The sequence below is a fragment of the Nonomuraea mesophila genome (assembly GCF_004352805.1).
GTDB lineage: Bacteria > Actinomycetota > Actinomycetes > Streptosporangiales > Streptosporangiaceae > Nonomuraea > Nonomuraea longispora.
In genome coordinates, this window is sequence record NZ_SMLD01000002.1 from 56539 (window position 1) to 114209 (window position 57671).

Annotated in this window: 49 protein-coding genes (2 of these 49 only partly in view); 29 read left to right on the top strand and 20 right to left on the bottom strand. The window is 70.9% G+C overall.

Annotated features, from left to right (window positions below):
- Positions 1–682: the 3' portion of an NAD(P)H-quinone dehydrogenase gene (locus E1295_RS01335; RefSeq protein ID WP_132627781.1), read on the top strand. The gene continues 707 nt to the left of window position 1, outside the view; the window shows 682 of its 1389 coding nt (coding positions 708–1389); its start codon lies beyond the left edge, outside the window; it ends in the stop codon at positions 680–682.
- Between the two features lie 38 nt (positions 683–720).
- On the opposite strand, the gene E1295_RS01340 is transcribed toward E1295_RS01335, so the two are convergent.
- Complete coding sequence (locus E1295_RS01340; protein ID WP_132627782.1) at positions 721–1125, bottom strand: type II toxin-antitoxin system PemK/MazF family toxin; 405 nt, start codon at positions 1123–1125, stop codon at positions 721–723.
- A 440-nt stretch (positions 1126–1565) separates the two neighbouring features.
- On the opposite strand from E1295_RS01340, the gene E1295_RS01350 reads away from it, so the two are divergent.
- Positions 1566–2393, top strand: coding sequence for an alpha/beta fold hydrolase (locus E1295_RS01350; protein ID WP_132627783.1), 828 nt, complete (start codon positions 1566–1568; stop codon positions 2391–2393).
- 75 nt (positions 2394–2468) lie between these two features.
- Here the strand turns inward: E1295_RS01350 and E1295_RS01355 are convergent, their stop codons facing one another.
- Both E1295_RS01355 and E1295_RS01360 read right to left on the bottom strand, forming a co-directional pair.
- Entirely contained in the window at positions 2469–2672 is a 204-nt protein-coding gene (locus E1295_RS01355) for a DUF397 domain-containing protein (RefSeq protein WP_132627784.1), read from the bottom strand.
- Positions 2669–3580 (bottom strand): helix-turn-helix domain-containing protein, encoded by a 912-nt coding sequence (locus tag E1295_RS01360; RefSeq protein WP_342775818.1) that lies wholly within the window; start codon positions 3578–3580, stop codon positions 2669–2671. The genes E1295_RS01355 and E1295_RS01360 overlap by 4 nt, the downstream gene beginning before the upstream one ends.
- Before the next feature lie 180 nt (positions 3581–3760).
- Between E1295_RS01360 and E1295_RS01365 the strand changes: the two genes are divergently transcribed.
- The 7 genes from E1295_RS01365 (at position 3761) to E1295_RS01395 (ending at position 12891) form a co-directional block, all read left to right on the top strand.
- Positions 3761–4147: an ATP-binding protein gene (locus E1295_RS01365; RefSeq protein WP_132627786.1), complete on the top strand. Its 387-nt coding sequence runs from the start codon at positions 3761–3763 to the stop codon at positions 4145–4147.
- An 89-nt stretch (positions 4148–4236) separates the two neighbouring features.
- Positions 4237–6522 (top strand): TIM-barrel domain-containing protein, encoded by a 2286-nt coding sequence (locus E1295_RS01370; protein ID WP_132627787.1) that lies wholly within the window; start codon positions 4237–4239, stop codon positions 6520–6522.
- 18 nt (positions 6523–6540) lie between these two features.
- Positions 6541–7845, top strand: a complete 1305-nt coding sequence (locus E1295_RS01375; protein WP_132627788.1) for an ABC transporter substrate-binding protein — start codon at positions 6541–6543, stop codon at positions 7843–7845.
- Entirely contained in the window at positions 7846–8709 is an 864-nt protein-coding gene (locus tag E1295_RS01380) for a carbohydrate ABC transporter permease (protein WP_132627789.1), read from the top strand.
- On the top strand, positions 8706–9527 hold the full coding sequence (locus E1295_RS01385; protein ID WP_246079766.1) for a carbohydrate ABC transporter permease: 822 nt from the start codon (positions 8706–8708) through the stop codon (positions 9525–9527). The genes E1295_RS01380 and E1295_RS01385 overlap by 4 nt, the downstream gene beginning before the upstream one ends.
- A gap of 63 nt (positions 9528–9590) precedes the next feature.
- The gene (locus E1295_RS50600; protein WP_246079767.1) at positions 9591–10118 is read left to right on the top strand and encodes a DoxX family protein; all 528 of its coding nucleotides are present in this window, start codon (positions 9591–9593) and stop codon (positions 10116–10118) included.
- A 127-nt stretch (positions 10119–10245) separates the two neighbouring features.
- Positions 10246–12891: a cellulose binding domain-containing protein gene (locus E1295_RS01395; RefSeq protein WP_132627790.1), complete on the top strand. Its 2646-nt coding sequence runs from the start codon at positions 10246–10248 to the stop codon at positions 12889–12891.
- Positions 12892–12921: 30 nt separating this feature from the next.
- Here E1295_RS01395 and E1295_RS01400 read toward each other — a convergent pair whose 3' ends face one another.
- The gene (locus E1295_RS01400; protein ID WP_132627791.1) at positions 12922–14037 is read right to left on the bottom strand and encodes an NAD(P)/FAD-dependent oxidoreductase; all 1116 of its coding nucleotides are present in this window, start codon (positions 14035–14037) and stop codon (positions 12922–12924) included.
- Positions 14038–14110: 73 nt separating this feature from the next.
- Positions 14111–15016, bottom strand: coding sequence for an RNA polymerase sigma factor SigJ (gene sigJ / locus E1295_RS01405; RefSeq protein WP_246079768.1), 906 nt, complete (start codon positions 15014–15016; stop codon positions 14111–14113).
- A 172-nt stretch (positions 15017–15188) separates the two neighbouring features.
- On the opposite strand from sigJ, the gene E1295_RS01410 reads away from it, so the two are divergent.
- A complete protein-coding gene (locus E1295_RS01410; RefSeq protein ID WP_132627792.1) occupies positions 15189–15764 on the top strand; it encodes a DUF6506 family protein in 576 nt (191 codons plus the stop codon).
- Positions 15765–15776: 12 nt separating this feature from the next.
- Here E1295_RS01410 and E1295_RS01415 read toward each other — a convergent pair whose 3' ends face one another.
- From E1295_RS01415 to E1295_RS01425, 3 genes are all read right to left on the bottom strand, one after another.
- Positions 15777–16781, bottom strand: coding sequence for a LacI family DNA-binding transcriptional regulator (locus E1295_RS01415; protein WP_132627793.1), 1005 nt, complete (start codon positions 16779–16781; stop codon positions 15777–15779).
- Positions 16778–19546, bottom strand: a complete 2769-nt coding sequence (locus tag E1295_RS01420) for a glycoside hydrolase family 3 protein (protein ID WP_132627858.1) — start codon at positions 19544–19546, stop codon at positions 16778–16780. The genes E1295_RS01415 and E1295_RS01420 overlap by 4 nt, the downstream gene beginning before the upstream one ends.
- 104 nt (positions 19547–19650) lie before the next feature.
- A complete protein-coding gene (locus tag E1295_RS01425) occupies positions 19651–20862 on the bottom strand; it encodes an ROK family transcriptional regulator (RefSeq protein ID WP_132627794.1) in 1212 nt (403 codons plus the stop codon).
- A 221-nt stretch (positions 20863–21083) separates the two neighbouring features.
- On the opposite strand from E1295_RS01425, the gene E1295_RS01430 reads away from it, so the two are divergent.
- Genes E1295_RS01430 through E1295_RS01440 form a run of 3 tightly spaced genes read left to right on the top strand, consistent with a single transcriptional unit; the run spans position 21084 to position 24656 of the window.
- Positions 21084–22724: an extracellular solute-binding protein gene (locus tag E1295_RS01430; protein ID WP_132627795.1), complete on the top strand. Its 1641-nt coding sequence runs from the start codon at positions 21084–21086 to the stop codon at positions 22722–22724.
- Positions 22725–22749: 25 nt separating this feature from the next.
- On the top strand, positions 22750–23736 hold the full coding sequence (locus tag E1295_RS01435) for an ABC transporter permease (protein ID WP_132627796.1): 987 nt from the start codon (positions 22750–22752) through the stop codon (positions 23734–23736).
- A complete protein-coding gene (locus E1295_RS01440; RefSeq protein ID WP_132627797.1) occupies positions 23733–24656 on the top strand; it encodes a carbohydrate ABC transporter permease in 924 nt (307 codons plus the stop codon). The genes E1295_RS01435 and E1295_RS01440 overlap by 4 nt, the downstream gene beginning before the upstream one ends.
- On the opposite strand, the gene E1295_RS01445 is transcribed toward E1295_RS01440, so the two are convergent.
- The 6 genes from E1295_RS01445 to E1295_RS01470 form a co-directional block, all read right to left on the bottom strand.
- Entirely contained in the window at positions 24646–25191 is a 546-nt protein-coding gene (locus E1295_RS01445) for a GNAT family N-acetyltransferase (protein ID WP_246079770.1), read from the bottom strand. The genes E1295_RS01440 and E1295_RS01445 overlap by 11 nt on opposite strands.
- A 100-nt stretch (positions 25192–25291) precedes the next feature.
- Positions 25292–25894 (bottom strand): histidine phosphatase family protein, encoded by a 603-nt coding sequence (locus E1295_RS01450; RefSeq protein ID WP_220448491.1) that lies wholly within the window; start codon positions 25892–25894, stop codon positions 25292–25294.
- A 109-nt stretch (positions 25895–26003) separates the two neighbouring features.
- Positions 26004–26513 (bottom strand): P-loop nucleotide/nucleoside kinase family protein, encoded by a 510-nt coding sequence (locus E1295_RS01455; RefSeq protein ID WP_132627799.1) that lies wholly within the window; start codon positions 26511–26513, stop codon positions 26004–26006.
- A gap of 223 nt (positions 26514–26736) precedes the next feature.
- Positions 26737–28110 (bottom strand): hypothetical protein, encoded by a 1374-nt coding sequence (locus E1295_RS01460; RefSeq protein WP_246079771.1) that lies wholly within the window; start codon positions 28108–28110, stop codon positions 26737–26739.
- A gap of 165 nt (positions 28111–28275) precedes the next feature.
- Entirely contained in the window at positions 28276–30027 is a 1752-nt protein-coding gene (locus E1295_RS01465; protein WP_132627800.1) for an acetyl/propionyl/methylcrotonyl-CoA carboxylase subunit alpha, read from the bottom strand.
- Between the two features lie 34 nt (positions 30028–30061).
- Complete coding sequence (locus E1295_RS01470) at positions 30062–30781, bottom strand: SDR family NAD(P)-dependent oxidoreductase (protein WP_132627801.1); 720 nt, start codon at positions 30779–30781, stop codon at positions 30062–30064.
- Between the two features lie 168 nt (positions 30782–30949).
- On the opposite strand from E1295_RS01470, the gene E1295_RS01475 reads away from it, so the two are divergent.
- The 3 genes from E1295_RS01475 to E1295_RS01485 all read left to right on the top strand — a co-directional run bounded on the left by E1295_RS01475 (position 30950) and on the right by E1295_RS01485 (position 34837).
- Entirely contained in the window at positions 30950–31222 is a 273-nt protein-coding gene (locus E1295_RS01475; protein ID WP_165960088.1) for a WXG100 family type VII secretion target, read from the top strand.
- Between the two features lie 163 nt (positions 31223–31385).
- Positions 31386–32531 (top strand): S8 family serine peptidase, encoded by a 1146-nt coding sequence (locus E1295_RS01480; protein WP_132627802.1) that lies wholly within the window; start codon positions 31386–31388, stop codon positions 32529–32531.
- 95 nt (positions 32532–32626) lie between these two features.
- Positions 32627–34837: a serine/threonine protein kinase gene (locus tag E1295_RS01485; RefSeq protein ID WP_132627803.1), complete on the top strand. Its 2211-nt coding sequence runs from the start codon at positions 32627–32629 to the stop codon at positions 34835–34837.
- A 42-nt stretch (positions 34838–34879) separates the two neighbouring features.
- On the opposite strand, the gene E1295_RS01490 is transcribed toward E1295_RS01485, so the two are convergent.
- The 3 genes from E1295_RS01490 to eccCa are packed head-to-tail and all read right to left on the bottom strand — an operon-like array spanning position 34880 to position 40225.
- On the bottom strand, positions 34880–35956 hold the full coding sequence (locus E1295_RS01490) for a transglycosylase SLT domain-containing protein (protein ID WP_132627804.1): 1077 nt from the start codon (positions 35954–35956) through the stop codon (positions 34880–34882).
- Positions 35953–36237, bottom strand: coding sequence for a hypothetical protein (locus E1295_RS01495; RefSeq protein WP_132627805.1), 285 nt, complete (start codon positions 36235–36237; stop codon positions 35953–35955). The genes E1295_RS01490 and E1295_RS01495 overlap by 4 nt, the downstream gene beginning before the upstream one ends.
- A gap of 1 nt (position 36238) precedes the next feature.
- Positions 36239–40225, bottom strand: a complete 3987-nt coding sequence (gene eccCa / locus E1295_RS01500; protein WP_132627806.1) for a type VII secretion protein EccCa — start codon at positions 40223–40225, stop codon at positions 36239–36241.
- A 155-nt stretch (positions 40226–40380) separates the two neighbouring features.
- Between eccCa and eccD the strand changes: the two genes are divergently transcribed.
- The 10 genes from eccD to E1295_RS01550 all read left to right on the top strand — a co-directional run bounded on the left by eccD (position 40381) and on the right by E1295_RS01550 (position 48373).
- A complete protein-coding gene (eccD, locus tag E1295_RS01505; protein WP_132627807.1) occupies positions 40381–41766 on the top strand; it encodes a type VII secretion integral membrane protein EccD in 1386 nt (461 codons plus the stop codon).
- 57 nt (positions 41767–41823) lie between these two features.
- Positions 41824–42276 (top strand): YbaB/EbfC family nucleoid-associated protein, encoded by a 453-nt coding sequence (locus E1295_RS01510; RefSeq protein WP_246079772.1) that lies wholly within the window; start codon positions 41824–41826, stop codon positions 42274–42276.
- A gap of 110 nt (positions 42277–42386) precedes the next feature.
- Positions 42387–42713: a WXG100 family type VII secretion target gene (locus tag E1295_RS01515; protein ID WP_166427024.1), complete on the top strand. Its 327-nt coding sequence runs from the start codon at positions 42387–42389 to the stop codon at positions 42711–42713.
- A gap of 10 nt (positions 42714–42723) precedes the next feature.
- Positions 42724–43032 carry a WXG100 family type VII secretion target gene (locus E1295_RS01520; protein ID WP_132627810.1) on the top strand — a complete coding sequence of 103 codons (309 nt, stop codon included), beginning with the start codon at positions 42724–42726 and terminating at the stop codon, positions 43030–43032.
- Between the two features lie 64 nt (positions 43033–43096).
- Positions 43097–43504: a hypothetical protein gene (locus E1295_RS01525; RefSeq protein ID WP_132627811.1), complete on the top strand. Its 408-nt coding sequence runs from the start codon at positions 43097–43099 to the stop codon at positions 43502–43504.
- Between the two features lie 5 nt (positions 43505–43509).
- The gene (locus E1295_RS01530) at positions 43510–44724 is read left to right on the top strand and encodes a hypothetical protein (RefSeq protein WP_132627812.1); all 1215 of its coding nucleotides are present in this window, start codon (positions 43510–43512) and stop codon (positions 44722–44724) included.
- A gap of 10 nt (positions 44725–44734) precedes the next feature.
- On the top strand, positions 44735–45208 hold the full coding sequence (locus tag E1295_RS01535; RefSeq protein ID WP_132627813.1) for a hypothetical protein: 474 nt from the start codon (positions 44735–44737) through the stop codon (positions 45206–45208).
- 15 nt (positions 45209–45223) lie between these two features.
- Positions 45224–46480 carry a hypothetical protein gene (locus tag E1295_RS01540; protein ID WP_132627814.1) on the top strand — a complete coding sequence of 419 codons (1257 nt, stop codon included), beginning with the start codon at positions 45224–45226 and terminating at the stop codon, positions 46478–46480.
- A 63-nt stretch (positions 46481–46543) separates the two neighbouring features.
- Positions 46544–47560, top strand: a complete 1017-nt coding sequence (locus E1295_RS01545) for a hypothetical protein (RefSeq protein ID WP_132627815.1) — start codon at positions 46544–46546, stop codon at positions 47558–47560.
- Positions 47561–47578: 18 nt separating this feature from the next.
- A complete protein-coding gene (locus tag E1295_RS01550; protein ID WP_132627816.1) occupies positions 47579–48373 on the top strand; it encodes a hypothetical protein in 795 nt (264 codons plus the stop codon).
- 10 nt (positions 48374–48383) lie between these two features.
- Here E1295_RS01550 and eccB read toward each other — a convergent pair whose 3' ends face one another.
- A complete protein-coding gene (eccB, locus tag E1295_RS01555) occupies positions 48384–49790 on the bottom strand; it encodes a type VII secretion protein EccB (RefSeq protein WP_132627817.1) in 1407 nt (468 codons plus the stop codon).
- Between the two features lie 96 nt (positions 49791–49886).
- Positions 49887–51305 (bottom strand): alpha/beta hydrolase family protein, encoded by a 1419-nt coding sequence (locus E1295_RS01560; protein ID WP_220448492.1) that lies wholly within the window; start codon positions 51303–51305, stop codon positions 49887–49889.
- A 79-nt stretch (positions 51306–51384) separates the two neighbouring features.
- Between E1295_RS01560 and E1295_RS01565 the strand changes: the two genes are divergently transcribed.
- Positions 51385–51966, top strand: coding sequence for an ArsR/SmtB family transcription factor (locus tag E1295_RS01565; protein ID WP_132627818.1), 582 nt, complete (start codon positions 51385–51387; stop codon positions 51964–51966).
- A gap of 3 nt (positions 51967–51969) precedes the next feature.
- On the opposite strand, the gene E1295_RS01570 is transcribed toward E1295_RS01565, so the two are convergent.
- Positions 51970–56652: an FtsK/SpoIIIE domain-containing protein gene (locus tag E1295_RS01570; protein WP_132627819.1), complete on the bottom strand. Its 4683-nt coding sequence runs from the start codon at positions 56650–56652 to the stop codon at positions 51970–51972.
- Positions 56653–56987: 335 nt separating this feature from the next.
- Between E1295_RS01570 and E1295_RS01575 the strand changes: the two genes are divergently transcribed.
- Together E1295_RS01575 and E1295_RS01580 are read left to right on the top strand one after the other, a co-directional pair.
- A complete protein-coding gene (locus E1295_RS01575; protein ID WP_132627820.1) occupies positions 56988–57656 on the top strand; it encodes a hypothetical protein in 669 nt (222 codons plus the stop codon).
- A 1-nt stretch (position 57657) separates the two neighbouring features.
- A protein-coding gene (locus E1295_RS01580; RefSeq protein ID WP_132627821.1) for a CpaE/TadZ family protein crosses the window boundary here: on the top strand, positions 57658–57671 show its start. It continues 703 nt past the right edge of the window; the window shows 14 of its 717 coding nt (coding positions 1–14); it begins with the start codon at positions 57658–57660; its stop codon lies beyond the right edge, outside the window.

Consider the following 57671-nt stretch of genomic DNA (forward strand, 5'->3'; position numbering starts at 1 on the left):
CGCCGCCTCCGTCAAGCGCACCGACGACGGCGTGGTGGTGACGCTGGAGGACGGCCGCACGGCCGAGGGCTCGCACGCCCTGATGACCGTCGGCATGGTGCCCAACACCTCCGGCATCGGCCTGGAGGAGGCCGGGGTCCAGCTCGACGCGGGCGGCTTCGTCAAGGTCGACAAGGTCTCCCGCACGTCCGCGCCGGGCGTCTACGCGGCCGGCGACTGCACGGGCGTGCTCATGCTGGCCTCCGTCGCGGCCATGCAGGGCCGCATCGCGGTCTGGCACGCGCTCGGCGAGGCCGTGCAGCCGCTGCGGCTGTCCACCGTGGCCTCCAACATCTTCACCGACCCGGAGATCGCGGCGGTCGGGGTCGCGCAGCGGGCGATCGAGGCGGGCGAGGTCGAGGCCAACGTGGTCAAGCTGCCGCTCGCCACCAACGCGCGGGCCAAGATGCAGGGCTTCAACGACGGGTTCGTCAAGGTGTTCTGCCGCCCGCACACGGCGATCGTGCTGGGCGGGGTGGTGGTGGCGCCGGGCGCGTCCGAGCTGATCCTGGCGGTGTCGGTGGCGGTGCAGCAGCGGCTCACCGTCGACCAGCTGGCGCACACGTTCGCGGTCTACCCCTCGATGTCGGGCTCCATCACCGAGGCCGCCCGCCGCCTCATGCAGCCGGGCGTCGCCATCTAGTGCTCCAGCGAGATCGAGCTGGGCAGCACAGGCGTCCGCTACTCAGGTCCTTCGAGACGGCGGGCATCTTTGATGTCGCTGATCCTGGCAGCCGTCATCGGGGTCCACTCCCTCCTCTCTCCAGCGGCACGGAGGGCTTCTCCGACCTCGCTGAGCTTCACGGAGGACAACACGCCCGCCCGCTCGATCAGGTCGTCCCGGGCCACGGTGGTCAGCCATGTGCACGGAGTAAGGCCTGGACGGGGGAACGCGAACCGCAGCACGCCTTCGAAGGGCAGTCCTTCCGGGGCTCCCACGGCCACTTCAATGCCCAGGCCGCTGACGTCGACGCCCGCCGGCGCAACGACCTGCATCGCCTGAAACCCGGATGACTCCTCGTCCGAGAGCAGCACGACCGGGCGTCGCTCATCGAAGTCGACCCACCAGACTTCACCGCGTTGCATGTGTCCTCCTGGCACGAGACGGCGGGCGAACGCTGCGTGCCCCGTGCGGGACATGGAAGGGATGCGGCCCCGTCTTCGCACGTCGTGACCGAGGGGGTGAAGACGGGCGCGGCCATCGTTGATCATCGGTGTGTGAAGACTGAAGATCATGCGGTGACCGCGCGTCACAGCATAGACCCTGCCCGCCGGCAGGAGGCGTTCGAAATCCTGATGTCCCGGATAGCGGGCCGTTGGCGCGGGTTGAACCCTCGGCGTCGGGTGCGGATGATCGGCCGGTTCCTTGCAAGTACTAGGCGCTTTTATCCGGCAAAGACCCGTTGGCCCGGGCTTGGCGTTACCCGACGGCGAACTGCGGTATGGCCGTTCGCGGGTGGGGTGCTCCCGTATGCGGGTGCACGCGCACCGGCACGCATCGACGCGATCACCGACGGGGAGGCACCATGCCCTACGTAGCCACACGCGACGGCACGCAGATCTTCTTCTACGACTGGGGCAGCGGCCCGCCGGTCGTCTTCTGCCACGGCTGGCCGCTCAACGCCGACGCCTGGCACGACCAGCTGAAGCTGGTGGCCGACAACGGCTTCCGGGCGATCGCGCACGACCGGCGCGGGCACGGCCGCTCCAGCCAGACGTGGGACGGCTACGACTTCGACACCTTCGCCGACGACCTGAACGACCTCATCACCGCGCTCGACCTCAACGGCGTCACGCTCGTGGCCCACTCGATGGGCGGCGGCGAACTGGCCCGTTACGTCGGCAGGCACGGCACGTCCCGCCTGCGCAAGGCGGTGCTGCTGTCGGCGATCCCGCCGCTGATGCTCAAGACCGACGCCAACCCCGAGGGAACGCCGCAGGAGGTGTTCGACCAGCTCAAGGCCGGCATCCTGGCCGAACGCTCGCAGTTCTGGCGTGACAGCGCGGAGAGCTTCTTCGGCGCCAACCGGCCGGGCAACACGGTGACGCAGGGCAACAAGGACGCCTTCTGGCTGATGGGCATGGCCGAGAACATCCAGGCGGGGGTGCTCTGTGTGGACGCGTTCTCCTCGACCGACTTCACCGAGGACCTCAGGAAGTTCGACATCCCGACGCTGGTCGTGCACGGAGACGACGACCAGATCGTGCCGATCGCGGCGTCCGGCGACAAGTCCTCACAACTCATCGAGAACTGCTCGTACAAGGTGTACGAGGGCGGCTCCCACGGCATCGCCCTCGTCCCGGGACAGAAGGAGCGCTTCAACGCCGACCTGCTGGAGTTCCTACGGACGTGACCGGCTCCGCGACCCAGGGTCGCCTCCCGGCCGGAAAGGGGGACCTGACCCAAGGGCAGGTCCCCGTGGGTCCGGCTAGAAGTCGAACTCTCCCCTGGACATGCCTGTCCTGAATGCGCTCCACTCCGCCGAGGTGAACACCAGGGCAGGCCCGCTGCGGTCCTTGCTGTCTCTTACGGCGACACGTCCACCGCTGAGCGGAGCGACCTCCACACAGTTGCCGTTGTCGCCTGAGAACGAGGACTTCCGCCAGTCCGCGACCTTGAGTTCGTCGCTCATTTCCATGTCCATTTCTCCTCCAACCTCTCTTCTATGCGCCTTATCGACAAGCTCTGAGGCAGCGCCTCCGACTGAATGGCCCGAAAGCGTCGCCTGAGGGTTTCGACGTCTTCTGGACCGTCCCACACCTTGCCGGTCACGGGGGAGTCCACGAATGCGGCATCGGGCAGGCCCGCGGAGTGGGCGATCACGAATCCGCCCAGCAAACCGGGCGTCGACATGGCGCTGAACGGCAGGATCTGGATCGTGATCGAGCCATGTCGGCTCGATGTGATCAGGTGTGCCAGTTGGTCACGGGTGATGGATTCGCTGCCGATCGGACGGTACAGGATGGATTCGTCGAGGATGGCCAGGAGCGACGGAGGGGCGTTTCGCTCGAAAATTGCCTGTCTCGCCATTCTGGCCTTGACGGACGCCTCGGTGTCGCTCTCCTTGGAACCGGGCTTGCCGCTGAGGATGGCTCGCGCGTACGCCTCCGTCTGGAGCAGACCTGCCACGATGAGCGGCTCCCAGGTGCACAACTCCCCGGCGGTCTTCTCGACCTGCAGCCACGGGCCCAGCGTCCGGAAGATCGGATCGCGACGGGTCGCCGGCAGGAGATTGACCAGCCTGCCCGGCGGTAGCCCCAGCTCGTCCTCTACGCGGCGTGCTATCAACTCTGTCGGTGACCGCTCCGCTCGCTCGAAAGCGCTGACGGTGGACGCGGCATATCGCGTCTTGTCGGCGACCTGTTGAAGAGTCAGCCCAGCCTCCATGCGCACCTTGCGTAGTTCATACCCAAATCGAGCCTCCGGGCTCGCGTCGGGGTCCAACTTCTTGGGATTCGGCATCCGGCCCCCTGCTCTTTCGCAGACGTGAACACAACGCGTTGCACCGATCCGCGCGTCATCTGTGTAACACGGGAACATGTGCGGCACTCATCAATTATCGGGCTCATGCCAGCTTTGACCAGAGCGCGTCTTCTGCAGTGACACAGGAATGACGTGGTCGTGTAGTCAATTCGGTCAATCTCCGAAACTGGTTGGTGATTAGCCCATATGCGAATAGCTATCGCAGAGCACCCAAATCACGGCATCAAAGTCTGGTTCATGACGGAGATCGAGAACCCTGCCCGGCTCCCCGGGCTGGCCCGCCGAGAGCTTCGGCGGTGGATCGGTGATCACCCGTCCCTGGCCGACCTTCACCTCATCGCGACAGAACTGGTCACCAACGCGGTCGTCCACGGTGCCGGCCCCTGGGTCCGGATGAGCCTGCGGGCGGTCGATGAGGGGGAACGCTGCTACTGGCGGCTGGCCGTCGAAGACCCTGGCCTGTCGGCCTCCGTCCCCATGCCGCGCATGCCGGGACCGCACGAGTCGCGAGGTCGGGGCCTGTGGATCGTGGACGACCTCACCCGCGGCTGCTGGGCCACCGATCGCACGCGGACCGGCGAACGGGTCGTGTGGGCGCTGCTGCCGCGGGAGGCCGGTTCCTGAAGGTGGATCGGGCGGGCAGGGCGTTGACGTTTGTTGGTATGGACAGCAAACTAATTCACGAGTTGGCGCAGCCGTTCGAAGGAGCCTCCATGCCCTATCGCCCCCCGCTGGTCGCGCACGAGTACTTCGTGGCGGACCCGCCCGAGCTGCCGGTCCGCGCGCGAGGCGAGGGCGGTCCGTCGGTGCTGACCGCCGCCGAGCTGGTCGCGGCCGACGGTGCCGAGGTGATGCTGAAGGCGGTCACCTCGGCGGAGGAGACCCTGGTCGTCCAGGTGGGCGTGGCGGGGGAGGGCGTCATCCGGGTGCGGTTGTCGGAGGACCCGACCGCCAGGCCGCGTTCCGAGAGGGCCATCTCCCTGGTGACGCCCGGCAGGTATCCGGAGGCCAGGGCCGAGGTGGCGGCGGGCGAGCCCATCGTGATCGACGCCGGCTCCCTGCGCGCGGAGATCAGCCTCGCGCCGTGGCACCTGCGCTTCACCGACGCCTCCGGCGCCACGCTGACCGAGCAGGACCGCGGGCACATCGACATCAGCGGCAGGCTGCGTACGCTGCCGTTCGGCCGCTCCTCGGCCGGCGGCACCCCCGTGGCCTACCACGAGAGCTTCGCCGCCGCCCCCGACGAGGCGTTCACCGGGTTCGGCGAGTCGTTCACCCGGCTGGACAAGCGCGGCCAGCGGCCCGTGATGTGGAACTTCGACGCCTTCGGCGCGGAGTCGCAGCGGGCGTACAAGAACGTGCCCCTCTATCTGTCGAGCAAGGGGTACGGCGTGCTCGTCGACAGCGGGGCGCCCGTGGAGTTCGACGTGTGCCAGTCGACCCACAGCGTCGTGCAGATCCTGGTGCCCGACGACGTGATGGACTACTACGTGATCGCCGGGCCGGCGCCGGCCGACGTGCTGGACCGTTACGACCGGCTGACCTGCCGGCCGGCGTTGCCGCCGAAGTGGGCGTTCGGCACGTGGATCTCCTCCGGGTTCTGCGTGGACAGCCAGGAGCGGGTGCTGGCCAGGGCGCGCACGATCAGGGAGCGCGGCATTCCGTGCGACGTGCTGCACCTGGACACGTACTGGCAGGCCGACGGGCACTGGTCGGACCTGCGGTGGGATCCGGTGAACTTTCCCGATCCGGAGGCGATGCTGGCGGAGCTGGACGGGATGGGGTTCAAGGTCTGCCTGTGGATGAACCCGTACGTCTCCCATCTGAGCCCCGCCTTCGAGGAAGCCGCTGAAGCCGGATATTTCCTGAAGAAGCGGGATGGTGAGGTCTACGTCGCCGACTGCTGGCACGGCTCCTTCCCGCCCTGCGGCATCGTCGACCTCACCAACCCGGCGGCCGTCGACTGGTTCACCGGCCTGCTGCGCGGGCTGCTGCGCCAGGGCGTCGCGGCGTTCAAGACCGACTTCGCCGAGGGCGTGCCCAGCGACGCGGTCGCCGCGAACGGGATGACCGGCACCGACCTGCACAACGTCTACACCCTGCTGTTCAACGACGCGGTCGCCGCCGTCACGCGCGAGGTCCACGGCCACGACCTGGTGTGGGCGCGTTCGTCGTACCTCGGGGGGCAGCGCCACAGCGCCCAGTGGAGCGGCGACACCTACACCAGCTACGCCGCCATGGGCAGCACGATCAGGGGCGGGCTCGCGCACGGCCTGTCGGGGGTGCCGTTCTGGAGCCACGACGCCGGCGGCTTCACCGGCCGCCCCACCGGCGACCTGTACGTGCGCTGGACCCAGTTCGGCGCGCTCTCCCCGCTGCTGCGCCTGCACGGCACCACCACCCGCGAACCCTGGGAGTTCCCCGAGGTCGAGGAGCACGCGGTGGCGGCGCTGCGGCTGCGCTACCGGCTCATGCCCTACCTCTACTCGGCCGCCGTCGAGGCCGCGCGCACAGGTGCGCCGATGATGCGGGCGTTGTGCGTGGACCATCCCCGCGACCCGGTGGCCTGGCAGGCCGACCTGGAATACCTGCTCGGCCGTGACCTCCTGGTCGCGCCCATGACCGCGCCGGAAGGGGTCCGGCAGGTCTACCTGCCGCGCGGCACGTGGGTCGACTACTGGACGGGCGAGGTGCTGGAGGGCTCCCGTTACGTCCTGGCCGCCAAGCCGCTCGACCGGATCCCCCTGTACGTACGCCACGGAGCCCTCATCCCCGTCGCCGAGCCGCGGGAGACCGTCGGCGTGCCGGCGGAGATCACCCTCGTCGCCTTCGGCGGCGGCGACGGGAGCACCGAGATCCACGACACCGACGGCGTGACGGTCGCCGTCGCCACCAGGGACGGCGACGAGCTGCGCGTCGCCGTCACCGGCCCGAAGCGCGTCACCGGGGTCGAGATCGTCCCGGTGCCCGGAGCCCCCGCGCGAACCGTCATCGTGTGACACCCCCCTGGAGAGATCATGATCAAGTGGAAAGGCGCCGCGGCGCTGGCCGCCGTGGTGCTGGCCCTGTCGGCGTGCGGCTCGGGCTCCGACGGCTCGCCGCCCGCGGACAGCGGCCAGCCGCGCGTGCTGCGCCTGTGGCACTACGAGTCGGCCGGCAGCGCCATGGGCAAGGCGTGGGCCGAGGCGATCAGGAAGTTCGAGGCGTCCCACCCGAACGTGACCGTCGAGTTCGAGGAGAAGAGCTTCGAGCAGATCCAGAAGACGGCGAGCATGGTGCTCAACTCCGACGAGGCGCCCGACCTCATGGAGTACAACAAGGGCAACGCCACCGCCGGCCTGCTGTCCAAGCAGGGCCTGCTCGCCGACCTGACGGAGGAGACCACCAGGCGCGGCTGGGACAAGCTGCTGACCGGCGGCCTGCAGACCACCGCGAGGTACGACGAGCGCGGCGTGATGGGCTCCGGCCAGTGGTACGGCATCCCCAACTACGGCGAGTTCGTGATGGTCTACTACAACAAGGACCTCTTCGACAAGCACCAGGTCGAGGTGCCGGAGACGTTCGAGGAGTTCACGGCCGCGCTCGACACGTTCGTCAAGGCCGGGGTGACGCCCATCGCGAACGCCGGCGCCGAATACCCGGCCCAGCAGATCCTCTACCAGCTCGCGCTCACCAAGGCGCAGAAACCGTGGCTGGAGGCGTTCCAGTCCTACAAGGGCAAGGTCGACTTCCACGGCCCCGAGTTCACCTACGGCGCCGACACGTTCGCCGACTGGGTGAAGAAGGGGTATCTCGCCGAGAACTCCTCCGGGCTCAAGGCCGAGGACATGGGCGTGGCGTTCATCAACGGCGAGTTCCCCATCATGATCAGCGGTAGCTGGTGGTACGGCCGCCTCGCCACGGAGATCAAGGATTTCGCGTGGGGCCACTTCCTCTTCCCCGGCGCCACCATGTCGCCCGGTTCGAGCGGGAACCTGTGGGTCGTGCCCGAGCGGTCGGAGAACAAGGACCTGGCCTACGACTTCATCGACATCACGATGAGCAAGGAGATCCAGAACCTGCTCGGCAACTCCGGCGGCGTGCCCGTGGCCGCCGACCCGGCCGCGATCACCGACGAGAAGAGCAAGGAGCTCATCGAGAGCTTCAACAAGCTGACCGCCGCCGACGGCCTGGCCTTCTATCCCGACTGGCCCGCGCCCGGCTACTACGACGTGCTCGTGGCCGGCGTCCAGAACCTCATCAACGGCAGCAGGACCACCGCCGAGGTGCTGGACGAGATCGCCGGACCGTACGAGGACAACCTCGCCGACCTCGGCTTCTAGATGAGGGGGCGTACGAGGGGGTACTGGCTCTACCTGGTCCCCAGCCTGCTGCTGTTCCTCGCCGTCATCGTCGTGCCGTTCCTGATGAACGTGGGCGCGAGCTTCACCCGCTGGTCGGGGGTGGGCACGCCGCGGTGGATCGGCCTGGAGAACTACACCAGGCTGCTCGGCGACGAGCGGTTCTGGGAGTCGTTCCAGCACAATGTGGGGCTGATCGTGGCGATGGCCGTCGTGCCGACCGCGTTCGGCCTCGTGCTGGCCGCCGTGTTGTTCGACTACATCGGCAGACGGTTCGGCGCGCGGACGGCCTCGGCGCTGCGGGCGGCGTACTACCTGCCGCAGGTGCTGCCGGTCGCCATCGCCGGCGTGGTGTGGGGCTGGATGCTGCACCCGTCGTACGGCGCGGTCAACCAGATCCTCGGGCTGGAGCTCGACTGGCTCGGCGACCCCGACCTGGCCCTGGCCACCGTCATGGCGGTCATGGTCTGGTTCCAGCTCGGCTATCCGGTGGTGATCTTCATGGCCGGGCTGCAGCGGACGGACCCGTCCTACCGCGAGGCGGCCGAGATCGACGGGGCCTCGTGGTGGCGTACGTTCTGGCACGTCACGATCCCGCAGATCCGGCCGGAGATCTTCGTGGTGCTGCTGACGTGCACGATCGCCGCGCTCAAGGTGTTCGGGCCGATCTTCGTGCTGACCCGCGGCGGGCCGGGCAACGCGACCATGGTCCCGTCGTACTTCTCGTACCTGAACTTTTTCCAGAAGAGCAACGTCGGGTACGGTTCCGCGATCGCCACGGTGCTGGCCCTCATCATCGTCGTGGTGACGTTCCTGTTCCTGCGCGTGCAGGAGCGTGAGCCGTGAGGGGGCCGGGGCGCTGGGCGGTGGTGTTCGCGCTGGCCGTGCTGGCGGTGGTGATGCTCTTCCCGTTCGCGATCGTGGCGATCAACGCGGTCAAGTCGCCGGCGGAGTACAGCTCGCAGGGGCCGCTGAGCCTGCCCGACGGGCTCTACTGGCAGGGCATCGTGGACTTCTGGAACCGGGTGGAGTTCGGCACGAAGCTCTGGAACAGCTTCGTCATCAGCGCGTCGGTGTCGGTGCTGGCCGTGGTGTTGTCGGTGCTCAACGCGTACGCGCTGGGCATCGGCAGGGTGAAGGGCCGGCTGTCGATCCTCGTGGTGTTCCTGGTGGCCAACACGCTGCCGCAGGAGTCGCTGGCCTACCCGCTCTACTACCTGGCCAAGGCGGTGGGCCTGTACGACACCCGGCTGTCGGTGATCATCGTCATGACGGCGATCCAGGCGGCGTTCGGCACGTACCTGCTGAGCGCGGTGCTGGGCCGGTTCCCGAAGGAGATCCTGGAGGCGGCGGCGATCGACGGCGCGGGCCGGCTGCGGTCGCTGGTGCGGATCGTGGTGCCGATCAGCCGGCCCACGCTCAGCGTGCTGCTGATCTTCTTCTTCATCTGGACCTGGAACGAGTTCTTCCTGCCGCTGATCCTGCTCATCTCGAACGACACCCAGACGGTGCCGGTCGCGCTGGGGGTCCTGCAGGGCGAGAGGTACATGGACGCGACGATGTCCAGCGCCTCGGCCCTGCTCGGCGTCGTCCCGGCGATCGCGTTCTTCCTCATCTTCCAGCGCACGCTGACCCGGGGGGTGACGGTCGGCGCCATCAAATGACCTTATTGGATAGCGCGATTATCCATCGTGTGGGATAGTGGTGCTATCCAAGAGGAGGCGCATATGACTGTGATCGTGTTGCTGGTCGCCACGCTGGTGTTCTGGCTGCTGGGGATGCTGAAGGTGCGGCGGTTCGCCACGTGGCGGGTCAGTGCCGCCCACGGGCTGGCCGTCATGCTGGTCATGACCGCCAGCGCCCACTTCGTGCCGGCGGGGGTGACCGTCATGCCGAACCATGCCGACATGGTGGCCATGGTGCCGCCGTTCGTGCCGTTCCCCGCGCTGATGGTCTACCTGACCGGCGTGCTGGAGCTGGCCGGGGCGGCCGGGCTCGTCCTCGCCCGCACCCGCGGCGCCGCGGGCGCCTGCCTGGCGCTGCTGTTCGTGGCGATGCTGCCGGCGAACATCCACGCCGCGCTGGCCGACGTGCCGTTCGCGGGCGGTGAGGCCTCGCCGCTGTGGCAGCGGATCCCCGAGCAGGTGCTCTATGTCGGGATCGCGCTCTGGGCCGCGGAACGTCCGGCGGCGCTGTGGGCGCGATTTAATTCGTCGTCCGTCCAAACTATTGACCGTGAGCGCGAGCGTGTGTGAGCCTTCTGATGAGCTCATGCGCGAAGGCGCGGCGACGGTCAGGGTCCTGCACTCTGCTCGTGCATGGCGGGTCATCTGACGCCTTCTGGGCGCCCTGCCGGCGCGCCCTGGAAAGGAAGAGCCGCGCATGCGAAGACGACTGCTCATCCTGCTCACGACCGCCGCCCTGCTGCTCGTGGCGGCGGTCGTACGGATGTCACCGGTGTCGGCCGTCGCCTCCGATCCGTACACGTACAAGAACGTCAGGATCGACGGCGGCGGGTTCGTCCCCGGCATCATCTTCAACCCGTCGGAGCGTGACCTCATCTACGCCCGCACCGACATAGGCGGGGCCTACCGCTGGAACCCGTCCACCCGAACATGGAAGCCCCTGCTCGACTGGGTGGGCTGGGACAAATGGGGCTACAACGGCGTGATCAGCCTGGCCACCGACCCGGTCGACACCGACCGCGTGTACGCCGCCGTCGGCATGTACACCAACAGCTGGGACCCGAACAACGGCGCCATCCTGCGCTCGACCGACAAGGGCGACAGCTGGCAGGTCACGGAGCTGCCGTTCAAGCTCGGCGGCAACATGCCCGGCCGCGGCATGGGCGAGGCGCTGGCCGTCGACCCCAACGACAACAGGGTGCTCCACTTCGGCGCCCCCAACGGCAACGGGTTGTGGCGCAGCACCGACCACGGCGCGACCTGGTCGGAGGTGACGAGCTTCCCCAACCCCGGTAACTACGCCCAGGACCCGAACGACCCCAACGGCTACCTCAGCCACGAGCCCGGCGTGCTCTGGGTCACCTACGACCCGCGCTCGTCCGCCGAGGGCAGCGCCACCAGGACCGTCTACGTGGGCGTCGCCGACAAGGACAACAGCGTCTACCGCACCACGGACGCCGGCGCCACCTGGCAGCGCGTGGCCGGCCAGCCCACCGGCTACCTGCCGCACAAGGGCGTGCTCGACCCGGAGAACGGCTACCTGTACATCGCCACGAGCGACACCGGCGGTCCGTACGACGGGGCCAAGGGCGACGTGTGGCGCCACACCACCGCGACCGGCGAGTGGACACGGATCAGCCCCGTGCCGTCCTCCAGCGAGGACGACTACTTCGGCTACAGCGGCCTGACCGTCGACCGGCAGAACCCGTCCACGATCATGGTCGCCACGCAGATCTCCTGGTGGCCGGACGTGATCTTCTTCCGGTCCACGGACTCCGGCGCCACGTGGACCCGCGTGTGGGACTGGACGTCGTACCCGGAGCGCAGCTTCCGCTACACGATGGACATCTCGGAGAACCCGTGGCTGACGTTCGGCGGCAATCCGCAGCCGCCCGAGACCGCGCCGAAGCTCGGCTGGATGACCGAGTCGCTGGAGATCGACCCGTTCGACTCCGACAGGATGATGTACGGCACCGGCGCCACCGTCTACGGCACCGAGAACCTCACCCGATGGGACACCGGCGGGCAGTTCACGATCGAACCCATGGCCGAAGGGCTGGAGGAGACCGCCGTGCTCGACCTGATCAGCCCGCCGAGCGGCGCGCCCCTGGTCAGCGGACTCGGTGACATCGCCGGTTTCCGCCACACCGACCTCGACGCGGTGCCGCCGATGATGTTCACCTCGCCCACGTTCACCTCCACCACCAGCCTCGACTACGCCGAGCAGAACCCGTCGGTCATGGTGCGGGCCGGCAACTTCACCGACGCCGACCGGCCGGACGACAGCCACGTCGCCTTCTCCACGGACGGCGGCGCCACCTGGTTCCAGGGCGGCGAGCCGGGCGGCGTCGACGAGGGCGGCACGGTCGCGGCGGCGGCCGACGGCTCCCGCTTCGTGTGGGCGCCCAAGGGGGTGGCGCCGGTCTTCTCGGCCGGCTACGGCAACTCCTGGCAACCCGCCTCCGGCCTGCCCACTGACGCGGTCGTCGAGTCCGACCGGGACGACCCGATGACGTTCTACGGCCTGAGCGGCGGCCGCCTCTACCGCAGCACCGACGGCGGCGCCACGTTCGGCGCGACCGCCGCGACCGGCCTGCCTGCCGGCGGTAAGTTCAAGGCGGTGCCGGGCCGCGAGGGCGACCTGTGGCTGGCCGGCGAGGGCGGCCTGTGGCACTCCACCGACGGCGGGACGTCCTTCTCCGCCCTGCCCGGCGTCACCGGGTCGGTGAACGTCGGCTTCGGCAAGGCCGCCCCCGGCGCGACGTACCCGGCGGTCTTCGCCGTGGCCACCCTCGACGGCGTCACCGGGCTGTACCGCTCGGACGACGCCGGGGCGAGCTGGCTCAGGATCAACGACGACGACCACCAGTGGGGCAACATGGGCGAGGCTCTCACCGGCGACCCGCGCGTGCACGGCCGCGTCTACCTCGGCACCAACGGCCGCGGCATCATCTACGGCGACCGCACGGGCCCACCCGTCACCGTCACCCCGACCGCCACGCCCACCGTCACGCCCACCGTCACGCCCACATCGGGTGCGGGCTGCGCGGCGACGTACGAGGTGGGCGACCAGTGGCCGGGCGGGTTCCAGGCGGAGGTGACGGTCACGAACACCGGCGCATCCGCGATCAACGGCTGGACCGTCAGCTGGGCATGGGCGGGTGACGAGCAGATCACCCAGCTCTGGAACGGCACCGTGACCCGGACGGGCGCCGGCGTGAGCGTCAGGAACGCCGCCTACAACGGCAACCTGTCACCGAACGGGACCGCGTCGTTCGGCTTCAACGGCGGCTCGGGCGCCACCCACACCCCACCCGCCACCCTCACCTGCACGCCGTCCTGACCCGAGCGGCCGGGCACGGGGGGCCGGCCGTCAGGCCCAGGGACGGTAGGGGCCGGGATGGCGCATGGCCTGGACGGTGCCGCGGACGATGCGCTCCTTGAACGCGGCGGAGGCCCGCCCGGTGAGCACGACGTCCAGCGGCCTGCCGTCGGCGCGGGTGAACTGGGTGACGCCGTCGCGGCGGCCCAGGCCGACGTTGCGCCAGACGTGGCGGAACCAGGCCGGCCCGGGCTCCCGCCCGGCCACCAGGTCGGCCACGGCGTCTCCCGTGCACAGGCCCATCGGCAGCCCGATCTGGCACGACATGCTCGACCGCTCGCCGGGCGGCGCCGCCGCGTCGCCGATGCCGAACACCTCGGGATGCGACACCGAACGCAGCGACCGGTCGACGACCATGCGGCCCGCCGCGTCGGTGCGCAACCCCGACGCGGCGGCCAGCGGGGAGACGCGGACCCCGCCCGCCCACACGACCGTCCGCGCGGGCACCTCGCCGCCGCTCTCCAGCAGGACGCCGTCGGGGCCGACCTTGGCGACGGGTTCGTGCTCGCGGACCACGACGCCCAGGCGGGCGAAGGCCCGGTGGACGTGGCGGCGGCCCCGTACGGACAGGTCAGGGCCGGCGGGGCCGGCGCAGAGCAGCTCGACCCGCAGCCCCGGGCGGGTCTCGGCGAGCTCGGCCGCCGTCTCGATCCCGGTGAGTCCGCCGCCCACCACGGTCACCGGCCCCGGCCCGGCCAGCCGGGCCCGCAACCGTACGGCGTCGCCCGCCGTCGCGATCGGGTACGCGTGCTCGCGCACCCCCGGCACGGTGTCCAGGTCGGCGGCGCTGCCGAGGGCGTAGACCAGCACGTCGTAGCTCAGCGTGTACGGCGGCCCGTCCAGCAGGACCGTCCGCGCATGAAGGTCGAGGCCGGTCACCCGGGCCACGACCAACTCGACGCCGGTGCCGCCGAGCAGCCCGGCCAGCGGCAGACCAGGCAGCCGCTGCCCGGCCGCGAGCTGATGCAGCCGCACCCGCTCCACGAACCGGCCGGCCGCGTTGACCAGCGTCACCCGGCCGCCCGTCGAACGCAGCCGGCGGGCGGCGCGTTTGGCCGCCCCCAGCCCCGCGTATCCGGCTCCCAGCACCACGATGTGGTTCGTCATGGTTCCTCCGATCGAGTCCCCACCTGAACCGGCGAGCCGGGCCGTTCGTGACACTTCCGGCCTGTGACGGTGCTCACATGAGCTGCGTGCCGGCGAAGGCGAGCTTGGCCGGGCTCAGGATGGTCCTGATCGCGCTGACCCGCCCGTCGGCGATCTCCACGGTGAAGATCGCCCACAGGTCGCCGCCGGCGTCGCGTACGACCACGGCGGGCTCGCCGTTGACCTCCACGATGTCCCACGCGATCCGGGCTGCCTCCCGCCGGTCGGCGAGCCCGCGCAGGTAACGCAGCACCTTCGCCCTCCCGAGCACCGGGCGGCGGGCGGCGGTCGCGGTGCCGCCGCCGTCAGCCCAGGCCACCACGTCGTCCGCGAGCAGCCGCTCCAGCTCCGCAACGTCGCCGCCGAGCGTCGCCCGCAGGAACCCCCGCACGATCCGGCGATGGTGCTCCCGGTCGCTCTCGAACCGCTTGCGCGGCTCGCCGACGTGCGCCCTGGCCCGGCGGTGCAGCTGGCGGGAATGCGCCTCGGTGATGCCGAGGATGCCCGCGACCTCCGCGTGGCCGTACCCGAACGCCTCCCGGAGCACGAACACCGCCCGCTCCACCGGGGTCAGCCGCTCCAGCAGGATGAGCACGCCCAGGGACACCGACTCGCGCTGCTCGACGGTCTCCAGCGGCCCGAGGGCGCCGTCGCCGGTCAGCACCGGCTCGGGCAGCCACGGCCCCACGTAGCTCTCCCGCCGCCGCCGCGCCGAGGCGAGCTGGCTGAGGCACAGATTGGTGACCACCCTGGTCAGCCAGGCCGCGGGCACCTCGACCGGCCCGGCCTGGCTCCATCGGACGTACGCCTCCTGCACCATGTCCTCGGCCTCGGCGGCCGAGCCGAGCAGGCGGTAGGCCAAGGCGAACAACCGCGGCCGCTGCTGCTCGAACACGGCCACGGGCGCCGGGAGCCGCTCCTCCGCGCCGGGAACCTCCACCCCCCGATGCTAGGACGTCGCCAGGACGCCCTTCCGCGCAGGACCGCCCGCTTTGCGGCACCTGCCCGGCCCCGTCGACGACCCCGGCCGCGAGTTCGGCGGGCCACCGCGGGGGTTGACCTCAACCTTGATCGAGGTTGCAGAGTAGATCGTGAGAGACAAGGAGAGCACCATGGCTGACGACAAAGTGATCATTTTCGAGGCGGGCAGCGCCGACCCGACGACCGACGTGCTGGTCATCGAGAACGCGAGCGGACGCACCCGCGTACGCGCCGTGGAGGAACCCGCCCAGATGCTGGAACTGGTGAGCGGCCTGGTGGCCGAGGGGGTGGACCAGATCGAGCTCTGCGGCGGGTTCGGTGCCCTCCCGCACGCCGACGCCGTCAGGGCCGTGGGCGGCAGGGTGCCCGTGGGCGCGATCTACTACGGTTTCGAGTCGCTGACCGCCATCGCGTCCTTCAAGGCGCGCTACGAAGCCGGTGAGGCGTTGTCGGACGCGTTCATCATCGTGCACGAGGGCGCGGACCCCGCGACCGACCGGGTCGTGCTCGACAAGGACGAGGGCGGCACCACCACCGTGGTCGGGGTGCCGGACACGGAGGCGGCCGCGGAACTGGCCGGGAAGATGGCGGCCGACCTGCAGCTCATCGAGCTCTACGGCACGCCGGGGCCGGACGCCGCCGAGCCGGTGATCCGCGCCGTGGAGGCCGCCGCCGTCCCCGTCGGCGTCATCGCCCACCGGCGCTGACCGGCGGCGGGCTCAGGTGCTGGCCCGTACGGCGAGTTGCGGGGTGAGCAGGGTGGACTCGGGCACCGCGCGGCCCTCCAGTTTGTCCATGACCAGGCGGACGGCCTCCCTGCCCACCTCCTCCGCCGGGATCAGGACCGAGGTCAGCGGCGGGCTCGCGCGCTCGGCCACGTCGTCGGGGCAGATCGCCACCACGGCCACGTCGTGCGGCACCCGCCGGTCCAGCTGGCGCAGCGCCGCGAGCACGTGCCCGACGGCGGCCTCGTTGTGCACGACCAGCCCCGACAGGCCGGGCTGGTCGAGCAGCAGGTCGCGCACGGTCTCGTACACCTCGTCGAACGTCTCCTCGCACGCCAGCGCCACCCCCTTGATGCCGTGGGCGTCCACCGCCTCCACGAACCCCTCGCGGGTGCGCCTGGCGAAGCCGGTGCCCCGCTCGTAGACCACGGACGGCGCTCCCAGCAGGGCGATCTCGTCGTGACCGCGCTCGGCCAGGTGCTCGACGCAGCGCGCGCCGGCCGCGGCGAAGTCGAGGTCCACGCACGTCAGGCCGGCCGGTTCGGCGGGGAAGCCGATGAGCACGCTCGGCTCGGCCAGCTCGCGCAGCAGCGGCACCCGGCGGTCGTCCAGCTCGACGTCCATGAGGACGAGCGCGTCCACCAGCGCGCTGGCCGCCACCCGCCGGATGCCGGCGGTGCCCTCGTCGGCCGTCAGCAGCAGGACGTCGTGGTCGAAACGGCGGGCGGCGGTCACGACCGCGCTGGCGAAGCGCATGAGGACGGGCACGTGCATGCCGGCCCGCAGCGGCAGCACCAGCGCGATCACGTTGGAGCGCCGGCTGGCCAGGGCACGGGCCCCGGCGTTCGGGTGGTAGCCGAGGGCGTTGATGCTGTCGAGCACCCGCCGCCTCGTGTCGGCCGAGATCGTCCGTTTGCCGCTGAGCACGTAGGAGACCGTGCTGACGGCCACGCCCGCGTGCTTGGCGACCTCGGAGATCGTGACCGCGCGCCCGCTCAAGCCCTGGCTCCGAAGTCGAGCCGAGACAGCCTCACACCGTCGTTCTCGAACACGACATAAAGATCGTGCACACCGTCCGCGTCCGCAAGGGGAGCCGTGACGGAGTGGTAGGTGTAGCGGCCGGTCCGCGGCACGGGGAGCGTGGCCAGGGCGGGGCCGTAGAGCGGGTCGTCACGGCGGATGGTGATCATGCCGCCCTCCGCGCTGCCGGCCGTCGCCACGCACGACACCCTGCCGGTCACATCGACCTGCCGGAACAGGATCCACGCGCCCTCCGCGTCGGACCTCACGGCGTCGCCGTCCTCCTTCGTCTCGTCCACGAACGTGATCGCGTCGTACTCGTCGTGGCAGGCCGCGCGCAGCGGGCCCGTCTGGGGCGGGATCGTCTCGCCCTCGACCTCGAAGGCGGCGCTCAGACGCAGGTCGGTGGCGCTGCGGCCGACCATGAGCCGGTGCGGCGCGCGCTCCACGACGAACCTGCCCCTCGTCACGTCCCAGAAGGCCAGCTCGGAGACGGGCAGCGCCAGGGCGACGGTCCGGCTCTCGCCGGGCGCGAGGCGTACCTTCTCGAAGCCGCGCAGGCGGCGCAGCGGCTGCTTGACGCGCGAGCGCCGCTGGTGGGTGTAGAACTGCACGACCTCGACGCCGGGCCGGGCGCCGGTGTTGGTGACCGTGACCTCGGCGCGCAGCGCGTCGCCGTCGAGGCGCACGTGCAGGCCGGCGTAGCCGAACGTGGTGTAGCTGAGTCCGTGCCCGAACGGGTGCAGCGGCGCCCCGCGGAAGTACTGGTAGGTGGCGTCGGAGGCGATGATGTCGTAGTCGAGCAGGTCGGGCAGCTCCTGCTCGGAGCGGTACCACGTCTGGGTGAGGCGGCCCTCCGGGTCGGCGTCGCCGAGGAGCACCTCGGCCAGGGCGTGGCCGTACTCCTGGCCGCCGTGGGCCGACCAGAGCACGGCGGGCACCCCGTCGTCGGTCCAGGTGAGCGGGTAGCCGCTGGTGACGACCATGACGGTACGCGGGTTCGCCGCGCGTACCGCCCGCACCACGGCGTCCTGGGCGGGGGCGAGCGCCAGGGTCATGCGGTCCTCGGTCTCCCGGCCGTTCACCAGGGGGTGGTCGCCGACCACGACGACGGCGACGTCCGCGCCGGCGGCGAGCCTCGCGGCCTGCTCCGCGCCGCTCCTGACGACGTCCATGGCCAGCCAGACCGCCTGGTCGGCGTCGTCGACCAGGCGCAGCACGCCGTCGGGGTCCGCGCCGACGTAGCAGCCGGTCGAGATGTGGCGCAGGGCGAGGGTGCCGCGCGGGCGCTCCTCCATGCGGAACGTCTGGCGCACCTCCCACCCGTTCGGCCCCGGCTGGTCGTTGACCAGCGTCCGGCCGTCCACCGACACGAACCGCCCGGTCGCCACGGCCCGCAGCGCGTAGGCGCCGCCGCCCCAGTCGAACAGGTCGAACCCGCCCGCCGCCGGCTCCGCGCCGCCCACGCCGAGCGGTCCTCCGGCGGGGTCGGCGGTGACGGGGCCGGCCTCGGCGGTCAGCCTCACCCGGTCCACGGCCTCGCAGAACACCGTCCGGCAGCGCTCGGCGAGCCCGGCCCGCGCGGTGACGGCGTAGGGGAGGGTGCCGCTGTACCAGTCCTCCATGAGCGCGTCGCCGAGCTGCCCGATCACCGCGACCGTGCCGGTCCCGTCGAGCGGGAGCAGGCCGTCGTTCCGCAGCAGCACGAACGAGCGCCGCGCCGCCTCCCTGGCCAGCGCCTGGTGCTCGGGGCTGTTGACCACGGTGCCGGTGATGCCGTCGTACGGCGTGGCGGGGTCGAACTCGCCGAGCCGGAACCGGATGGACAGCGCGTGACGTACGGCGGCGTCGACGTCCTCCTCGGTGAGCAGGCCGAGCCGCAGCGCCTCGCGCAGGTGCCCGAGCGTGGCCTCGGCGCGGTCGTCGTCCTGCGTGAAGCTGTCGATCCCGGCCTTGACCGCGTGCGCGTACGCCTCGGGCAGCGTGTCGTGGTAGCCCTGCAGCGTGGTGAGGTTGCCCGGCGCGTACGCGTCGCTGACCACCAGCAGATCGCCGGGCGCCCAGGCCCGCAGCACCTGCCCGATCAGCGGGCTGAGATGCGCGGGACGGCCGTTGACCAGGTTGTACGACGGCATGACGGCCACCGCGGCGCCCTGCTCCAGGGCGGGCCTGAAGGCGGGCAGCTCGTACTCGTGCAACACCCGGGGCGGCAGGCTGCTGGAGGTCGTGCAGCGGTCGGTCTCGTTGTTGTAGGCGAGGAAGTGTTTGAGCGTGGGGGCGGTCTTCAGCGTGTCGGGAGCGCTCCCACGCAGTCCGAGCGCGAACGCCGTGGCCGTGACGCCGGTGAGCCACGGGTCCTCCGAGTAGCCCTCCTCGTTCCGGCCCCACCGGGGGTCGCGCAGCGGGTTGACCACGGGGGCCCACACGTTGAGCCCGGCGCTGGCCGGGTCCTTGTGGTGGAAGGCCAGCACCTCGTCGGCGACGGCCTCGCCCACCCGGCGTACGAGGCCGGGGTCCCACGTCGAGGCCAGCCCGAGGGCCTGGGGGAACACGGTGGCGGGGCCGAGCCAGGCCAGGCCGTGCAGCGCCTCGGTGCCGGTGCGGAACGCGCCGACGCCCAGCCGTTCGACCGGGGCCTGGTACTGGTGGAGCAGGCCCGTCTTCTCCTCAAGGGTGAGCCTGCGCATCAGGTCGTCGATCCGGGCGGAGAGCGGTTGCGCTGGGTCGCGGAAGGGTTCTTGCATGGTCATCCCTCGGAGAGTGTCGAAGCGCTTCGACGACCGGCCTGGCGAAGTTACGCGGACATTTCTGTGGGTTGACTGAAGGGTGCACGTCCCGGTGACCAAGGTCAAGGGATTCGCGACAATCCTCCCGGCAATCTTCCCGAATCGATCGAGTCGAGCACCCGCGCCGCGCCTCCGAGCGCCGCCGCGTCGTGACCCAGCGCCGAGGCCACCACCTGGCATCCGCCGGCCTCGAGGGCGATGACGCGCCGGCCCAGCTCGTCGTGCACCGCCGGGAGCAGCCAGGGCGCCAGCGGAACGTAGTAGCCTCCCAGGACCACCACCTCGGGGTTGAGGAGGTTCGCCAGGATGGAGACACCTTTGCCCAGGCTCCTGCCCACCGCGTCGAGCGTGGCCAGCGTGCCGGCGTCGCCGGCGCGCGCCAGCCGCACCGCCTCCTCGATCTCCATCTGCACCTCGGCGGGAGACACCTTCCTGCGCAGCACGGCTCCGATGCCCGCCATGACCTCCAGGCAGCCGCGCCGCCCGCAGGGGCAGGCCGGCCCGTCGGGATCGAGTTGCACGTGGCCGATCTCGCCGCTGTAGCCGAGGCGGCCCCTGCGCAGCCGCCCGTCGAGGATGATGCCCGCGCCCACGCCGATCCCGCCGGTGAGACAGACCAGGTCGGAGGCTCCGGCGTGCGCGCCGAAGCGCTGCTCGGCCAGCGCGGCGAGGTTGGCGTCGTTGTCGACCTGGATGGGGAAGCCGGGGTCGCGCAGCGCCTTGGCCAGGTCACCGCCGATGTCGGCGTCACGCCAGCCCAGGTTGGGCGCGATGCGCGCGGTGCCCTGCACGTCGACCAGGCCGGGCACGGCCACGGCCAGGCCCAGCACCTGGCGCTCCTCCTTGGCCATGCGGCCGAGCACGCGCCTGATGATCGCGCCGACCTCGGCCATGCCCCGGTTGACGGACTCGCCCCCCGAGAACGCGCGCCGCCACGTCAGCAGCCGCTCGCCTGCCAGGCCGGTGGCCACCGCCGACACGTGGTCGAGGTTGATCTCGACGCCGATGGCGGCGTACGGCGAGCCGTCGAGGACGAGCATCGTGGCCGGTCGCCCGACGCGGTTCTCCGTCAGGCCCGTCTCGCGCACCAGCCGCCGGTCGATGAGGTCGGCGATCAGGCTCGACACCGTCGCCTTGTTCAGCCCGGTGGACGCGGCGATGTCGGCCCGCGAACAGGGCGCGTGCTCGCGCACGAAGCGCAGCACGACCGCGAGGTTGGTGGCGCGCACGTCGGCGAAGTCGGCCGGCTGCGGGCCGGTCGTAGAAGTGATCAATATGAGCCCCGTTCCCAGATGACCCCAGCATGCCGCATCGCAGGCTCCCTTCCCTAACGAGGAACGTGCTCGTGGAGGACCCTCCGCGTAGCAGGTTTCCCATCAGTACCAACCTGTGACCGTCCCGATCCTTGTGGCCCGTGCCGACAGTCTACTAATTTGTTTGGCTGAAATACCAACTAATTAGAAGGCCATCCCTCACTCGGAGAAGGGAGCGAGCCATGCCAACCACCACGACTCGCCGCGGGTTCCTCGGCCTGGTCGGAGCGAGTGTTCTGGTAGCGGGCTGCGCCGAGAAGAAAGCGACGTCCAAGGGCACGGCCGTGGCGGCCGACAAGCTCAAGAACCTGGTGCCGACCCGTGTGCCGTTCGAGATCCCCGGGCTCACACCCGACCTGCCCGGCGGCGAGTTCGTCGCGCCCGGTTTCCTGACCCGTCCAGCCAGCATGGTCCAGGCCGTCACCACCAAGCCGCTGACCAGCGGCAAGGAGGTGACCGCCATGACGCCGCTGTGGGGCACGGTGCCGCCCGGTCTGGGCGACAACTCCTACTACGACGCCGTCAACGAACGCCTCGGCGGGACCGTGCGCTTCAACATCTCCGACGGCAACACCTACGGGCAGAAGGTCAGCACCCTGCTGGCCAGCGGCGACGTACCGGAAATGATCCAGATCCCGGGCTGGGAGATCACCACGATCGCGCGGTTCACCGAGGCGGCCAACAAACTGTTCGCCGACCTGTCGCCCTACCTGGCCGGCGACAAGGCCAAGGAGTTCCCGCTGCTGGCCAACTACGACACCGCGGCCTGGCAGTACGGCGTCTTCGGCGGCGTCCTGCAGGGCATCCCCTGGCAGAACGAGCCGTTCCCGTTCGCCACCTTCGTACGCCAGGACATCCTCGAGAAGCTGGGCCTGGAGCAGCCCAAGAGCGGCGACGACCTGGTCGCCCTCGGCACGGCCATCACCGACGCCAAGAAGAAGCGCTGGGCCTTCGGCGGCGGCATGGAGCAGGAGCTGCAGCGGGCCTTCGGAGCCCCGCGCGAATGGCGCAAGAAGAGCGACGGCACGCTGGAGCACAAGTACGAGACCGCCGAGTTCGCCGCGGCCGTCGAGTTCATGGCCAAGCTCTTCGAGGCCGGCCACGTGCACCCCGACGTCGTCGCCAACAAGGACGCCGACAACAAGGGCATCTTCGGCAGCGGGCAGATCGTCATCTACCGCGACGGGCTGGGCGCCTGGCACGAGAACCTCGGCCGGTTCCTGCCCGACAACCCCGACTTCGACATGCAGGCCGTCGCCCCCTACCCGGCCAAGCCGGGCGGCAGGGCCATCATGTGGCGCAACGAGCCGGCCGGCATGTTCACTTTCATCAGGAAGGGGCTCGGCGACGCCCGCACCCGCGAGCTGCTCGCGCTGGCCAACTGGTGCTCCGGGCCCTTCGGCACGCAGGAGTACGAACTGGTCAACAACGGCGTCGAGGGCAAGCACTACGACGTCGAGGACGGCAAGGTCAAGCAGACCGCGCTCGGGCGCAAGGAGATCGCGCCCACGTACATGTTCCTGGCCGGCCGGCCGCCGGCCAACTCCATGAGCCAGTACGACGGCCTCGTCCAGGCCCAGCACGACTGGCAGACCAAGGCCGCCGCGCTCCTGGAGAACGACCCGTTCGTGGGCATCCGCGTGGAGACCCCCGCCAAGATGGCGGGCCTGGCGACGCCCACCGAGGACAAGATGAACGAGGTGTTCCGCGGCAAGCGGCCCCTCTCCGAATGGTCCAAGATCGTCAAGGAGTGGCAGGAGCAGGGCGGCAACGAGGCGCGCGAGTTCTACATGAAGGTCGCCCGCGAGAACGGCAGGCTGTGACGTCCATGGGCGCGAAGGACCTCCCATGGGCACGGTGACGGCCAAGCGGCCCGTCCGGCGCGGCACCCGATCAACCGGTCACGCCGCTCCACCGAACCCGCTCTCCTGGCGGGCCAAGGCGCGCAGGGACTGGCCGCTGCTCGCGATGAACCTGCCCATGCTGCTGCTGGTCCTCGCCTTCTGGTGGATCCCCGCCCTGGGCAACGTCATCGCGTTCCAGGACTACAACCCCTACACGGGCGGCATCACCGGCAGCCCGGTCATCGGGTTCACCAACTTCGCGCTGCTCTTCCAGGACCCGCAGTTCCTGCGCGCGATCCTGAACACCCTGTCGATCACCGCCTTCCAGCTCGTCTTCTACTTCCCCGTGCCGATCATGATGGCGTTGCTGCTCAACAGCATCGTCTCGGCCCGGCTGAGGGCGTTCGTGCAGGGCGTGGTCTACATGCCGTACTTCTTCTCCTGGGTGCTGGTCGTCGCCATCTTCCAGCAGATGTTCGGCGGCGCCGGGCTGCTGGCGCAGATCCTGCGGGACAACGGGCGCGAGGCCGTCGACTGGATGACCAACTCCGACACGTTCATCCTGCTCATCACGTCACAGACCATCTGGAAGGACGCCGGCTGGGGCGCGATCATCTTCCTGGCCGCGCTCAGCACCATCGACCCGAACCTGTACGAGGCCGCGGCCGTCGACGGCGCCCGCCGGTGGCGGCGCATGTGGCACATCACCCTGCCGGGGCTACGGCCGGTCATCGTGCTGCTGCTCATCCTGCGGCTGGGCGACGCGCTCAACGTCGGGTTCGAACAGTTCATGCTGCAACGCAGCGCCGTCGGCAGCGAGGCGTCCGAGGTGTTCGACACGTTCGTCTACTGGTCGGGCATGCGCACCGGCGACCTCGGCTACGGCGCCGCGGCCGGGCTGTTCAAGGGCCTGGTGGGCCTGCTGCTCATCCTGGCGGCCAACCGGGTGGCGCACGCGCTCGGCGAGCGAGGGGTGTATTCACGATCATGACAGTGCTGACGTCCAGACCCCGCAGGAGCACGCCCGCCGGGCTGGCGCCCTGGGAGGAACGTCCCTCGCCGGTCGCCCAGTTCGGCAAGGGCACGCTCGTGACGCTGATCGTCCTCGCGGTGCTCGGCCCGCTCTACACGATCGTGCTGACCAGCCTCAGCTCGTCGGAGACCGTCAACCGCGTGGGCGGGCTCGTGCTGGTCCCCGACGGCATCACATTCGAGGCGTACCGGCAGATCTTCTCCGACACCGTGGTCAGCAAGGCCGTGCTCGTCAGCACCGGCGTCACCGTCGTGGGCACGCTGATCAGCACCGGGGTCAGCGTGCTGGGGGCCTACTCGCTGTCGCGGCCCGGCTCGTTCCTGCACCGGCCCCTGCTGTTCAGCGTGCTGCTGATGTTCGTGTTCTTCCCCGGCATCATCCCCGTCTACCTGATGGTGAGCGGGCTCGGGCTGAAGGACAGCTACTGGTCGCTGATCCTGCCGACGGCCGTCTCGGCGTTCAACGTGGTCGTGCTCCGCTCGTTCTTCATGAACATCCCCGGCGAGATCCTCGACAGCGCGCGCATCGACGGGGCCGGGGAGTTCCGCATCCTGTGGCGGATCGTCCTGCCCATGTCCAAGGCGGTCACCGCCGTCATCGCGATGTTCTACGCGGTTGGCTACTGGAACGCCTGGTTCAACGCCATGCTCTACATCGACGACACCCGCAAGTGGCCGCTCGCGCTGATCCTGCGGCAGTACGTCGTCGACTCCAACCCGCTGCCCAGCGCCACGGCCGGGGTGACGGGCGACGCCCCGCCCACGCTGGCGATCAAGATGGCCATCGTGGTGATCGCCGTGGTGCCCGCCCTGATCATCTACCCGCTGGTGCAACGCCACTTCACCAAGGGTGTCATCGTGGGGGCCATCAAGGGCTGAGCCAGAGGTGAGAAGCCTGATCGCGGGCGCCGGTCATCTCCACGGTGATGGCCCAGCGCTCGTGGTCCCTCCAGGCCCCGTCGATGAACTGGAACTTCGGCGAGAACCCCTCACGCTCGAACCCCAGGCGCCTGATCAGCCTCAGGGACGGCGCGTTCGACGGCTGGATGTTCGCCTCCAGCCGGTGCAACTCCATCTCGCCGAACGCGTACGCGACGAGCAGGCCCAGCCCCTCCGTCATGTACCCGCGGCCGGTCGTGGACGCGTAGGCGGAATAACCGATCACCCCGGACTGGTGGGTGCCCCGCACGATGTTGTTGATGTTGACCCGGCCGACGATCGCGCCGGTGCCGCGCAGGCAGATCAGAAAGCCCTCGTGCCCCGGCTGGTCGAAACGGGCGACGTAGGACTCGTACGACGCGTACGACTCGGTGACCGGCCGGCCGGGCAGCCAGGGGGCGAGCAGGTCCGCGCTCTCCTTGTGCAGCGCGGCCAGCTCATCGAAGTCCTGCAGGCCGATGAAACGCAGAGCCACACGGGGGCCCTCGGCAAGATAGAACACATCGCACATTCTGCACGCGGCACTCCGAGTCCTTCGCCCACGGCCGCACCGTCAGTGACCCCCACGGGCTGATTCAGCCGGGCCATGTCTCGCACCGCCACGACCGTCCGTCCCACTCCACGGCGAACGGCACCGCGTGCGGCAACGGCGCCCCCCACACCCGCCCGCGCAGCCCGCACAGGGCGTTCAGCCCCGTCGTCAGGCTCGCGACGTGGCCCACCACGGCGACCGTCGCCCCGGGATGCGCGGCGGCGATCGAGGTGAGAGCGGCGACGGTACGCGCCGTGACCGCGTGCCCGTCCTCCCCGTCGCCCGCCGCCGCGTCCAGGTCACCGTCCACGATCCACGAACGCAGCGTCTCGAGCACGAGCAAGCGGGCCGCCGCGCCGGCCGCGCCCTCCAGCCGGCCGGCGTGCATCTCGGTCAGGCCCTCCAACGTGACGACCGTGCCGAGGCCGAGCGCCCGCCCGACGATCTCGGCGGTGTGCCGGGCGCGGAGCGCGGTGCTGGCGTACACGTTCGTGACACCCTCACCGGCCAGCCGCCGCGCCGCCCGCGCCGCCTGCTCGTGTCCCGCCGGGGTCAGACGGGCGTCGGGGAGGGCGCCGGCGGTCCTGGCGACGACGTTCTCCGACTCCGCGTGCCGCATGCAGAGCAGCCGCACATGATCGCTCATGGCCGGAGCCTAACCAACGACAAACCTGCCCGACGCTACGCGCGGGGGCCTGGGACGGTACAGGGGCGTGGCATCGCGCGGGGCCTGCGGGGGTACGGGGACGGTGACACTACGCGAAGGCTTGGGCGATCCGGTGCACCAGGGTGGCGAGTGACTCCTCCGGGGTGCAGCCCGCCGTGTCGATGATGATGCGCTCCCGGTGCCACGGCTCGTACTCGCGCTCCACCACCTCCTGCCACTCGGGCAGCCGCAGGTCGGAGATGTCGACCGAGCGGGAGGTCACCCGGTCGCGGTGCTCGGCGTGGTCGGAGCAGACCACCTCCACCTCGGCGACCGGTACGCCCGCCGCCACCCCGACGTCGCGCCAGGCGTCACGGGTGGCCGACAGCGGGTTGACCGACTCCGCGATCACGATCAGCCCCTGGCCGAGATGCTCCTCGGCCAGCGCGTAGCCGACGAAGTAGCCCACGGGGCCGAGCGGCGGGCGGGCCAGGCCCGAACGTACGATCGCCTGCTCGATGGTGTCGATCCGCAGGTGAACCCCGCCCGTACGGCGGGCCAGGAGGCGGGCCAGCGTCGTCTTCCCGGTCGCCGGCAGGCCGCCCATGACGATGAGCATGCCCCTCTGCTGCCCGGCGACCCGGCCCTTCACGCCGCCCCGACCCGGCGCCGTTCGTCATCCAGCGCCCACGCAGGCCGCGCACCCGCCGGCTGCGGGGACGCGGCGCTCCTGCCCGGGACGTGCGGGTGGTGGCCGGGGAAAGGCAGCGCCCCCTGCGGTTGCCCGTGTGCCGGGCTCCGCAGGGGGCGCTGCTCCTGCTGCACGAGTCAGCGGTGGCGCGTCACCAGTCGCCGCCGCCGAAGTCTCCGCCGCCGAAGTCGCCGCCGCCGCCGAAGTCGCCCCAGCCGCCGCCGTCGCCGCCGCCGAAGTCTCCGAAGCCGCCGCCGACGTCACCGGCGTCGCCGCCGAAGCCGCCGCCGAACCCGAAGCCGCCGCCGAGCATGCTGCCCATCATGGTGCCGATGAACATGCCGGTCATGATGTCGCCGAAGCCGCCGTAGTAGCCGTAGGCGTAGGGCTGGTAGGCGGGGCCGGCGTCGTAGTAGGGGCGGCGCTGGCCGTCGACCATGACCTCGCGCATCTGCGGGTCGAAGCCGCGCTCCACGGCCTCGGCGTCCATCTTGCAGGCGGGCACGTCGCGCACGGTGCCGCCGGGCGGGGCCCAGCGCACGTCGCGGGCGGACGGGCCGTGCTGCGGGTTGAAGAAGCAGGGGGCGCGCCGCTCGGGCACGGGGTCGTTGTTGACCTTGGCCTTCACCACGGCCAGCGCGTAGCGGCCGTCCTCCAGCGTCTGGGTGACCTCGCGGACCTGGTCGGCGCGCTCCACGGCGGCGAGCTGGGTCTTGGCCTTCTCGTAGGAGTCGAGCGCCGTCTGCCACTCGTCGATGTGCTTACCGCTTTCGCCGGACAGCGTCACGTCGGTGTCGAGGGTGGTGATCTCCTCGCCGAGCTTCGTGACGTCCTCGTCGACGGTCTGCTTGACCGCGGCGAGGTCCTTCGCGTCCTGGATGGCCTTCTTCTTCTTCCGGTTGCTGGAGTAGAGGAAGTAGCCGCCGCCACCGACGACCACGAGCGTGCCCAGGGCGATCAGCGCGGCGGTGCCGCCTGCGCCGGGGTTGGCCTGGCTGCCGGAGTCGAGCGCGGACCGCTTGCCCTGGGCGGCCAGGTCGACGCGGTTGGCGAAGTCTTTCATGCCGTCGACCACGTTGCCCTCGTTGCTGCTGACCGCGCGGTTGGCCAGCTCGCCCGCCAGGCCCGACTGGCGCAGCTGGCTGGAGGCGGCGAACAACGTCATGCCGTCGAGCACCGCGAAGGTGGCCCTCGGCCGCCCGGCCGCCGTCAGCGCGGTGTTGAGCTCCGTCATGTAGGCCTTGATGGAAGAGCCGTCGACCGTGCCGTCGGGGACCGCCACAGCATAGATCTTGGTGTCGGCGCCCTTCAGCGCGTCGCGGATCTCACTCTGCTGGTCAGAGGTGAGGGGCGAGCCCGACTCGACGAAGAGCGGGTCCTGCTTGTCCTTCCAATAGGACACGACTGACTGTGCGTCAGGTGGGTCGGCCGCCGCGTTGGCGGCAGGGGTCAGCGCAAGAACGACAATGAGACCGGCGATCAGAGCCGCGATCGCGGCCCCTGCTCGGCGCAGCGAGTAGGTCATTGGCAGCAAGCCTCCTTCGCCCATGAGGACGAACGGGCGATCGGCAAAGTTCCTCATCTGAACGTTACCCGCCCAGGGGATCGGGAGTGCACAACGCGGGCGAAGATCGTGGAACGGCGGAAGCCTCTGATGTCGTTCCACGCCGAAGGAGCCGGGCGGCGCCCGTCACGACTCCTTGATCATGCAGATCGAGGCGCCCGCGGTGACCGTCTGTCCCACGGCCGCGGTGAGCCCGGTGATCGTCCCCGCCTTGTGCGCGGTGAGCGGCTGCTCCATCTTCATGGCCTCCAGCACCACCACCGTGTCGCCCTCGGCGACCTCGGTGCCGTCACCGGCCACGACCTTGACGATGGTGCCCTGCATGGGGCTGACGAGCGCGTCTCCGCCGGCCGACGCCTTCTTGCCGCCCCCGCCGCCGCGCCGGGGCGCCTTGCCCGCTCCCGCGGAGGTCGTGGCCGCGGCCGTGCCGAGGCCCGCGGGCAGCACCACTTCGAGGCGCTTGCCGCCGACCTCGACGGTGACGGACTCGCGCTCGGGCGCCTCGCCGGCGGCGATGTCGCCCGCGTACGGGGGGATCGTGTTGTCCCACTCGGTCTCGATCCAGCGGGTGTGCACGGTGAACGGCGACGAGACGAAGGCAGGGTCGCGTACGACGGCCTCGTGGAAGGGCAGCACGGTCGGCATGCCCTCGACGGTGAACTCGGCCAGCGCCCGCCGCGAGCGCTCCAGCGCCTCCTGGCGGGTGCGCCCGGTCACGATCAGCTTGGCCACCAGCGAGTCGAACGTCTGCGGCACCGTCATCCCCGCCTCGTAGCCCGCGTCGAGCCGGACCCCAGGCCCCGACGGCGTGCGCATGACGGTCAGCGTGCCGGGCGCGGGCAGGAAGTTGCGCCCGGCGTCCTCGGCGTTGATCCGGAACTCGATCGAGTGGCCGCGCAGGACCGGGTCGTCGTAGCCGAGCGGCTCGCCGTCGGCGATCCTGAACATCTCGCGCACCAGGTCGATGCCGGAGACCTCCTCGGTGACCGGGTGCTCGACCTGCAGGCGCGTGTTCACCTCCAGGAAGGAGATCGTGCCGTCCTGGCCGACGAGGAACTCGCACGTGCCGGCCCCGACGTAGCCGGCCTCTTTGAGGATGGCCTTGGAACTGGAGTAGAGGACGTCGATCTGCTCCTGCGACAGGAAGGGCGCGGGCGCCTCCTCCACCAGCTTCTGATGGCGGCGCTGGAGCGAGCAGTCGCGGGTGCTGACCACGACCACGTTGCCTTGGTGGTCGGCCAGGCACTGGGTCTCGACGTGGCGGGGCCGGTCGAGGTAGCGCTCGACGAAGCACTCGCCGCGGCCGAACGCGGCGACCGCCTCGCGCACCGCCGACTCGTACAGCTCGGCGACCTCTTCCAGGCGGCGCGCGACCTTGATGCCGCGCCCGCCGCCGCCGTACGCGGCCTTGATCGCGATCGGCAGCCCGTGCTCCTCGGCGAACGCCACCACCTCGTCGGCCCCGGACACGGGGTCCTTGGTGCCCGCGACGAGGGGCGCGCCGACCTTCTGGGCGATGTGCCTGGCCTGCACCTTGTCACCGAGCGCGGCGATGGCGGCCGGCGGCGGGCCGATCCAGGCCAGTCCCGCGTCGATGACGGCCTGTGCGAAGCCGGCGTTCTCGGCCAGGAAGCCGTAGCCGGGGTGCACGGCGTCGGCCCCTGAGCGCCGCGCGACGTCGAGGAGCTTGGCGACGTCGAGGTAGGTCTCCGCCGGCGACTGCCCGCCCAGCGCGTAGGCCTCGTCCGCCACCCTGACGTGCAGGGCGTCGAGGTCCTGGTCGGCGTAGACCGCCACGCTGCCGATCCCGGCGTCCTTGCACGCACGGGCCACGCGTACGGCGATCTCGCCGCGGTTGGTGATCAGAACCTTCCGCACCGACGTTAGTCCTTCCTGCTGCCCGAGTTGCGGATCAGCGGCCCAGGTATGCGCCGCCGTTCACGTGAACCACTTGCCCTGTCACGTGCCTGGCACCCGCTGAAGCCAGGAAAAGAACGGTATCCGCCACATCGGCGGGATTGCCAGGGCGGCCGTTACGCGTGTTCTCCACGCGGGCCCTGATGCCGTCTTCGGTGAGCCGGCCCCGGAAGAACTCGGTGTCCACGACGAGGCCCGGCGAGACGACGTTCGCGGTGATGCCTCTGGGGCCGAGTTCCGCGGCCAGGTCGGCGGTCCAGGACTCCAGGGCGGCCTTGGCGGCGCCGTACGAGCCGGAGCCCGTGCCGCGCGCGGCGATGGAGCCGATCGAGACGACCCGGCCGTCCTTGGCGATGCGCGGCGCGAGCGCGGTCGTGACCAGCACGGCGGACATGAGGTTGGCGTTGAGGTTGGCCCACCAGGCCTGCGCCACCTCCGTCAGCTCGCCGGGCCGGCCCCTGTCGAGGTTGGTGTTGCCGCCGGCGTTGTTGACCAGCACGTCGATCCGCTCAGGCAGGTCGGCGAGCGCGTCGTCGACGGCGGCGGGGTCGGCGGCGTCGAAGGGCACGCAGGAGGCGCCGAGGCGCTGGGCGGCCTCCTTCAGCACGCTCTCGCGGCGCCCGGTGATCGTGACGCGGTCGCCGAGCGAGACGAACGCCGCCGCTATGGCGTGTCCGATGCCGGTGCCGCCGCCGGTGACCACAACCTCGCGCATGGAGTCTCAGCTCCCGATGAAGACGAACGATCGAAGACGAACGATCGAGACAACGATTGAAGACGAACGATCCTGCGCTAGACCATAGCCGCTCGGCATAACAGGGGCGACGGGCAGTGGCCGACCTTAGCCTGAGGGCGCTTTCACAGGTTCCCCCAGGAGGTATGCATGAGCCAGAGCATGCTCGGCGGCGACCCCGCGGAAATGCAGCAGATGTCCACTCAGTTCACCCAGCAGTCCGAGGCGGTCCGCACCACGATGACCGCGCTCGACCGCGAGGCCGCCAAAGTCGGCACGGCGTGGACGGGACCGGGCGCGCAGCGCTTCCAGCAGGCATGGCAGAACTACCGCACCGCTTTCCAGCGCATGACCGAGGAGCTTCAGGAGGCTTCGCGGGTCATCGGCACCTACCGCCAGAACATCGAATCCGCCACGAAATGATCATGGGTTGGGGCCCTGGCGAGGATGCCGGGGCTTCTTCCATCGAGCCGCCGGAATTCTGGGGACCCTTGAGGTGATCGGGGGCCCGGCCCCTGAATAAAATTCGTGCACCGCGACGCCGGTCCGCAGACCCCCTGAAACGGGCAGGCTACGCTTTTTGCCCATGATTGGTCGCGCCCTGGTGGCGAGCGTGCTCGCCCTGCACCTGTCGGCGGTGCCGGCGCTCGCCCAGGCGCCGAAGAAGTGCGCCCCGCCGAAGGCCAGCCCCGCCATCGCGGAGAGCTGGGCCCAGCGGCGCCTCGACGTCAAACGGGTGTGGCCGCTGACGATGGGCCAGGGCGTCACCGTGGCCGTCATCGACAGCGGCGTCGACGAGCGCCACCCGCAGATCCGCCTGGCGGGCAAGGCCGACCTGACCAGTGCCAAGGCCGACCACCGCGACTGCGTCGGCCACGGTACGGCGGTCGCGGGCATCATCGCTGGCCAGCCCCGGCCCGACGTCCCCTTCTACGGCGTGGCGCCCGGCGTGCGGCTGCTGTCGTTCAAGCAGTCCGACGAGACGAACGGTGAACTCGCCACGCTGGTCAAGGCCATCACGACGGCCGCCGACGAGAACGCCGACGTCATCAACATCTCCATCGAGACGCAGGACGCGCCCGAGCTGAAGGCGGCCGTCGACTACGCGCTCGGCAAGGACGTCGTGATCGTCGCCGCCGCGGGCAACACCAAGAAGGACGACGGCACGCCCGCTCCCTCCTATCCGGCCGCCTACGACGGTGTGCTGGCGGTGGGCTCGGCCACGCCGGACGGCGGGCGGTCGCAGTTCTCCAACCCCAACGCGGTCGACGTGCTCGGCCCCGGCCAGGACGTCAGCTCGACGTGGACGGGCGGCGGTTACCAGAGCAAGCTGGACGGCACGAGCTACGCGGCGCCGTACGTGACGGGGGTCGCGGCGCTCGTCCGCGCCCGTCACCCGCACCTCGACCAGCTCCGCGTACGGCGGCGCGTCATGCTGACCGCGGACGGCGCCGCGGGCAAGGGCACCGGCGTCGGCATGGTCAACCCGCTGCTGGCGGTGACCATGGTGCTGCCGTCGGAGGAGGTGGCGGTCGCGCCGCCGGTGCCGTCGCCGTTGCCGGCCTCGGTGGTGAGCAAGGCCGTGCCGCCCGACCAGCAGGCCATGGAGATCGCGACGGCCGTGGGCGCGGGTGGCCTGGCGTTGTCGGGCGTGGTGGTCGCCTTGTACGTGCTCGTGCCCATGGGACGCCGGCGCGGCTGGCGGGCGGGGTCGCGAACCGGAGTGGATTGACCGCCGTTGTCAGGGTGTGACCGAAACTCCTGATGCGTATGGTGCGTATTTGGTTAAATGTCCCTGGTTCATGACGTATTCCCGGAAGGACGGTCATGGCGGAGAAGGACTCGCCTCAGCCTGAGCACATCGGCTCCCACGAGATCGTGGGGCAGGTCGGCGCGGGCCCCCGCGGCGTCGTCCACCTGGGAAGGAAGTCGGACGACTCCGACCACGTGGCGGTCAAGACGCTGAGCGTCGGCCCGGCGGCCGATCCCGACTTCGTCGCCAGGCTCCAGCGCGTCGCGCAAGTGTCCAACTCGAACATCGCCCGCACGATCGACGCGGGCGTCCACGAAGGCCGGCTGTACGTCGTCCGGGCACACGTCGAGGGCCGCTCGCTGGCCGAGACCGTCGCCGAGGACGGCCCGCTGACCGGTGACGCGCTGGAGCGGGTCGCGGTGGGCATGCTGACCGCGCTGACCGCCGTCCACCTCGCCGGGTTCGCGCACCGCGGCCTCACCCCGTCCAACGTGATCCTCACCGGCGAGGCGCTGCGCGTCACCGACATCGAGATCGGCGACCCCGCGGGCGAGATCGGCTACCGCGCGCCCGAGCAGATCAACGGGCTGCAGTACGGCCCGTACGCCGACGTGTTCTCCTGGGCCTCGACCGTGGTGTTCGCCGCGACCGGCGCCGCGCCGTTCGGTCACGAAGCCCAGGCCGTGCTGAACGGCGCCCCCGAGGTCGGCGACCTGCCCGAGCCGCTGCGGCAGGTGGTGCTCGCCGCGCTGGCCAAGGACCCAGGGGCCAGGCCGACCACGTCCACCGCCATGCTGCGCCTGCTCGGGGACGCCAACGCGCCGATGCCCGCGTCGCCGATCGAGGGTGTCCCGGTGCCTCCGCCCGCGCCCGCCGCCGGCCCGCCGGCTCAGGAGCCGCTCGCGATCCAGCCCATCCAGCTGTCGATCGAGGGCGTACGCAAGCCCATGGGCGGTCCGATGCCGCCGATCAACCTGGGCCCCGTCCAGCACGGACCCGTGCCGCCCGGCGGGATGCAGCAGGGCCCGATGGGCCCGAACCAGGGGCCGCAGGGTCCCGCGCAGCCCGGCCAGATGGGCCCCGGCCCTGCGGAGCCCGGTCAGATGCAGCACGGTCCGGTGCAGCCCGGCCAGGTGCACGGTCCGGTGCAGCAGGGCCAGGTGCACGGTCCGGTGCAGCAGGGCCAGGTGCAGCACGGTCCGCAGGGTCACGTGCCGCCGCCCGCGCCGTCCGTCTGGGGCCCGCCCCCCGGCCAGCAGCCTCCGGCGCAGGACCAGCAGCAGAACTGGCAGCCGCCCACCGTGCCCCGTCAGGGCGGCGACCAGCAGCGCAAGCCGTTCCCCGTCGGTCTGGTGGCCAGCGTGACCGCCGTCGTGCTGCTGTCGGGCCTCGGCCTGTGGGGCGCGAGCCAGTACTCCGCCAACGTGTCGTTCTCGCCGATCGCCGCGGCGAGCGACGAGCCGGCGCCGGGCGAGGTCTCCTCCTCCGCGGGGTCCGCGTCGGTCGTGCCCACCCAGCCGCGGGCCGAGGTGACCGCGCCCTGGGCCACCTCCACGCCGAGCCCGGACGAGAACGGCGTGGGCCCGATGACCCTCCCGACCGACGCCACGACGGCGGCGCCGACGGAGGTCCCGGTGCTCACGAGCGTGCCGACGCCGCCGCAGGCCACCAGCCAGCCGGTGCCCGTACCCACGGTCACGACGACCGCCGCACCGACGACCGCCACGACCAGTAAGACGCCGAAGCCGAGGGCGACGGTGACCAAGACCGTCCGGCCGACTCCCAGCAAGTCGCCGACACCCAGCAAGTCGCAGACCCCGAGTAAGACGGCGACCCCCAGCAAGACACCGACCCAGGAGCCCCCGGCCGATCCCACGCCGGAACCGGAGCCGACCAAGACGACGAAGGCTCCGGAGAAGCCGAAGCCCACGAAGTCGAGTGCCAAGCCGGCGCCGAAGAAGAACCCCTACAGCGCCACCCAGGTGTGCGGCAGCGGGTACGTGGTGCAGCGCAGCAGCTCGTTCGAGGGCGGCACGACGTACCAGCTGTGGAGCAACAGCGCCGGGCAGAACTGCGTGGTCACCCTCAAGTCCGGCGCCGACGTCGGCAAGGCCACGAAGGTCACCGCCACGCTCGAGGTCAAGGGCGGTAGCAGCAAGACCGACTCGGGCAACTTCGAGTACTACGCGGGCCCGGTCAAGCTCTCCGCCAAGGGCAAGTGCGTGCGCTACTCCGGCAGCACCTCCCAGGGCAGCACCAGCGCCGACTGGGCCAACTGCGGCTAGCGGGCGATCACCCGGCCGCCCGCACGTGCGGGCGGCCGGAGCTCAGTAGCCGCGGTAACCCGCGCCGGTCTTCTCCCCGACGACGCCGGGCACCGCGGACACCGAGCCGTAACGGTCGATCGCGTAGCGCACGCCCGCGATGATGTTGTCCACCGGGTTGTAGATGTCCTTGTGCCCGGGCAGAGAGTGGGCGTCGAAGGTCGGGTCGATGGTCTGCATCAGGCCCTTCGACGGGATGCCGGCGGCGGCGTTGGAGTCCCACAGGTTGATCGCGTTCGGGTTGCCGCCCGACTCGTGCTGGATGATCATCCAGATGTCGTTGGGGTTCATCTTGTCGACCGGATAGCCGTGCTCGCGCAGGATCGCGATGGCCTGCTCGATCCATTCCTTGACCCGCCCCGTCGGCGCGGGGCCGCCGCCCGCGGGAGGCAGGCCGCTGGGGCCGTACCCGCCGGGCGTCATGGGGCTGCCGCCGGTCCCGCCGGTGGCGCTCTGCGAGGTGTAGCTCTCGGTGCGCTGCCAGTCGAGCTTGTGCCCCGGCCCGGGCGTGAACTCCTGCTCCCCGGCCGGATGAATCTTCGCGAACGTGTTGGTGCGTTCGCTCAGGTACCTGGCGATGTCGTCCTTCGCCTCGGTGACCGCGTCCTTGGCCTCGCGCACCGGCGTGCGCGCGTCCTCGATCGCCTCGGTGACCATGGATCCGATCTCCCGGTCGAGGTCCGCCTGCTCGGCGTCCGGGTGGTTGTCCCGGTACGTGTTCGCGCGCGTCAGCAGCCGGTCGCAGATGCCGTTCACCCTGCGCTTGGACGACTCCAGCGCGTTGGCGGCGCTGTCCAGCGACGACGCGCAGTCGATCAGCGCGTCGTTCAGGTCCTGCCCCGCCTTGCCGTAGTCGCGCATGTACGTCACGAACGCGTCCGCCGAGCCGCCCTCCCAGGCCAGGTCGACCGTGGCCACGGCGGCCCCGAGCGAGCCCGTGTTACCGAGCACCTTGCCGGCGGCCGAGCGCCAGCGCCGGGCGATGCCGCGGATGGACTCCGGGTCGCCGCTCACCTTGTCGGCCATGTTCGCCAGCTGGTTACCGTTGGGCAGGTTGCGGATTCCTTCGGGGGCACTCATCCGGGGTTGTTCGCTCTCCGTACGTTGTCCTGCACCAGGTCGAGCGCTCGTTCGACGCCGCTCACCAAGCTTTTGGCCTTGCCGAACTCGCTGTCGGCCGCCAGCTCCACGTCGCGCACGGCGTCCGCCAGCGCCGACGAGTCGCCCAGCCGGCCGAAGATCGTCGAATCGGGCCGCTCGTGGGGGTAGCCCTCGGCCAGATCGAGGAACTTGCCGGCGACCGTCCTCGCCGACGTGCGGCAGTCGTCGAGCGCGTCGAAATGGATGTCCAGTCCTGCCATGTCAGTCCTCCGCCGGTGGCCAGATCGCCGTCTGCGTCAGCCGCGCGCCCAGCCGTCTGTCCACGTAGAAGCCACGTCCGGGCGGCTGCGGCTGCGCCCGCACGTTGCCGAACAGGAAACCCTCGTCCTTGCTGCCGGAAAGCACCACAGCGGGCCCGGCCAGGTCCTTGATCCGCTGGATGATGGGGTCGAACATGGCCCGGCCGAGGCCGCCCATCGCCCGCGAGAGGATCAGGTGCAGGCCGATGTCGCGGGCCTGCGGCAGCAGCTCGGCCAGCGGCGCCAGCGGGTTGCTCGACGTGGCCACCAGCTCGTAGTCGTCGACCACGATGTAGAGGTCGGAGCCCTTCCACCAGTCGCGCGCCCGCAGCTGCTCGGGCGTCAGGTTCGCCGGCGGCAGCCGCTTGAGCAGCGCGTTGCGGGCGTCGTCGATCAGCTCCTTCGCGGCCGAGGCCGATGCGGCGTAGCCGATGCGGTTCTCGCTGACGGCGGTGTCGAGCAGCGAGCGCCGGTAGTCGATGACGATCAGCATGGCCTCGCTCGGGGTGTTCCTGGCCACGACGTTCTCGGCGATCACCTTCAGCAGGTTCGACTTGCCGCTCTCGGTGTCACCCACGACGGCGAAGTGCGGGTCCGAGTCGAAGTCGAGCAGCACGGGGGAGAGGGTGGCCTCGTCCACGCCGATGGCGATGCGGTTCTTGCCGGTCTCCTCGACCCCGGGCAGCGACGAGGCGGGCAACATCGAGGGCAGCAGCCTGACCCGCTTCGCGGGCCGGCCGTGCCAGGATTCCCTGACCGCGCGCACCAGGCCCTCCACCCCGGTGGCGAGGTCCTCGGCGTCCTGCACGCCGTCGATCCGCGGCAGCGCGCCGAGGAAGTGCAGCCCGTCCTTGGTCAGCCCGCGTCCCGGCACGCCCTCGGGAACGGCCAGCGACTTCTTCCTGTTGATCTCGGACTCGTACGCGTCGCCCAGCTTCAGCTCGATCCGGGTGCCGAACAGGTCGCGGATGCCGGGCCGGAACTCCGACCACTTGTTGGTCCCGGCGATCACGTGGATGCCGTAGCCGAGCCCGCGCGCCGCCAGGTCGGTGATCACGGGTTCGAGCGCCTCGAAGTCCTGCCTGATCGTCAGCCAGCCGTCCACCACGAGAAAGATGTCGCCCCAGCCGTCGGGCTGCACGGAACCCTCGGCCAGCCGCCTGCGGTAGGTCGCCATCGAGTCGATGCCCTTCGCGGTGAACTCCCGCTCCCGCTGCTGCAGCACCAACGCGATCTCGGCCACCGTACGGCGCACCCGCTCGCCGTCGAGCCTGCTGGCCACGCCGCCGACGTGCGGCAGCCCTTCCAGCGAGGCCAGCGCGCCGCCGCCGAAGTCGAGGCAGTAGAACTGCACCTCGGCGGGCGTGTGGGTGAGGGCCATGCTGGCGATCAGCGTGCGCAGCGCCGTGCTCTTGCCGCTCTGCGGCCCGCCGGCCAGGCCCACGTGTCCCGCCGCGCCGGACAGATCCAGCCAGTACGGGTCCCGCCGCTGCTCGAACGGCCGGTCGATGACCCCCACCACGGCCTGCAACCGGCCACGGCCCGGCCAGCCGGGCGTCGTCAGCCCCAGCTCGGGACTGATCGACAGCGGCGGCAGCAGCTGCGCCAGCGTGGGCGGCTCCCCGAGCGGCGGCAGCCAGATGCGGTGGGCGGGGGGCCCGTGCCCGGCCAGGCGTTCGACGACGATGTCGAGCAGGGTCTCCTGCGAGGAGTTGTCCTCCTCGGGGGCGGGCTCGTCCTCCTCCGGCTCGTCGACGAGGGGGACGGGGACGAACTCGCTGGTGTACTCGACGACCTCCCTGATGGGGATCGTGCCGTCGGGCGAGGCCACCTGCCGGCGGTCGGCCTGGTACGCGCCGGACACGTACGCGGCCTTGAACCGCGTCATCCCGGTCGTGTCGAACTTCAGGTAGCCGTTGCCCGGCGCCGACGGCAGCTCGTAGGCGTCGGCGACGCCCAGCACCACGCGGCTCTCCATGGCGGAGAACGTCCGCAGGCCGATCCGGTACGACAGGTGCGTGTCGAGCCCGCGCAGCCGCCCCTCCTCCAGGCGCTGCGAGGCCAGCAGCAGGTGCACGCCCAGCGACCGGCCCAGGCGGCCGATCATCACGAACAGGTCGATGAACTCGGGCTTGGCCGACAGCAGTTCGCTGAACTCGTCGAGGACCACGAACAGCGTGGGCATCGGCTGCAGGTTGGCGCCCTGTTCGCGGGCGCGTTCGTAGTCGCGCAGGGAGGCGTAGTTGCCGGCCGCGCGCAGCAGTTCCTGCCTGCGTACCATCTCGCCGTGGAGCGCGTCGTGCATGCGGTCCACCAGCGGCAGCTCGTCCTCCAGGTTGGTGATGACCGCGGAGACGTGCGCGAGGCTGTCGAGGCCGAGGAAGGTCGCGCCGCCCTTGAAGTCGACGAGCACGAAGTTGAGGATCTCCGAGGAGTGCGTGACGGCCAGGCCGAGCACCAGCGTGCGCAGCAGCTCCGACTTGCCGGAGCCGGTCGCGCCGATGACCAGGCCGTGCGGGCCCATGCCGCCCTGGGCCGACTCCTTGATGTCCAGCTCGACCAGCCGCCCGTCGGCGCCGAGCCCGATGGGGACGCGCAGCCGGTTGCGGCCCGCGCGCGGCCGCCAGCTGTGCGCGGGGTCGAGCAGGGTGGGGTCGCCGACGCCGAGCAGGTCGGTCAGCGTCGTGTTGGTGGCCAGCACGTCCTGCGCCTCGCTGCCGGTGGCCGTGGAGGCCCGCAGCGGGGCGAGCTGGCGGGCCAGCCCTTCGGCCCTGAGGTAGTCGAGCGCGTCGGGGTCGCCGAGCCGGTTGGTGCTCTCCTTGCCCGCATGGTCGATCTTGACCATGTGGAAGCCCTCGTGGTTGATGCGCAGCCGCAGCGTGCTGCGCTCCTCGACCACGCCTGCCGAGTCCGACAGGTCGATGACGGTGACGCCGTCGATGGCGTCCGCGCCGAGCTGCGAGTCCTGCGGCACGTGCCCGCCGTCCAGGATGAGCACGTGGTACGGCAGCGCGTCGGACGGGGCACCGGGCCGGAACCTGGCCCGCTCCTTGAGCTCCTCGCCCACCAGCTGGTCGAGCTGGGCCAGGTTCTCGGCCATGAGCCTGACCTGGCCGGCGCCGTCGGTCTCGTCGGGGTGCAGCGCGTGCGGCAGCCACTTGACCCACTCCCAGTGGCTCATCCACTGACTGTTCGCGCACACCATGATCCGCATGTCGTCCGGTGAGTGGAACACCACCATCTGCGCCACCATCGCCCTGACCAGGTCGCGGACCAGCGCCGGGTCGCCATCGAGCTTGATCCTGGCGAACGAGTGCAGCGCCACGGCCACGGGCAGCTGCGAGACCGTCGAGTGCGTGCGAATGAACCTGCGCAGCGCACCGGCGGTGAGCGCGTCCAGGTCCTCGACCGGTTTGGAGTCCGGTGGGATGAGCTGGACGGCCAGCTTCTGGATGCCGGTGCCCAGGCGTACGGTGCTGAAGTCGTCGTCGCGGGGGCGGCGCTCCCACAGCCGGGGCCCCATGGCGGTCCACCAGAGCGTGTCGGGGGCCGGTCCGCTCCATTCGAGGGCCTCGCGCTGCTGGACGGCGGCCCTGCGCACCTTCTTGCGGATCTGGGCGAGGTAGCGGAAGTAGTCGCGGCGGGCGCCGTTGAGGCGGTTCTTGCGCTCGCCCGCCTGGCGGCCGATCTGCCCGAGGGTCATGCCGACCATGGAGAAGGCGAACAGGCCGCTGGCGACGTACATGATGGGGTTGGCACGGGTGCCGCCGGCGGTGAACATCAGGCCCATGGCCGCGGCGCCGGCCACCATCGGCAGCCAGGTCAGCACGGCCATCATGCCTTGCGACTGGACCTCGGGGATCTCCGGCGGCGGTTCCAGGAGGATCTCACCACGCGGAGGCTTCGGGCTCGGGCGGCGCTCCGGGCGCCGGACAACGACGATGCTCACCCTTGTGACAGGCCCTTCTGGTTCCTCCGGATGTCTCTTCTTACCAGATGCGACAAACGTCCGAGTTGGGGTCGGAGGTAACTTACGCTGGATATGTTGGTCGTGTGACATCTCTGGCGGAAATCCCGTTCGCACAACAGGGCGGTCTGCATCAGATGCCCGCTCCGCTCCCTCCGTTGTGCCACGTCACCGTGGTCGGGCCGCGCAAGCGGGCCGATCTGGCGCTGCCCGCCGACATCCCGCTGCCGCACGTCCTTCCCGGACTGCTGCGCGCCATGGGAGAACTGGGCGGCGAGGCCGCCGCCGGGCCGGGCTGGACGCTGCAGCGACTGGGGGCCGCGCCCTTCGACCTCGGGCGGAGCCTCGGCCAGCTGGGCGTGCTCGACGGAGAGATCCTCTACCTGCGACCGCGCGAGGTGGCGTTGCCGCCCGCGCGCTTCGACGACGTCGCCGACGTGGTGGCCACCGGCGTGCGCGAGGGCAAGGGCAAGTGGGACGGCGCCCACACGCGCATGCTGGGCGGGGGCGTCGCCTGCGGGCTGCTCGCCGCCGGGGCGGCGGTGCTGGCGTTCGGCGGCCTGACCCCGCTGCTCACCGCCATCGTGGCGGGCGCGCTGGCGCTGCTGCTCGTCGGGGTGGGGGTGGCCGTGTCGAGGGCGGTCGGCGACTCCGGGGCCGGCGCGCTGGTGGGGTACGCCGCGCTACCGTACGCGTTCCTGGCCGGGCTGCTCGCCCCGTCGGCGGGCGGAGGGCTCCCGGCGATCGGTTCGCCCCAGTTGCTCGGGGCGCTCGCCTGCACCGCGCTGGTCGCCACGATCGCCGGCACCGCCATCGCCGACGGCGCGGCCGGCTTCCTCGGTACGGCCATCGCCTCCATGGTGGGCGCCGTGGGCTCGGCCGTGGTGATGGTGACGGGCGCGCCCGCCGCCGGGGTCGCCGCGGCCTGCGCGGCCGTGGTGATGGCGTTCAGCCCCTTGATCCCCGTGCTCTCCTTCAGGATCGCCCGGGTGCCGCTGCCGGCGATGCCCACCAACGCCGAGGAGTTGCGCAGCGACAGGCAGGACCTCGACAGCGCCTCCGTGCTGGAGCGCACGGGTGCGGCGCGGCGTTACGCGACCGGCATGATCGTGGGGATCACGCTGGTGGGGGCGGGCGCGCACGCGCTGCTGGTCACGGAGGGCCGCTGGATCGCCGTGGCCATGTCCGTGTGCCTGGCGCTGACGCAGCTCCTGCGGGCGCGGGTGTTCCAGGGCGTCGGCCAGCGCCTCTGGCTGATGCTCACGGGTTTCGCCGGGCTCGCCGCCGTGGCGGTCGAGGTCGGCGTGGTCATCGGCGGGGTGGCCGCGGTGGCCATGGCGCTCGCGCTGCTGTGGACCGCGATGATCGTGGTCGGCATGGGCGTGTGGTTGCCCAACGGGCGGCTCTCGCCCTTCTGGGGCCGCGCGGGCGACATCGTGGACTGGCTGTTCATCGTGTCGCTGGTGCCGCTGGCGCTCGGCGTCCTCGACGTCTATGCGTGGGTACGCGGCCTGGCGGGCTGAGGCCTGGCGCACGGTTTGTGCGGATCCGCATACCGCAAATGGTGCCTATGCGGCAGGATGACGCTTGTGACGGATTTCGGCGACTTCGGCAACATCGACATCGACAAGCTCCTGCACGCCCTGGAGGAGCAGACCGGCAAGTCGGAACAGGTCCAGAAGTCGATGAGCCGGCTGGTCGGCCGGGGCGAGGATGTCGACGGCCTGGTGGTCGTCGAGTACGCGCACGAGGGCATGCGCAAGCTCACCATCCGCCCGAAGGCGATGCGTCTGGGCGCGGACGAGTTGTCGGAGCGGATCACGGCGACCCTGCAGGAGGCCATCGAGGATCTGCAACGCCAGACCAACGAGTTCATGGCCGAGCTCTACGGCGATCAGGTCGACCCGATGCGCATGCTCGAGAACCCGGTCGCGATGCTGAAGGAGGCCAGGCGCGCGGAGGCCGGCTTCGATCGCACCTTCGACAACGTCATGGGGGAGCTGTCCCGCATCCGCCGGGAGCTGGACCTCTAGCTTGACCGCGAGTGTTGCGAATCTGTTACATGTTCTTATTGGGACATCTGTGAACACAGTGGTGTTTGGTGCTTGTATGGGTGCTAAAGCCGAAATACCTGGAGGTGTCAGTGGTTGACTTTTACGGCGCGAGCCCTGGCCAGATCTCGAAGGCGTCCGCCCACGTCGTCGACACGGCACAGTACATCGAGGGTCTGCGCGTAGCCACGGAAACGACCGCCACCGGTCTGCTCAACACCGGCTGGCTGGGACCGGCGGCGGCCAAGTTCAGGATCGCCATGAACAACTGGGACGCGTCCATGCGGGCAGTGCGGACCGACCTCGAGGGCATCGCCGACAAGATGGGCGTCAACTCGGTCGTCTACAGCGCCACCGACCAGGACGTGCAGGCCGGTGTCGGCCGCGTCGAAAACCTGATCAACGTCGACGTCAAGTAGGGGGTTGAGGATGAGCGCCGAGCTCGACTTCACCAAAGTCAACTTCGGGCAGATGGATCTGGCCCAGCAGGACTTCGTCAAGATCCTTGGTTCCTTCGAGAAAGCCACCGACGACCTCCTGGCCAAGCTGAGGACCGAGCTGGCCGGGCACTGGGAAGGTGGCGCCGAGGAGTTCTTCAGGCAGCACGAGCAGAAGTGGAATCAGGCTGAGGCACAGATGCGGCTCCAGCTGAACGAGCTGCAGCGTGCCGTCCAGATCGCCAACGAGAACTACCGGGCCGCGGAGGCCCGTAACAAGGCCATCTGGTACGACGGCTGAAACCTGGGACGGCGTTCGTTGCCCGGCCACCGTACGCGGTGGCCGGATCGTGTGAAGGGGGCACATGGGCGAGTCATGGCCGGGGCTCGACGACACTGACGACGAGCTCTACTACAACGTGGGCAAGATGCGGGCCGTCGCCGACGACCTCGAGGTCGCCCTGGCCCCCACGCAGGGCGCGGGCGGCACGAGGGAGGGCGTGACGGGCTCTGTCGAGTCTCTCACCAGGTATTTCTCGCTCGACGAGAGCCACATCGGCAAGTGGCCCGCGGCCAGCGCGTTCGCGGCGAGCGTGAGCAGCATCATCCCTGACAGGAGCACCTACGGCCCGTACTGGATGGGAAACGGGCACGGGCTCGCCCAGCTCTACGAGGCGTACGTCGAGTGCTGCCAGGAGGTCGTCCAGGCGATCAGGGAGAGCGCCGACGTCTACGAAAGAACCAACCCACCGCAGGCTGACGCTGGAGAGTGAGCTGAGTGGCAGAGCGGAGCGTCACCGTCCGCGATTCGTCCGTCAGGCCGACGGAGGTCTGCATCGCCGCGAAACGCGAGCAGATCCTGGCCTGGCTGGAGGACACCTCGCCCGTGGAGGTCCACGACAGAGGCATGACGTACGCCAAGGTGGCCGAGAACATCAGGTCGCTGGCCGACGCGCTCCCCGAGGTCGGCACCGCGCTCAACGGCGCGTGGAGGGCGGGCAGCGCCGCGAAGACGCAGGAGGCCCTGCGCAAGCTCCAGGCCAGTGGCAGCCGGCTGGCGACGGCCATGCAGGACATGTCCGACGCGCTCACCCTCTACGGGCGCGACTACCTGCCGCAGGCCATCGAGGAGGCGCGCAAGGACGCCACCGGTGACCAGGGCGACGACGGCCCGGCCCGGCTGGCGCTGGAGAAGCTCAACCGCCGCATCATCAGCCTGTACGAGAACAAGGTCCCGGAGACCGTGAGCGTTGACCTGCCGGAGGTCTCCCCGGCCGGAGCGCCCGACACCACCCGGCGCATGCCGCTCGACACCCGGTCGCCCTACCGGCAGGGCGACTACTGGAACGGTGGCGGCTCGGACCCGGGCGCCTCCAACGGCTCCGGCCCGTACGGTGGCACCGGCTCACACGCCGGCACCGGTACCTCGGGGAACAACGCCGGCTCCGACAGCGGTTCGGACGGCGGCCGGGACAGCGGCGGGAACGACGGCGGGAACGACGGCACGGGCGACGACCCGGCGGCGGAGTCCCCTGCCTCGCCCGGCGACCGGAGCGGCTCCACCGGCGACCAGAACGGCCAGTCGCCGACGGAGCAGAACCCCGGCGACGGCACCGCGCCCGCCGTGATCGACAACAACACCACCGACACGCCGGGCGACACGAGGGACCCCGGCAGCACGGAGTCGGCCAACGCCCCGGTGCAGCATCCGCCCACCACTCAGCTGCCGGTGACCCAGCAGCCCGTCGGCGCGCAGCCCCCCGGCACACCGGCAGTGATCGGCGGTGGCGGCTCGTACACCCAGGCGGCCGCCGTCGGATCCGTGTCGGCGCGCCCGGCGATCGGCGGCATGGGCATGCCGTTCATCCCGATGGGCGGCGGCGCGGCGGGCGGCGAGCAGTCGCAGGACCAGGAGCGCTCGACCTACCTGACGGAGGACCGCGACATGTGGCATCCGGGGGAGCGTTCGACGTCGCCGGTGATCGGCGCCTGAAGGAGGCGGGATGGCACTCGAACGCGATCCGGACTGGCCCGGTGCGTCGGACAAGGACGAGACGGAAGATCCCTTCGTCGACCGTACCGAGGTGCGGCGCATCGCCGGGGAAATGAACGAGCTGCTCAAGAAGATCAAGGATTTTTCCGGCTTCCCGGTGACGGAGTTCGCGAGAGAGGTGGGCAGTACGCCTCCCGAACCCGAGCTGCCGACGGGCGCCGGCTCCCTGGCCGACCTCCAGCGCTACTGCGCGCTGAACGAGCACCAGACGGGACAGTGGCCCGCGGCCATGCAGTACGGGTTCTCGGCGCAGCAGGCCTACAGCATCCTCGTCGGGGAGCCGGGCACGGGCAGTGGCGGGCTCTACGCTCAGCTGGTCGCCAGCGCGGAGGAGGCGTTCGACGAAGGGCTGCCCGAGATAGCCAGGACGTCGGAGGGCGCCGAGCAGGCGTCCGAAGAAGCCGCGACGACGCGCGACGTCTGATAGGGAGACGCGACCATGCCCGAGCCCGAGACGACCACCACCCAGCTCCACCTCAACGACGCGAGGCTGGACACCTCGACGCCGGACGCCTCGTGGATGAAGAGCACCATCGCCAGCACCGGCTTGATGGACAGCACGATCGACGAGGTCAAAAGGCACATCGACGAGACGGACCCCGGGTCCGTGAAGCTGGCCGGGCTCTACTACGAGGCGGCCGAACCCTTGCTCAACAGCTTCGCCACGGACCTGAAGACGAAGGCGGCCGACCTGGCGGAGTACTACAAGGGCCCGTCGGCTTACCAGACCCAGTTGCAGTTGCAGGGCCTGGCGGCCAGCGCCCGCGAGCTGGCGACGAAGCTCGGCGCCATGGGAAGGTCGCTGAAGGGATACGGCGAGACACTGCAGTGGGCCCAGGCGAACGTCGTCGAGTCGGCCTATCGCGACTCACGTTCCGACCGGGACATCGACTACGCCGCCGCGCTCAACCCGTTCAACGGCCCGCATCGCGGTGACGAGCGGGCGGCCGACCACATGAAGGCCGTCAACGAGCGCATCGTCGGGCACTACGAGCAACTGCCCAGCGAGGTGCAGCAGGCGCTGCCCATCGTCGTCAATCCTGAGATGCCGGACTTCCGGCGCGATCCGCTCCAGACCGGCGGCCCGCCCTGGGGCGACCACAGGAGCGTCGGAGGTTACGACCCCGACTCGTTCGGCCCCGGCTCGGTCAAGGGCGTTCCGGCCGTGGCGGGGCCGCACGACGGCGCCTACCCGGGCGGCGACTACCCCGGCGGCGGCCGTCCAGGGGTGGGTGACCCGCCCGGCAGCGACACCTCGGTGGGCAACGTCCCGTCGAGCCCGTCCGGCACGCCCGGCGGCGTCAACCCGCCCGGAGGCCCTCATGACCCCGGCTCCGTCGCCGCCTCCGGCGTCCCCACCGCCACCACGCCGAACCCGGGCGGCACCGACCTGGCCGGCTACGACCCCTCGACCGGTAACACCACGCCCGGCGGCACCCAGACGACGACCGGAGGTCCCGGAACGGGCACGGGCACAGGCGTCCCCGGCGGCGGGAGCGCGGGCAACGGCGGGGCGGCCGCCGCGGGCGCGGGGCGTACGGGAGCGGGCGGTATGGGCTTCCCCATGATGCCCATGATGGGCGGCGGTGCGGGCGGACGCGACCAGGAGAACGACAGGGAGAGTTCGACCTGGCTCGCCGAGGACGACGACGTGTGGGGCGGCCCCGAGGGCACCACACAGTCCACGATCGCCTGATCTGCTCCGTATCTACCGCCAGAAAGGGCGACCATGGACACAGGGGGCAACTTTCCCACCGGTATGCCCGGAGGTCTCGGCAACGTCGAGATCAAGTGGGAACACGGCGCGATCGAGAAGGTCGGCCAGGATCTCGGTGCCGAGGCGCCGAACATGGGCAGGATCGCCCGGAACACCGGCGGCATCCACGTGCAGCCACCCGCTTTCGGCGTCATCGGGATCGGCCTGAACTACGCGCACGACCAGACGAAGGACAGCGCGGCGGGCGCGCTCGACACGGCGAGGAGCGTGCTGGCCGACTACGAGAGCGCCCTGGCGTCCCTGGAGGAGAACTACACCAAGGCCGACAAGGACAGCGACGGGGTCATCAAGCCCGGCGGGGACAATCCCGGCGGGGGGCCCGACCCGTTCGGCGGTGGTCTGCCCGATGGCGGTCTGCCTGATGGTGGCCTGCCTGACGGTGGTCTGCCTGATGGTGGCCTGCCTGATGGTGGTCTGCCTGATGGTGGCCTGCCTGATGGTGGTCTGCCGGACGGTGGCCTGCCTGATGGTGGCCTGCCGTCGGACAAACTGCCCGGCTCGGACGTGCCGTCGCCGGACATGCCGGACGCCAACGTGCCGTCGCCGGACATGCCGGACACCAACGTGCCGTCGCCGGACATGCCCAGCACCGACATGCCGCAGGCCAACGTCCCCTCCATCGAGGACCAGCTCAACCGGGAGGTCCCGAAGCTCGACCCCAACAGCACCGATCTCGCGGGCTACAACCCCAACGTCCCGAACCCGTCGCTGTCCAACCCTGTGCCGAATCCCTCCACGTCTCTGGGGCCCGGAGCAGGGCCCGGCATGGGCACCGGGTCACCCTCGGGCGGTGCCACCCCCGGCGGTCAGCCCGGAGCGGCCGGCGCACGTGGCGGCATGAACGGGATGGGCGGGATGCCGTTCATGCCGATGATGCCGGGAACCGGTGGCGGACAGCAGGACCGCGATCGGGAGAAGCCCGACTACGTGCGCGGCGACGAGGCCGACTGGCTCGACGACATCGACATCGCGCCACAGGTGATCGGCGAGGAAGAGTAGGAAGGGGGACACCGGCGCATGGCGAGCGAGAACCCGTCATATGGGAATGACCGGGAGCAGTTCATCGCCGCGGCCGCGATGGCGACCGCGGCCGCCCTGGTGCTCCGTGAGTACCCTGCGGCCAGGACCATCGCCCTGGCGATCGGGGTCTGCGTCTCCAACCCCGGAGGCATGGTCGAGGCCGCCGTGCAGTGGCTGGCTCCCTCGACCGGCGACGGTGAGGTGGACTTCGCGGGCATCAAAACGAGAGTCGTCGAATTCAGGGAGGACGTCCAGAAGAAGTGGGAGGGGCCTGCCCAGCAGACCTTCGACGAGGCGCTGGACAAGCTGCTCGAACAGCTCGACGTGGCCGAGCGGCACTTCAACGGCGTCGGTGACAGCATGCGGTTCACCGCCCAGCTCTATCACTGGGCCGCGCAGCTGGCCTTCGCGCTGGCCACTCTCATGACGGCCCTGGCCGCCATCCGGGTGTGGACCCGCCTGGTTCCCTGGGTCGCCGTCCAGATCCAGTGCCACATCCTCATCAGCGCTGTTCTGTCGCAGATCACGCCGCTGGCCAGATCGCTGGCGGCCAAACTGGGCAAGACCGTCATGCGGACCACCGGCATCGTGGCAGTAGTCAACATCATGTGCGCCACAATGACGCAGATGCTCACGAAGAACCGCCCCAAGCCCGACTACGCCCCGACCGGGGTGGAGTACGTGAAGCCGAAGAAGGGGGAGGCCGTGGGCCACCTGGAGCACACGAATGACGGCATGCCCGACACCCAGGCCATGGCCCAGGGCGGCGGAATGATGGGCGGCATTATCTGAGGCTCGCGCCCTAAGAGGCCGTCACCTGCAGCGGCGAGCGGGCGTCCGCGGGATCCAGCGTCGGGCCCTCGGGCAGCAGGTGCACGAGGTTGCCCGGCATCGGCGCCACGTCGTCGGCGCCGTACCCCAGCTTGTTGATCTGGTCGCCGGATGTGAGCGGATATTTGCGTCCCTGGTCGGAGAGCAGGAAATAGGTCTGGACGGACCCCTTCTGCCCGTCGCCGGGCAGGAGGCCGACCAGCGCCGCCGCCCCCGCCGGCAGCAGCACCTGGTCGAAGTGCTCCTGGTCGCCCCGCGAGCTCGGCGGCGGGATGTTCATGGTGCCGCCGACGGTCACCTTGGCGCGGGCCGAGCCGTTCTGCGTGTCGGAGTACACCGAGCAGAGCGGGCTCGAGGAGGGCACGACCTTGGGCAGGGTGGTGGGCAACCCCGATACGGCGAGGTTCTGTTGGGAGGTCCTGGAGTTCGCCGTCGCGGCGTCGATCTCCAGCGGCTTGGCGGCCTGCCTGCCGTAGGCGCGCTTGATGGCGGGGTCTTCGAGCAGCAGGGTGGCCTGGGTGAGGGTGATGGGCGCGAGCCCGTCGGAGAGAAGGACGTACCACCGGGCCGCGGATCCGCTCACGCCCTGCACGGTGTACACCTGGCCGATGGCGGCCCGGCCGCCGCTCGGCCCGCGTACTTTCCGGCCCAGGCCGGAGATCTTCGGCGGCAGGAAGTCGGGCCCGGGAGGAATGGCGTTGACCCAGGTCGGGGGCACCTTCTTGGGCCGGGCGTTGAGCGCGCGCACGCCGCTGTCGTTCACCTTCATCCGGGTGTCGTTCCAGATGACCCACGACTGCTTGCCGTCGGTGACGACCAGCGCGCCGGCGCCGACGGGCGTGCCGCCGACCTTCGTCCCGCCCACCAGCGTGACGTACGGCACCGGCGTCCCGGAGGCGTCGGGCGCCTCGGTCACGCACACCGACCAGGGACCCTTGACCAGCTTGTCCTTCTCGGGCAGCGAGTCCGGCGCCCCGGCGATGCCCACCAGGGGCCCGCGCGGATATTTGGCCAGCGAGGCGGCGGAGACGCTTCTGACCTCGAAGTTCGAGGTGTCCAGCAGCAGAAGGGCGGAGACGTAGTTGGCGACCGGCAACAGCCGCTGCTGCTCCTGGCTGTAGACGTATTTGGCGCCGGTCTCCTCCTCGACGAGCAGCCTGCCGGGCTCTTCGAGCTTCGTCGCGTTGCCGGGGCTGAGCAGCCCCCAGATGCCGAACGCGGCCGTGATCAGCACCCCGACGATGATGCCGCAGAACGTGGCGACGTTGTGCCGCCGCATCGGAGTCTCGGGCACGTCGGGCTCGGCCTGCAGCAGCGCCAGCCCCAGGCGCTGCTGCATGAGCCGATGCGCTTGATAGAGGTCCTTCTGGGTCTGCATCTCACCTCTCCCGAGTCCCAGGAATCAGCATAGAGCGCCCAGGTGTCATGAATTCCGGTCAATCGACCAGGAGGCCGCTCGCAGCTCCTGGTTCCGCTACGGCAGTGCCAGGCCCCAGTACAGAGCCCACGGCAGGAACACCGCACCGCCGGCGACCAGCACGCCCAGCCGTACCCGCTCGCCGCGGGCCGTGACCCGTCGCCGGCGCACCGCGACGATCAGCGTCCCGGCGAGGGTCGCCACGGCGAGCGCCTGGAGCGCGAGCCAGATCACCGGCCGCCCGGCCACCACCGGTCCGGGCACGGCCAGCTTGCCGCCGGTCATGATCAGATAGAACAGGTAGCAGAACCCACCGGTCACCGCCGTCAGCCCGGCGCCGCTGACCATCCGCGCGGCCACGAGCGGGGACTCGGGAGCGGCCGACCGCCTGACGCGGCGCACCAGCGCCACGACCGGATAACCGCCGAACGCCACCAGGAACACGACGAGCGCCGCCAGCTGGACGGGCGCGGACTCCCACCAGGCGGCCGGCGGGACCTCCACGGCGTCGTCCTGCTGCACCGGCGCGGGTCCGGACACGTCCGCCGTGGGCGCTCGCCCCGAGGTCGCCTCGCCCACCCAGCTCCCCACCAGGTCCGCGTAGCCGGGGGCGAGCTCGGGCAGCCGGGTGACCCCGCCGTCGGGCGTCAGGTGCGCCGCGTGCTCGGCGTCGGCGAAGAACCTGAAGGTGTACGCCCTGTTGCCGCCCTTCTCCAGGGCCGCGGCCATGAGCGGAGGCGTCTCCCTGGGCGGCGTCAGCAGGTCGTGCACGCCCCAGATGGCCAGCACGGGCCGGTGCACCTGGGCGAGGACCGGCCCGGGGTCGAAGTAGGGCTCGGGGAACATGCCGCCGTCGGCGATCGCGCGGTACAGGTTCGGCACGGTCCGTTCGGCGAGCGGCCCGTGCACCCCCGCCTTGCGTAGCCCGGCGGCGACCGCCCAGGTCTGCTGCCGCAGCGGCGACAGCCCGTTGGCGCCGACGAGGATCACGAAGGCGATGTCCGCCGACCGTGCGGCCGCCATGGGAACCACCCAGCCGCCCTCGCTGAACCCCAGCGCGCCGACCTTGCCGGGATCGACCCCCGGCCGGTTCCTGAGCGCTGCCACGGCGCCGAGCGCGTCCTCGGCCAGGTGCGCGTACGACCTGTCGAACAGCGAGTAGCCCTCGGACCGCTTGTCGTAGATCAGCACCGAGAGCCCTTGCCGGGCGAAGGCGACGGCCTCGGCCAGCAGCTTCTCCCTCGGCGTTCCGTCACCGGCGCCGTGCACCAGCACGACCCCGGCCCGGCCGTCGCGGGCGGCCGCGGGGCTGATGACGCTGCCCCGCAGGTCCAGCCCTCCGCCGCCGCGGAAGGTCACGTCCTTCGCCACGAGGTCGCCCGGCAGCTCCGGCAGGGGCGCGGCCGCCGCCGCGGCGGGGGCGAGGGGCGATAAGAGGATGGCGGCCACCATGAGGGCCGCGAGGATGAGTCGCATAGTGCCGACACTACTCTGCAGAGAACTCTCGGCAAATACGTGTCTGCAGATATCGTTCTGGAGTACTAGCCTGCTCCTCATGAAGGACGACGAGCCTCAGGAGCTCCACGAGCCGTACGTGCTCGACGACCCCGAGCGGCTCAAAGCCCTGGCCCATCCCATGCGCCGCCGCATGCTCACCCTGCTCAACCTGCACGGCCCCGCCACCTCGACCACCCTCGGCGAGTTGCTCGGCGCCAAGACCGGCACGACCAGCTACCACCTGCGCCAGCTGGAGAAGTACGGCTTCATCGAGGAGATCCCTGAGCGTTCGTCGGGCCGCGAACGCTGGTGGCGCCGTGCCCCCATCCTGCGTGATATGCGCGCTCCCCACCCCGACGACCTCGCGCCGGGCGACCGGGCGGCCCTGGAGGAGTTCCACCGGGCCGGCTACGAGGAGGATCTCGCCCTGGTGGAGCGCTTCCCCGCCGCCTACCGCGCCGACCCCGACTGGGCGTGGGGCTCGCGCGGGCTGGTCCGCATGACCAAGGACGAGCTCAAAGCCTTCCAGGACGAGTACGTCGCCCTGCTGCTCCGGCACGGTCACCAGGCCGACGACGCCCCGCCGGGCGCCCGCCCCCTCTACGTCCGCCTCTTCACCCTCCCCGCCGACGACGGCTGACCCTCACGGGCCGCCGGGGAGCGCCACCTGGACGGGGGTGAAGGCGCCGGTCGTCACCAGGAAGCCGCGCCCCGGAGGGCCTCCGGCCGCGCCGCGCGGCAGGCGGATGGAGAACAGGTCGCCGTCGGCCTGGCCCTGCACGGCCAGCAGGAGCCCCGTACGCGACTTGCGCGTCTCCGCCGCGAACCCGCGGTAGGCCACGGCCAGGTCGCCCGTCACGCCGGCGATGAGCAGCCCGTGGTCGCCGTCCCTGCCCGACCTGAGCACCTCCTCGAGGGCGGTGCCGAGCGCGCCGTCCGGATTGATCAGCTCGGCGTCGTCCACGAGCACGACGTAGCCGTGCAGGTCCGCGACGATCTCCGGCAGGTCGGTGGCGTTGCCGTCGAGCACCGCCACGGCTCCGTCCAGTTCCTTCAGCGGGCTGCGCCTCGGGACGACGGCGACGACGGGGGTGCCGCGGGCGATCAGCGAGCGGGCGGCCGTCATCAGCGCCGACGACCGGCCGGAGCGCGACGGCCCCGCGATCACCGCGCCGGGGCCGTGGGCCAGCAGGTCGAGCCCGAGCGGCCCCAGGGCGTCGCCGCCCGCGCCGACCAGCGACCACAGCGGCGACGGAGGGCTGAACGCCGGGTCGAGGGCGAGCGTCTGGGCCGCCGTGATGCGCATCGGAAGCGCGTCCACCCGCAGCGGCGGATCACCCTCCCAGCGCCAGACGGCCCTGCCGGCGACCGACGGGCTCTCGTCCCCCGCGCCCGTGGCTGCCGCGCTCGTGCCGGCCGGGCTCGCGACTGCGCGGGCCAGGGACTGCAGTGCGGCGACCTGCACGGGGCCCGCCGGGTCCGCGTCCAGCAGGGCGATGTGGTGCTCCACGATGCCGTGCTCGCCCAGCGAGAGCACCCGGCCCGGCGGTACGGACGACGGCAGGCCCTTGAGCGGGAACCCCGCCAGGCCGTAGTCGGACGGGTCGGACAACCGCAGCAGCAGCCGGTCGTCGAAGACCGTCGAGACCTGCCCGAGCAGGCCGGAGCGGTCGCTGGTGACCACCGCCCGCAGGCCCACCGCCGGGCCTTCGCGCAGCAGCTGGAGCAGCCCTTCGATCATGCGGCCGTAGTCGTAGCCCTCGAAGGCGGCGACGAACCCCTCCCAGCGGTCGAGCATGAGCACCAGCCAGGGCAGGCGGTGGCCCGCCTGCCGGTACTCGGCCAGGGAGGCGTGCCCGGCCTCGGCCAGCAGCTGCTGGCGGCGGCCCACCTCGGCCCTGAGACGGGTCAGCAGGCGCTCCACCCGGTCGAGCTGGTCACGGGTCACCACCGCGCCGCAGTGCGGCATCGCCACCAGCGGCAGCAGTGCCCCCGAGCCGCAGTCGACCGCGTGCACGTGCACGTCCGAGGGAGAGGCGTGGGCCGCGATCGATCCAGCGATCGTGCGCAGGGCCGTCGACCGGCCGCTGCGGGCCGCGCCCGCGATGAGCAGGTGACCGCCGTGCGCCAGGTCCAGCGCCAGCGCATGCCGGTCCTGGGCCCACGGCCGGTCGGTGACGCCGAACGGCAGCGGCGCCACCTCGGAGAACGCGCCCCCGTACGCCGCGGCGTCGGGAACCGGCGCGGCGAGGACGGAATGCCCGGCCAGGGGCAGGTCGAGCACGAGGCCGGTGGGCAGCGGCTCCAGCCACGGACTCGGCTGGGCGGGGACGTCGGCCAGACGGGCGGCCTCGATGAGGGCGTCGGCGACGAGCCCGAGGTCCGTGCCCGTCGTGTCCTCCTCCGGCTCCGGAGGCGGCGGCAGCGGCCGTCCCAAGGAGCGCCAGCCGACCTCCAGCACCCGTACGTCGCCCGCGCGCGACGACCCGCCGGCGGCCGGGCTGCGCCCGCCGACCCTGGCCGTCTGCACGGCGGTCGCCGCCCCCACGCCCGAGCGCACGTAACAGCGGCCGGGCGTCGACTTGGAGATGTGGGCCGCGTCGGGCAGGTCGATCACGTCGGACGACTCCGCCGGCTCGGTCACCCGCAGCGCGATCCTCAGCGAGGTGTTGGCCTGGATGTCGGCGGTGACGACGCCCGCGGGCCGCTGCGTGGCCAGGATGAGGTGGATGCCCAGCGACCGGCCCCTTCGGGCGATGTCGACCAGACCGGTGACGAAGTCGGGCAGCTCGGCCACCAGCGCGGCGAACTCGTCGATGATCAGCACCAGGCGGGGCAGCGAGGGGCCGGTGTAGTCGTCGATGTCCTTGGCGCCCGCCGCCAGCAGCAGGCGTTCCCTGCGGCGGATCTCGGCCGCCAGCGAGTCGAGGGCGCGCTGGGTCAGGTGGCCGTCGAGGTCGCTGACCATGCCGACGGTGTGCGGCAGGCGTACACACTCCTTGAAGGCCGCCCCGCCCTTGTAGTCGATCAGCACGAACGTGAGCTGGTCGGGCCGGTTGGCCACCGCGAGGGAGCAGATGAGCGTCTGGAGCAGCTCCGACTTGCCCGCGCCCGTGGTGCCGGCGATGAGCCCGTGGGGGCCGTCGAGCTTGAGGTCCACCGAGAAGGGACCGTCGGGGCCGACGCCGATCAGCGCCTCGGTGGTGCCGCGCTCCTGCCAGCGGGCGGCCAGCTCCCGGCCGGAAGGAGCGGGCAGGCCCATGAGGTCGAGCAGGCGTACCGCGCCGGGCAGGTTGCCTCCGGGGTCGTCCCTGCTGACGTCGCGGATCGGGGCGAGGGCCCTGGCCAGCCGGTCGCACCAGGTGGGGGAGACGAGGTCGGCGAGCACTGGCCCGATGACGTCGAGGCCGCCGCCGCGCAGCTGCGCGAGGCCGTCGTCGTCGCACGCGGCCACCGTCTGGCACTCCTCGGGCAGCAGGCGCTGGTCCTCGTCGAGGGCGAGGGTGTAGACACCGCAGCGCGGACCCTGGCGCAGCACCTGCGGCATACCGGGCAAACCGCGCAGCACCTGGGCGCCGTCCAGCACCACCAGCACGTCGTACGGGCGCACGTCGTACGAGGAGAACGTGGGCTTCTCGGGGCCGCCGAGGTCGTCCCAGCCGGTGGGGATCTTGCCCAGCTCGGGGATCGCGGTGTTCTGGCGTTCGTCGATGAGCGCGGCGAGCTCGGAGACCCGCCGCGCCGCCGACTCGGGGTCGGTGCCGGCCAGCGCCACGCACTCCTGGCCCGACTGCGGCGAGCAGTGCGGCAACCAGCGCATCCAGCCCCAGCGCTGCTCGCCGTCGGCGTGCGCGGACACGATCACGGTGGCCAGGTCGCGCGGGCTGTGCAGGGTCGCGGCCTGGGCGATCAGCCAGCCGGCCAGGGCGGTCGCGGCCTCGCGTGAGCCCGTTACGCCGGCCACGCCCAGCCGGCGCATGGGCAGCGCCACCGGCACCGAACGGCACAGGGGCGCGTCGATGGGCCCGCCCTGCTCCTCCGACAACGTCAGGTCGGCCGGCAGGTCGGCCAGCCCCACCCGCAGCCTGAGCGCGTCGTCGTCGTGGCTCCTGCGCTCCCACAACCGCCTGCGCGGGCCGGTGGCCGTGAGCAGCACCTGGGCGGGGTCGGGCGCGTTGGACCTGCGGACCGCCTCGTCGGCCACCCTGGCCCGCTCGACCGCCTCGTCGTACGCCCGGAGCTGCTCCTTGTACTCCTTGACGGCCTTCTTGTGCTGCTTCTTGCCGTGACGGCGGTCGCTCCACCACTGGCCGATCATGATGACGGGCGTCATGAGGGCGACGAGCAGGTAGTACGGCTGTTTCAGCGCGACCGCCAGGGTGATGCCGAGCACGGCGGGCAGGAGGGCGGCGAGCAGCTGCAGGCGCATGCCCTCGTTCCGCGCCGGCTCCTTCGGCTTGACGAAGGTGCGCTCGGGCTCCGGGCGGCGGAGCCTCGGCGGGCGGTTGTAGGCCACGCCGCCCTCGCTCCTGGGCGCGAGGTGGGCGTCCTTGGGCTCGATCGAGGTCAGCACGAACACCGACGAGCCGCAGGTCAGCACGGCCTGGTCGGGCCAGTCGACGGGTTCGGCGAGCGGCCGGCCGTCGAGCTCGGGAATCTCGCCGTAGCCGGCCGTGAGCTCGGCCGCCTCGCGTTCGGCGACCCGCGCCGTGAGCTCGGCGACCTCGTCGGCCCAGCGTCCCTTGAGCTTGAGCCTGGGCGCCTCGCCCGGCTCCTGCCAGGCCCGCTCCACGGTGATCGCGTCGGGCGTCACGCGGACGGCCACCGCCTCGGGAGCCAGCGCGGGATCGTCGACGGCCATCGCGCACATCGGGTCGGAGCCGATGATGTGCACGCCCAGCCCCAGCCGGTGCACGGTGCCCGCGCGGGGGCCGCCCACCACGCGTACCTCGGCGACGCCGCCCGGCTCCTCGACGACGGTGGCGCGGGCGAGGCGGCCGTCGAGCGTCACCTTGTCGCCGTCGCGCAGCACGGCGGCGGCCGGCGCGCGCGGGTCGAGGGGGCGGCCGTCGCGCCAGAGCGTGGGCGTACGGCCGGCCGGCGCGGCGGTTTCCCGCTCCGGCCTGCGGGGCTGGGGGATGTGCGGGCCGTCGGGCCCGGCCGGCAGTCCGTAGGGGGCTCGGGCCCGGGGCAGCCGTACGACGTCGGCCAGCGGCCCCTGGTCGCTGAGCGCCTGGCTCACCCTCGCCACCGTGGCGCCGTCGTCTCCGTCGATCACGACGTCACGGTCGCCCTGCCCGCCGAGCACGGTGAGCATGATCCGCATGGTGCCGTCTCCTCGGTCGACTCCGGGCGCCAAAGGTAACGCCCGAATCGGTTTCAGGTGCGCGAGTTGACGGCAATGGCATGGGAAATGTGTGACGACTTGAACCGATATGTTGCCATAAGGGTGGGAAAAATGAGGCTGCTGTGGTCAAAGTGACGGCTAGCCGGAAAAATCGATACTCGTCAACTCGTTAGAAACAATAGGCATTGATTATTTGTTGTTGACATCGCGCCACCTGCGAAACGAGCATTGGTCCTCGCATTCCGCCCCCGTCATCACGCCAAGCCCCACATAATGGCGTGAATTCCGCAATTCACTTCGGGAGCCCCCCACCCATGAGGACCAGTGAAAAGCCTGCCGTCGACGCGGCGGCGGGGTTGTCCGGGCCGGCCTCGCGCAAGCTCCCCGTGCCACCCCGCGAACGCAAGCCGGCCCTCGCCGCGCTGGCCGTCCTGCTCATCCTGGGCGGCGCGCTGGCCACGACGCTGCTCGTCCTGCGCAGCGGCGACCGCGTCTCCGCCATCCGCGTCACCCAGCAGGTCGGCGCAGGCCAGAAGTTCACCGCGCAGGCGCTCGAAGAGGTCAAGATCGCCGCTGAGGGCGTCGACTACGTCAGCTGGTCGCAGCGCGAGCAGGTGATCGGCAGCTTCGCCGCCGTCACCGTCCTGCCCGGCACCCTGCTGACCAGCCAGATGGGCGCCGAGGCCAGCTCCGAGCTCGGAGAGGGAAAGGCCACCGTCGGGCTGGCGCTCAAGCCGGGCCAAATGCCCGCGGGCCTGAAAGCGGGCGACCGCGTTCAACTGGTGCACGTTCCGAGCCGGGCCGCCCAGGGAGAAAGCCGGGTCCTCGCCGCGAGCGCGCTCGTCTTCTCCGTCGGCGACAAGTCGCGCACCGGAAATTCCGGCCAGATCACGGTGGTCGTCGATTCGTCGGCGTCACCGGAAATCGTGGCCTTCGCCTCAAGCGGGGAGATCGCGGTCGCCGAACTCCCGGGGGCACGCTGACGTGGCGCTCATCGT

Coding starts and splice junctions, on each gene's coding strand:
- E1295_RS01435 (WP_132627796.1), top strand. CDS start 22,750: ATGGGCACGGTGACGGCCAAGCGGCCCGTCCGGCGCGGCACCCGATCA.
- E1295_RS01370 (WP_132627787.1), top strand. CDS start 4,237: ATGCCCTATCGCCCCCCGCTGGTCGCGCACGAGTACTTCGTGGCGGAC.
- E1295_RS01455 (WP_132627799.1), bottom strand. CDS start 26,513: ATGCTCATCGTCATGGGCGGCCTGCCGGCGACCGGGAAGACGACGCTG.
- E1295_RS01475 (WP_165960088.1), top strand. CDS start 30,950: ATGAGCCAGAGCATGCTCGGCGGCGACCCCGCGGAAATGCAGCAGATG.
- E1295_RS01470 (WP_132627801.1), bottom strand. CDS start 30,781: ATGCGCGAGGTTGTGGTCACCGGCGGCGGCACCGGCATCGGACACGCC.
- E1295_RS01420 (WP_132627858.1), bottom strand. CDS start 19,546: ATGCAAGAACCCTTCCGCGACCCAGCGCAACCGCTCTCCGCCCGGATC.
- E1295_RS01360 (WP_342775818.1), bottom strand. CDS start 3,580: ATGTTCCCGTGTTACACAGATGACGCGCGGATCGGTGCAACGCGTTGT.
- E1295_RS01395 (WP_132627790.1), top strand. CDS start 10,246: ATGCGAAGACGACTGCTCATCCTGCTCACGACCGCCGCCCTGCTGCTC.
- E1295_RS01485 (WP_132627803.1), top strand. CDS start 32,627: ATGGCGGAGAAGGACTCGCCTCAGCCTGAGCACATCGGCTCCCACGAG.
- E1295_RS01375 (WP_132627788.1), top strand. CDS start 6,541: ATGATCAAGTGGAAAGGCGCCGCGGCGCTGGCCGCCGTGGTGCTGGCC.
- E1295_RS01400 (WP_132627791.1), bottom strand. CDS start 14,037: ATGACGAACCACATCGTGGTGCTGGGAGCCGGATACGCGGGGCTGGGG.
- E1295_RS01575 (WP_132627820.1), top strand. CDS start 56,988: ATGAGGACCAGTGAAAAGCCTGCCGTCGACGCGGCGGCGGGGTTGTCC.
- E1295_RS01545 (WP_132627815.1), top strand. CDS start 46,544: ATGCCCGGAGGTCTCGGCAACGTCGAGATCAAGTGGGAACACGGCGCG.
- E1295_RS01550 (WP_132627816.1), top strand. CDS start 47,579: ATGGCGAGCGAGAACCCGTCATATGGGAATGACCGGGAGCAGTTCATC.
- eccD (WP_132627807.1), top strand. CDS start 40,381: ATGCCCGCTCCGCTCCCTCCGTTGTGCCACGTCACCGTGGTCGGGCCG.
- E1295_RS01565 (WP_132627818.1), top strand. CDS start 51,385: ATGAAGGACGACGAGCCTCAGGAGCTCCACGAGCCGTACGTGCTCGAC.
- E1295_RS01525 (WP_132627811.1), top strand. CDS start 43,097: ATGGGCGAGTCATGGCCGGGGCTCGACGACACTGACGACGAGCTCTAC.
- E1295_RS01520 (WP_132627810.1), top strand. CDS start 42,724: ATGAGCGCCGAGCTCGACTTCACCAAAGTCAACTTCGGGCAGATGGAT.
- E1295_RS01540 (WP_132627814.1), top strand. CDS start 45,224: ATGCCCGAGCCCGAGACGACCACCACCCAGCTCCACCTCAACGACGCG.
- E1295_RS01480 (WP_132627802.1), top strand. CDS start 31,386: ATGATTGGTCGCGCCCTGGTGGCGAGCGTGCTCGCCCTGCACCTGTCG.
- E1295_RS01430 (WP_132627795.1), top strand. CDS start 21,084: ATGCCAACCACCACGACTCGCCGCGGGTTCCTCGGCCTGGTCGGAGCG.
- eccB (WP_132627817.1), bottom strand. CDS start 49,790: ATGCAGACCCAGAAGGACCTCTATCAAGCGCATCGGCTCATGCAGCAG.
- E1295_RS01410 (WP_132627792.1), top strand. CDS start 15,189: ATGGCTGACGACAAAGTGATCATTTTCGAGGCGGGCAGCGCCGACCCG.
- E1295_RS01535 (WP_132627813.1), top strand. CDS start 44,735: ATGGCACTCGAACGCGATCCGGACTGGCCCGGTGCGTCGGACAAGGAC.
- E1295_RS01495 (WP_132627805.1), bottom strand. CDS start 36,237: ATGGCAGGACTGGACATCCATTTCGACGCGCTCGACGACTGCCGCACG.
- E1295_RS01365 (WP_132627786.1), top strand. CDS start 3,761: ATGACGGAGATCGAGAACCCTGCCCGGCTCCCCGGGCTGGCCCGCCGA.
- E1295_RS01380 (WP_132627789.1), top strand. CDS start 7,846: ATGAGGGGGCGTACGAGGGGGTACTGGCTCTACCTGGTCCCCAGCCTG.
- E1295_RS50600 (WP_246079767.1), top strand. CDS start 9,591: ATGACTGTGATCGTGTTGCTGGTCGCCACGCTGGTGTTCTGGCTGCTG.
- E1295_RS01350 (WP_132627783.1), top strand. CDS start 1,566: ATGCCCTACGTAGCCACACGCGACGGCACGCAGATCTTCTTCTACGAC.
- E1295_RS01450 (WP_220448491.1), bottom strand. CDS start 25,894: ATGAGCGATCATGTGCGGCTGCTCTGCATGCGGCACGCGGAGTCGGAG.
- E1295_RS01460 (WP_246079771.1), bottom strand. CDS start 28,110: ATGACCTACTCGCTGCGCCGAGCAGGGGCCGCGATCGCGGCTCTGATC.
- E1295_RS01570 (WP_132627819.1), bottom strand. CDS start 56,652: ATGCGGATCATGCTCACCGTGCTCGGCGGGCAGGGCGACCGTGACGTC.
- E1295_RS01355 (WP_132627784.1), bottom strand. CDS start 2,672: ATGAGCGACGAACTCAAGGTCGCGGACTGGCGGAAGTCCTCGTTCTCA.
- E1295_RS01490 (WP_132627804.1), bottom strand. CDS start 35,956: ATGAGTGCCCCCGAAGGAATCCGCAACCTGCCCAACGGTAACCAGCTG.
- E1295_RS01340 (WP_132627782.1), bottom strand. CDS start 1,125: ATGCAACGCGGTGAAGTCTGGTGGGTCGACTTCGATGAGCGACGCCCG.
- E1295_RS01510 (WP_246079772.1), top strand. CDS start 41,824: ATGACGCTTGTGACGGATTTCGGCGACTTCGGCAACATCGACATCGAC.
- E1295_RS01440 (WP_132627797.1), top strand. CDS start 23,733: ATGACAGTGCTGACGTCCAGACCCCGCAGGAGCACGCCCGCCGGGCTG.
- E1295_RS01560 (WP_220448492.1), bottom strand. CDS start 51,305: ATGCGACTCATCCTCGCGGCCCTCATGGTGGCCGCCATCCTCTTATCG.